The sequence below is a fragment of the Luteitalea sp. genome, assembly GCF_044337415.1.
In the GTDB taxonomy this organism is placed as follows: Bacteria; Acidobacteriota; Vicinamibacteria; order Vicinamibacterales; family Vicinamibacteraceae; genus Luteitalea.
Genome location: NZ_JBIINP010000001.1, coordinates 1 through 57,671, shown reverse-complemented (window position 1 = coordinate 57,671; position 57,671 = coordinate 1). Strand labels below are relative to the sequence as shown.

Annotated in this window: 44 protein-coding genes and 2 pseudogenes (1 of these 46 running past the window's edge); 19 read left to right on the top strand and 27 right to left on the bottom strand. The window is 69.8% G+C overall.

From position 1 onward, the window contains the following. The 8 genes from ACIRDX_RS00230 to ACIRDX_RS00195 form a co-directional block, all read left to right on the top strand. A protein-coding gene (locus ACIRDX_RS00230; protein ID WP_396623377.1) for an AAA family ATPase crosses the window boundary here: on the top strand, positions 1 to 807 show its 3' portion. 186 nt of this gene lie to the left of the window's left edge; the window shows 807 of its 993 coding nt (coding positions 187–993); its start codon lies off the left edge, out of view; the stop codon is at positions 805 to 807. Continuing rightward, entirely contained in the window at positions 807 to 1,718 is a 912-nt protein-coding gene (locus tag ACIRDX_RS00225; RefSeq protein WP_396623413.1) for a DUF58 domain-containing protein, read from the top strand. The genes ACIRDX_RS00230 and ACIRDX_RS00225 overlap by 1 nt, the downstream gene beginning before the upstream one ends. Beyond that, positions 1,715 to 2,899, top strand: a complete 1,185-nt coding sequence (locus ACIRDX_RS00220) for a BatA domain-containing protein (protein WP_396623376.1) — start codon at positions 1,715 to 1,717, stop codon at positions 2,897 to 2,899. Before ACIRDX_RS00225 ends, ACIRDX_RS00220 begins: the two co-directional genes overlap by 4 nt. Then, positions 2,889 to 4,877 (top strand): DUF4175 family protein, encoded by a 1,989-nt coding sequence (locus ACIRDX_RS00215; protein ID WP_396623375.1) that lies wholly within the window; start codon positions 2,889 to 2,891, stop codon positions 4,875 to 4,877. Before ACIRDX_RS00220 ends, ACIRDX_RS00215 begins: the two co-directional genes overlap by 11 nt. Further along, positions 4,874 to 6,610, top strand: a complete 1,737-nt coding sequence (locus ACIRDX_RS00210) for a hypothetical protein (protein ID WP_396623374.1) — start codon at positions 4,874 to 4,876, stop codon at positions 6,608 to 6,610. The genes ACIRDX_RS00215 and ACIRDX_RS00210 overlap by 4 nt, the downstream gene beginning before the upstream one ends. A gap of 17 nt (positions 6,611 to 6,627) precedes the next feature. Continuing rightward, positions 6,628 to 8,235 carry a metallopeptidase TldD-related protein gene (locus ACIRDX_RS00205; protein ID WP_396623373.1) on the top strand — a complete coding sequence of 536 codons (1,608 nt, stop codon included), beginning with the start codon at positions 6,628 to 6,630 and terminating at the stop codon, positions 8,233 to 8,235. Between the two features lie 83 nt (positions 8,236 to 8,318). After that, on the top strand, positions 8,319 to 9,674 hold the full coding sequence (locus ACIRDX_RS00200) for a TldD/PmbA family protein (protein ID WP_396623372.1): 1,356 nt from the start codon (positions 8,319 to 8,321) through the stop codon (positions 9,672 to 9,674). Positions 9,675 to 9,682: 8 nt separating this feature from the next. Beyond that, positions 9,683 to 11,299, top strand: a complete 1,617-nt coding sequence (locus ACIRDX_RS00195) for a TldD/PmbA family protein (RefSeq protein ID WP_396623371.1) — start codon at positions 9,683 to 9,685, stop codon at positions 11,297 to 11,299. Positions 11,300 to 11,329: 30 nt separating this feature from the next. Here ACIRDX_RS00195 and ACIRDX_RS00190 read toward each other — a convergent pair whose 3' ends face one another. From ACIRDX_RS00190 to ACIRDX_RS00175, 4 genes are read right to left on the bottom strand one after another with little or no spacing between them, the layout of a single operon-like run. Then, positions 11,330 to 12,064 carry an ABC transporter ATP-binding protein gene (locus tag ACIRDX_RS00190; RefSeq protein WP_396623370.1) on the bottom strand — a complete coding sequence of 245 codons (735 nt, stop codon included), beginning with the start codon at positions 12,062 to 12,064 and terminating at the stop codon, positions 11,330 to 11,332. 42 nt (positions 12,065 to 12,106) lie between these two features. Next, positions 12,107 to 13,363: an HlyD family secretion protein gene (locus tag ACIRDX_RS00185; protein ID WP_396623369.1), complete on the bottom strand. Its 1,257-nt coding sequence runs from the start codon at positions 13,361 to 13,363 to the stop codon at positions 12,107 to 12,109. After that, a complete protein-coding gene (locus ACIRDX_RS00180) occupies positions 13,363 to 15,963 on the bottom strand; it encodes an ABC transporter permease (protein ID WP_396623368.1) in 2,601 nt (866 codons plus the stop codon). The genes ACIRDX_RS00185 and ACIRDX_RS00180 overlap by 1 nt, the downstream gene beginning before the upstream one ends. Positions 15,964 to 15,967: 4 nt before the next feature. Continuing rightward, positions 15,968 to 16,300 carry a PadR family transcriptional regulator gene (locus ACIRDX_RS00175; protein ID WP_396623367.1) on the bottom strand — a complete coding sequence of 111 codons (333 nt, stop codon included), beginning with the start codon at positions 16,298 to 16,300 and terminating at the stop codon, positions 15,968 to 15,970. 102 nt (positions 16,301 to 16,402) lie between these two features. Between ACIRDX_RS00175 and xerD the strand changes: the two genes are divergently transcribed. Next, positions 16,403 to 17,314 (top strand): site-specific tyrosine recombinase XerD, encoded by a 912-nt coding sequence (gene xerD, locus ACIRDX_RS00170; protein WP_396623366.1) that lies wholly within the window; start codon positions 16,403 to 16,405, stop codon positions 17,312 to 17,314. A 171-nt stretch (positions 17,315 to 17,485) separates the two neighbouring features. Here xerD and ACIRDX_RS00165 read toward each other — a convergent pair whose 3' ends face one another. From ACIRDX_RS00165 to recN, 7 genes are all read right to left on the bottom strand, one after another. Next, positions 17,486 to 19,906 carry an LptF/LptG family permease gene (locus ACIRDX_RS00165; protein ID WP_396623365.1) on the bottom strand — a complete coding sequence of 807 codons (2,421 nt, stop codon included), beginning with the start codon at positions 19,904 to 19,906 and terminating at the stop codon, positions 17,486 to 17,488. A 96-nt stretch (positions 19,907 to 20,002) separates the two neighbouring features. Then, entirely contained in the window at positions 20,003 to 21,964 is a 1,962-nt protein-coding gene (locus ACIRDX_RS00160) for a cation:proton antiporter (protein WP_396623364.1), read from the bottom strand. 295 nt (positions 21,965 to 22,259) lie between these two features. Further along, a complete protein-coding gene (locus ACIRDX_RS00155; protein WP_396623363.1) occupies positions 22,260 to 23,165 on the bottom strand; it encodes a ParB/RepB/Spo0J family partition protein in 906 nt (301 codons plus the stop codon). Beyond that, positions 23,158 to 23,916: a ParA family protein gene (locus ACIRDX_RS00150; RefSeq protein WP_396623362.1), complete on the bottom strand. Its 759-nt coding sequence runs from the start codon at positions 23,914 to 23,916 to the stop codon at positions 23,158 to 23,160. Before ACIRDX_RS00150 ends, ACIRDX_RS00155 begins: the two co-directional genes overlap by 8 nt. 67 nt (positions 23,917 to 23,983) lie before the next feature. Next, a complete protein-coding gene (locus ACIRDX_RS00145; RefSeq protein ID WP_396623361.1) occupies positions 23,984 to 24,466 on the bottom strand; it encodes a bifunctional nuclease family protein in 483 nt (160 codons plus the stop codon). Next, entirely contained in the window at positions 24,463 to 25,800 is a 1,338-nt protein-coding gene (gene miaB / locus ACIRDX_RS00140; protein WP_396623360.1) for a tRNA (N6-isopentenyl adenosine(37)-C2)-methylthiotransferase MiaB, read from the bottom strand. The genes ACIRDX_RS00145 and miaB overlap by 4 nt, the downstream gene beginning before the upstream one ends. Continuing rightward, positions 25,790 to 27,664, bottom strand: coding sequence for a DNA repair protein RecN (gene recN / locus ACIRDX_RS00135; protein ID WP_396623359.1), 1,875 nt, complete (start codon positions 27,662 to 27,664; stop codon positions 25,790 to 25,792). Before recN ends, miaB begins: the two co-directional genes overlap by 11 nt. Positions 27,665 to 27,681: 17 nt before the next feature. On the opposite strand from recN, the gene ACIRDX_RS00130 reads away from it, so the two are divergent. From ACIRDX_RS00130 to ACIRDX_RS00095, 8 genes are all read left to right on the top strand, one after another. Then, complete coding sequence (locus tag ACIRDX_RS00130; protein WP_396623358.1) at positions 27,682 to 28,434, top strand: MotA/TolQ/ExbB proton channel family protein; 753 nt, start codon at positions 27,682 to 27,684, stop codon at positions 28,432 to 28,434. A 19-nt stretch (positions 28,435 to 28,453) separates the two neighbouring features. Next, positions 28,454 to 28,918 carry a biopolymer transporter ExbD gene (locus ACIRDX_RS00125; protein ID WP_396623357.1) on the top strand — a complete coding sequence of 155 codons (465 nt, stop codon included), beginning with the start codon at positions 28,454 to 28,456 and terminating at the stop codon, positions 28,916 to 28,918. Positions 28,919 to 28,925: 7 nt separating this feature from the next. Beyond that, complete coding sequence (locus ACIRDX_RS00120; RefSeq protein WP_396623356.1) at positions 28,926 to 29,732, top strand: TonB family protein; 807 nt, start codon at positions 28,926 to 28,928, stop codon at positions 29,730 to 29,732. Further along, positions 29,729 to 31,156 (top strand): hypothetical protein, encoded by a 1,428-nt coding sequence (locus ACIRDX_RS00115; protein ID WP_396623355.1) that lies wholly within the window; start codon positions 29,729 to 29,731, stop codon positions 31,154 to 31,156. The genes ACIRDX_RS00120 and ACIRDX_RS00115 overlap by 4 nt, the downstream gene beginning before the upstream one ends. A 38-nt stretch (positions 31,157 to 31,194) precedes the next feature. After that, the gene (gene pal / locus ACIRDX_RS00110; RefSeq protein ID WP_396623354.1) at positions 31,195 to 31,797 is read left to right on the top strand and encodes a peptidoglycan-associated lipoprotein Pal; all 603 of its coding nucleotides are present in this window, start codon (positions 31,195 to 31,197) and stop codon (positions 31,795 to 31,797) included. A 19-nt stretch (positions 31,798 to 31,816) separates the two neighbouring features. After that, a complete protein-coding gene (gene ybgF, locus ACIRDX_RS00105) occupies positions 31,817 to 32,725 on the top strand; it encodes a tol-pal system protein YbgF (RefSeq protein WP_396623353.1) in 909 nt (302 codons plus the stop codon). 246 nt (positions 32,726 to 32,971) lie between these two features. Next, a complete protein-coding gene (locus ACIRDX_RS00100) occupies positions 32,972 to 33,475 on the top strand; it encodes a single-stranded DNA-binding protein (RefSeq protein WP_396623352.1) in 504 nt (167 codons plus the stop codon). Positions 33,476 to 33,600: 125 nt separating this feature from the next. Continuing rightward, positions 33,601 to 34,584, top strand: a complete 984-nt coding sequence (locus ACIRDX_RS00095; protein WP_396623351.1) for an aldo/keto reductase — start codon at positions 33,601 to 33,603, stop codon at positions 34,582 to 34,584. 108 nt (positions 34,585 to 34,692) lie between these two features. Here ACIRDX_RS00095 and ACIRDX_RS00090 read toward each other — a convergent pair. From ACIRDX_RS00090 to guaA, 14 genes and pseudogenes are all read right to left on the bottom strand, one after another. Beyond that, a pseudogene (locus ACIRDX_RS00090) lies at positions 34,693 to 34,776 on the bottom strand (type II toxin-antitoxin system VapB family antitoxin); the annotation flags it as partial. A 78-nt stretch (positions 34,777 to 34,854) separates the two neighbouring features. Beyond that, positions 34,855 to 36,537 carry a phosphoenolpyruvate--protein phosphotransferase gene (gene ptsP, locus ACIRDX_RS00085; protein ID WP_396623412.1) on the bottom strand — a complete coding sequence of 561 codons (1,683 nt, stop codon included), beginning with the start codon at positions 36,535 to 36,537 and terminating at the stop codon, positions 34,855 to 34,857. A gap of 7 nt (positions 36,538 to 36,544) precedes the next feature. Continuing rightward, positions 36,545 to 36,811, bottom strand: coding sequence for an HPr family phosphocarrier protein (locus ACIRDX_RS00080; RefSeq protein WP_396623350.1), 267 nt, complete (start codon positions 36,809 to 36,811; stop codon positions 36,545 to 36,547). Positions 36,812 to 36,815: 4 nt separating this feature from the next. Beyond that, on the bottom strand, positions 36,816 to 37,250 hold the full coding sequence (locus ACIRDX_RS00075; protein ID WP_396623349.1) for a PTS sugar transporter subunit IIA: 435 nt from the start codon (positions 37,248 to 37,250) through the stop codon (positions 36,816 to 36,818). Between the two features lie 170 nt (positions 37,251 to 37,420). Next, positions 37,421 to 38,287 (bottom strand): RNase adapter RapZ, encoded by an 867-nt coding sequence (gene rapZ, locus ACIRDX_RS00070; protein WP_396623348.1) that lies wholly within the window; start codon positions 38,285 to 38,287, stop codon positions 37,421 to 37,423. Further along, positions 38,284 to 39,249, bottom strand: coding sequence for an HPr(Ser) kinase/phosphatase (gene hprK, locus ACIRDX_RS00065; RefSeq protein WP_396623347.1), 966 nt, complete (start codon positions 39,247 to 39,249; stop codon positions 38,284 to 38,286). The genes rapZ and hprK overlap by 4 nt, the downstream gene beginning before the upstream one ends. 16 nt (positions 39,250 to 39,265) lie before the next feature. Further along, a complete protein-coding gene (hpf, locus tag ACIRDX_RS00060; protein ID WP_396623346.1) occupies positions 39,266 to 39,841 on the bottom strand; it encodes a ribosome hibernation-promoting factor, HPF/YfiA family in 576 nt (191 codons plus the stop codon). A 19-nt stretch (positions 39,842 to 39,860) separates the two neighbouring features. Further along, the gene (gene rpoN / locus ACIRDX_RS00055) at positions 39,861 to 41,306 is read right to left on the bottom strand and encodes an RNA polymerase factor sigma-54 (RefSeq protein WP_396623345.1); all 1,446 of its coding nucleotides are present in this window, start codon (positions 41,304 to 41,306) and stop codon (positions 39,861 to 39,863) included. 27 nt (positions 41,307 to 41,333) lie between these two features. Next, on the bottom strand, positions 41,334 to 42,059 hold the full coding sequence (gene lptB, locus ACIRDX_RS00050) for an LPS export ABC transporter ATP-binding protein (RefSeq protein WP_396623344.1): 726 nt from the start codon (positions 42,057 to 42,059) through the stop codon (positions 41,334 to 41,336). Next, positions 42,059 to 44,173 carry an LPS export ABC transporter periplasmic protein LptC gene (gene lptC, locus ACIRDX_RS00045; protein ID WP_396623343.1) on the bottom strand — a complete coding sequence of 705 codons (2,115 nt, stop codon included), beginning with the start codon at positions 44,171 to 44,173 and terminating at the stop codon, positions 42,059 to 42,061. Before lptC ends, lptB begins: the two co-directional genes overlap by 1 nt. After that, a complete protein-coding gene (gene recJ, locus ACIRDX_RS00040; RefSeq protein ID WP_396623342.1) occupies positions 44,173 to 45,906 on the bottom strand; it encodes a single-stranded-DNA-specific exonuclease RecJ in 1,734 nt (577 codons plus the stop codon). Before recJ ends, lptC begins: the two co-directional genes overlap by 1 nt. Positions 45,907 to 45,934: 28 nt before the next feature. Continuing rightward, the gene (locus ACIRDX_RS00035) at positions 45,935 to 46,906 is read right to left on the bottom strand and encodes an acetyl-CoA carboxylase carboxyltransferase subunit alpha (protein ID WP_396623341.1); all 972 of its coding nucleotides are present in this window, start codon (positions 46,904 to 46,906) and stop codon (positions 45,935 to 45,937) included. A gap of 11 nt (positions 46,907 to 46,917) precedes the next feature. Further along, the gene (locus ACIRDX_RS00030) at positions 46,918 to 50,409 is read right to left on the bottom strand and encodes a DNA polymerase III subunit alpha (protein ID WP_396623340.1); all 3,492 of its coding nucleotides are present in this window, start codon (positions 50,407 to 50,409) and stop codon (positions 46,918 to 46,920) included. Positions 50,410 to 50,416: 7 nt separating this feature from the next. Further along, positions 50,417 to 52,003, bottom strand: a complete 1,587-nt coding sequence (gene guaA / locus ACIRDX_RS00025; protein WP_396623339.1) for a glutamine-hydrolyzing GMP synthase — start codon at positions 52,001 to 52,003, stop codon at positions 50,417 to 50,419. Between the two features lie 136 nt (positions 52,004 to 52,139). Here guaA and ACIRDX_RS00020 point away from each other — a divergent pair, with 136 nt between their 5' ends. Further along, on the top strand, positions 52,140 to 53,357 hold the full coding sequence (locus ACIRDX_RS00020; protein ID WP_396623338.1) for a PQQ-binding-like beta-propeller repeat protein: 1,218 nt from the start codon (positions 52,140 to 52,142) through the stop codon (positions 53,355 to 53,357). Here the strand turns inward: ACIRDX_RS00020 and ACIRDX_RS00015 are convergent. Together ACIRDX_RS00015 and ACIRDX_RS00010 are read right to left on the bottom strand one after the other, a co-directional pair. Next, on the bottom strand, positions 53,341 to 54,558 hold the full coding sequence (locus tag ACIRDX_RS00015; protein WP_396623337.1) for a PLP-dependent aminotransferase family protein: 1,218 nt from the start codon (positions 54,556 to 54,558) through the stop codon (positions 53,341 to 53,343). The genes ACIRDX_RS00020 and ACIRDX_RS00015 overlap by 17 nt on opposite strands. Continuing rightward, positions 54,555 to 55,559 (bottom strand): hypothetical protein, encoded by a 1,005-nt coding sequence (locus ACIRDX_RS00010; RefSeq protein ID WP_396623336.1) that lies wholly within the window; start codon positions 55,557 to 55,559, stop codon positions 54,555 to 54,557. Before ACIRDX_RS00010 ends, ACIRDX_RS00015 begins: the two co-directional genes overlap by 4 nt. Positions 55,560 to 55,650: 91 nt before the next feature. Here ACIRDX_RS00010 and ACIRDX_RS00005 point away from each other — a divergent pair. Continuing rightward, positions 55,651 to 57,671: pseudogene (locus tag ACIRDX_RS00005) on the top strand (hypothetical protein); the annotation flags it as partial.

The window sequence follows — 57,671 nt, the reverse complement described above, 5'->3', positions numbered from 1 at the left end:
CTGGCGCGCACGGTCGATCTCTCGTTCAACCGCATCCAGTTCACGCCCGACCTGATGCCCTCCGACATCGTCGGCGCCGAGGTCATCGAGGAGGACCGCACCTCCGGCCGACGCGAGGTGCGCTTCATGCGCGGCCCGGTGTTCGCGCACATCCTCCTCGCCGACGAGATCAACCGCACGCCGCCTCGCACCCAGGCCGCACTCCTCGAAGCGATGCAGGAGCGCCAGGTCACCGTGGGGGGCGTCCGCTACGACCTGCCGGCACCGCAGTTCGTCCTGGCGACCCAGAACCCGATCGAGCAGGAGGGCACCTACAGCCTGCCCGAAGCGCAGCTCGACCGGTTCCTCCTGAACGTCGTCATCGGGTACCCGACGGCCGACGAGGAACGGCAGATGCTCGCGCAGACCACGACGGCGCCACAGGCCGCCGCGCAGGTCGTGGCGACCGGCGCCGACATCGCGGCCGTGCACGCACTCGTGCGCGAGATCCCCGCCGCCAGCAACGTCGTGGACTACGCCGCGCGGCTCGTCCGCGCCACGCGTCCCGGCGCGCCCGAGGCCACACCCTCGGTCACGTCGTACGTCCGCTGGGGCGCCGGCCCGCGCGCCGGGCAGGCCCTGCTGCTGTGCGGAAAGGCCCGCGCGCTGCTCGACGGCCGCGCGACGGTGTCGCTCGACGATGTGCGCGCGCTGGCGTTGCCCGTGCTCAGGCACCGGGTGCTCGTGAACTTCCAGGCCGAAGCCGAGGGCCTCGATGCCGACGCGCTGGTGTCGCGCCTGCTCGACGAGGTGCCGGCCCGTCCGTGATGGGCTCGTCCTCGACGCTGGCCCTCGACCCGGCGCTGCTGGCCCGCATCGCCGACCTCGAGTTGGCCGCCCGCCTCATCGTCGAGGGCACCCGCCTCGGCGCGCATCGCAGCCCGTTCACGGGGTCGGGCGCCGAGTTCCAGCAGATGCGCCCCTACCTGCCGGGCGACGACCTGAAGCACCTGGACTGGAAGCACTACGCCAGGACCGATCGCCTGTTCACCCGCGTGTACCGGGAGACCACCGAGTGGCCGGTGATGCTCGCCGTCGACGCGAGCCGATCGATGACCCTGTCCACGACCAGTGGCGTCACCAAGCTGCGCGTGGGGGCGTTGCTGGCCGCAGCCCTGGCGTACCTGCTGGTCCAGCAGGGCGAGGCGGTGGGCCTGGTGGCGCACGCCGACCAGCCGCGCCTGCAGTTGCCACCGCGCACCGGCCGCCCGCACCTGGTGCGACTGCTCGGGCAACTCGATCGTCTCGAGCCAGGAGGCGGCACCGCACTCGGTCGTGGTATTCGCACGGCGGCGACTCGACTCGGACGGCGCGGCTTCGTGGCGGTCGTCTCGGACCTGTTCGGCGATGACGAGGACACGGCCAGCGCGGTGCGCGAGGTGCGCCGCATGGGCCACGAAGTGGTGCTCTTCCATGTGCTCGCGCCCGAAGAGCGGACACTTCCGACGGGGGGCGACGTCGCGTTCGAGGACCTCGAAACGGGTGAGCGACTGGTGACGAGTGTGCCGGCGATCCGCGAGGCCTACGCCGGCCGCCTGGCGGCATTCATCGCGCAGTGGCAGGCGTTTGCCGCCAGCGAGGGCGTGACCTTCGTCGAGGCGCACACCGACAGGCCGCTCGATGCCGTCCTGCGCGCGTTCTCGCAGCAGCGCGCGGCCCTGGCCGGAGGGGCGCGGTGAACTGGGCCCTCCCGTGGGCCGGGGCGCTGGCGATCGCCGTCGTGCTGCCGCTCGTCGCCCACCTGTGGTCGCGACGGCAGCCCACCCTGCGGCCCTTCTCCACGCTCCGGTTCCTGCGCGCCTCGTCGCCCGTGGCGCGCCGGCTGCAGCGCGTGCAGGACTGGCCACTGCTCGCGCTGCGCGCCGCCATCGTGCTGCTGATCGTCGCGGCGGCCGCCGGGCCGACCGTCGTCACCGCGGGGCGCCTGGACGCCTGGCGATCGCGCCTGCATCGCGTGATCGTCGTGGAGACATCCGCGGCGGCGAACGCGCGATCGGTGGTCGGCGAATGGCAGCGCACCGCCTCATCGTCCGAGGTCCTGACGGCAGCCGCGCCGATGCAGGCGCTCGCGGACGCCAGTGCGCGTGCCACCGTCGCCGCCCGCGAATCGCGCACCGAGATTGCGCTCGCCTGGAGCGGTCGTGCCACGGCCCTGCCGCCACGTGCGCTGGACGCGGTGCCCGGGCACGTGGGCCTGAGGTTCGCTCCGATCGACGCGCCCGCCCGGCCGGCGGTGGCCGTCCCCCTCAGCGTTGCCGCCGCCCCCGGCGACGCGGCCGTCGCCGCGCGGCTGCGCGAGACGGCGACGCGACTGGCGTCGCGCAGCGAGGTGGCCGTTCGAGTGAACCTGCCCGGCAGCCCATCTCCGGATGCCGCCGCTGCACCGGCCACGTCCGGCGCCGCCATGCTGCTCGACGCGCTGGCCACCGACCCGCGCATCCGGGAGGCCGCCGAGCGTTCGCGACCCGACGCGCGCAGCGTGCGCATGCCGGCGGCGGCCCGGCTCCTCGCGGCCGATGCGCAGGGACGGCCGTTGCTCGCCGGCTGGGCGGAGGGCAACCGCGTGGAGCTGCTGCTGGCGGCGACGCCCGGATCGCCGCTGGCCTTGTGGAGCGTCCTCGTCGCAAGCGAGGCGCTCGCTCGCCCCGAGGTCGAGCAGGTACCCATGACGTGGAGTGCTGCCGACCTCGCCCGACTGACACGGGACGGGAAGCCGCCTACCGCGAACACGCTGCCCGCGGGACTGGACACACGCTGGTGCTGGGCGCTGGCCCTGCTCCTGCTGGTAGGGGAGCAGTGGTGGCGGCGCGGTGCGCGCGACAGTCGTGAGCCTGCGGTGGAGGCACGCGATGCCGCCTGACGAACCGCGCGTCGGCGGCGGCAGTCCCAGTGCCGACCGCGCGTGGATCCACACGTGGCTCGCAACGGCGCAGCAGCGATGGCGCCTCGCCCTCGTCACGTGGCACCTCGTCGTGGGCATGGCCGTGGGGCGCCTGGTGCATGCCTGCGTGTCCACGTACGGAGGGTCGGCGATGCTGCCGGCTGGCGCGGCTGGCGCCTGCGTGACGGTAGCGGGGCTCCTGGCAACACGGGGACTGCGCTCGCTCACCCCACTGATCACCGAGACCGAGGCGCACACGCCCACGCTCGGCAACGCGCTCCGGACCTGGCACGAACTGGGGAGCACGCTCGACCCGTCGATCGAGACCCACCTGACGCGGCAGGTCCGCGGCGCCCTCGGTGCGGCGTCGTGGCCTCGGCCCGTCTCCGTGCGGCGCTGGCGCGCAGCCCTCCTCGCCCTGGCGCTCGCCGCGATGGCCCCATGGTGGCTCCCGGCCGCGCGCCCGGCTCAGGGCCACGGCAGCGACGGCGCCTCGAACCCTGCGACCGGCGGTGGAGGCAGCGGCATCCGCTGGCACGTCACCGTGCGTCCGCCGGCCTACTCCCGCCAATCGGTGCAGGAACTGGATGCCCCCACGCGGATCGAGGCGCTCGCCGGCGCGCGTCTCGACGTGCGCGTCGAGGGCTGGCCCGCAGGCGCACAGGCACGGCTCGGGGCGACACCGCTGGTGGTCGAGACCACGGGCACGACCGCGCGGGCGACGTTCGACGTCCATCAGTCCGACGCCCTGGTGCTGGGCACCGCCACAGGCACGCCACTCGCCACGATCGTCGTGATCGTGCGCGCCGACGCGGCTCCAGACGTCCGGATCACGGCGCCAGGCGCTGACCTCAAGCGAGCCGCGGCCACCGGCCAGGTCTCGATCCATGTCGTGGCCGCCGACGACATTGGCCTCCGCGAACTGCGACTCCGTTACACCAAGGTGTCCGGCAGCGGTGAGAGCTTCACCTTCGAGGACGGCGAGTGGCCCGTGCGCCTGCAGCGCCGGTCGCCGACCACGTGGGAAGGAGACCACGTGGTGGAGCTGGCCGCACTGGGCCTCGGCCCCGGCGACTCGGTGGCCTACCACGCGGTGGCGCACGACGCCCGGCCGGGCGCGGAAGGCGCCGGCGAATCCGAGCGCTTCCTCATCGAGATCGCGCGGGAAGGGGCGCAGGCGGCCGGCGACTTCAGCCTGCCAGAGCCGGAGGAGAAGTTCGCGCTGAGCCAGCGCATGGTGATCCTGCTCACCGAGCGACTCCTGGAGCGACGTCCGCGGATGACGGCGGCAGCCTACCTGAGCGAGGCCCAGGCACTCGCCATCGCGCAGCGCCGCGTGCGCGCCGAGTTCGTCTTCATGCTCGGTGGCGAGGTCGAGGACGAGGAGGAGGAGGCCGCCCACTCGCACGAGGTGGAGGCCGGCCGCCTCGACAACCGCGGCCAGGGCGACCTCACGACCGCCGTCCGGCAGATGGCGCAGGCCGAGACGCGCCTGACTGACGCCGATCTCAGGGAAGCACTGCCTTACGAGTACAGGGCGCTTGCGGCGTTGCAGGCGGCCTTCGGCAAGGCCCGCTACTTCATGCGCACGCTGCCGACCCCGGTCCAACTCGATGGCGCGCGGCGCCTGCAGGGCGACCGCTCCGAGGCGGCGCCCGCACGCTGGGCCCGGGCGCCATTGCCCGAGCCCCAGGCGCGCCGGGCGCTGGCCCTGCTGGCCCGGCTCGACAGCGGCGCCACCACCGTCGCAGCGGCAGTACCGGACCTCATCGCGCTCGATCGCGCCGACGGGACGTGGGTGCAAGCCGTGCAGGGGGCTGCCGCCGGAAGCGACGGCGCCGCCGCGGCGCGATTGCTGCGTGCCCGCCTGCTCGCGTCCGGCACCGCGCGTGTGCCGCTGCCACTGCCGGCGTCGAGGGACGAGGTCGGCCTCGCCGCCCTGGAGCGACGCCCATGAGGTGGCTGCGCGTCAGCCTGCGCGCGCTCGGGATACTCGGCGTGGCCGGCGGCCTGCTCGACCCCGGCTGCGCGCGTGCGCGTCGGCCGGTCATCGAGGCGACCGTGCTCGCCGGCGTCCCCGATGCGGCGGCGGAGGTCGCCCGCCTGGCCGCTGCCGCACCGTGGGCAGACGTGCGCCGCGCCGATGGCGACGATCCCGCGGCAGCGACCGACGTCGCCGCGCGCATCGTCGTCGGCGACGCAGGAGCCGCGCTGACCCTGTTGCGTGAGCGTGGCGCGGCCATGGTCGTCCGGCCTGCCGGCGATGCGCTGGCGATGGCGCACGTCGGGGCGCCTGTCGACGCGGCCGTCGGTGTCACGACAGACATCCTCGTGAGGCTTGCCGCCGTTCCATCAGCGCGAGGGCAGGTCCGCGTTCGCGTCGTCGACACGGCTCGCGACGTGGAGGTCGCGACCGGGACCTCTGCTCCGACAGCGCCGGGGCAGGCGCCGCCGTTGGCCGTGCGCGTCCCCTGGCTCCCTGTGAGCCCCGGCCATGTCCGGCTCCGCATATCGGCCGCGTGGGAGGGGGAGGGCGTGGTGCGCCCGGCATCGCCCGCCGACGTCGATGTCCGTGTCCGCGATCTGCAGATCGCGGTCGATGTGCTCGAGGCGCGCCCGTCCTGGGGCGCGCGATTCGCACGCCTCGCGCTCGAGGGCGCCCGTGGGCTCACGGTGCGAAGCGAGACCCGCGTCGCGCCAGGCCTGACCACGGGCGCCGACGACGCCCAGGTGGCGTCGGGCCGCGATCTGGCGCACCTCACCATCGCCGGGGGCGTCGAGGCGTTGACCTCCGCGGACGTGACGCGCCTCGCAGCCGACGTGCAGGAGCGCGGACGCACGGTGGTGCTGGTGCTCGACGCGCCGCCGACGGCCGGCCCCTGGACCCGCCTGTGGCCGCAGCCCGTCGGCCTGGTGCGCACCGCCGCTGCGGTGCAGCCCGCCCACATCGGCAGTCACCGCTGGCACGTCCGGGAGTGGCTGGCGCCCGGCCCGGCAACGGACGCGCAACCGCTGGCGTATCTCGACGAGGGCACGCCGGTGATCTGGGGACGGGCCGCAGGCGGCGGCCGCATCGTGCTGATCAGCGCGCTCGACGCCTGGCGCTGGCGGGCGGATGCGGGCACGGACTTCGCGGGCGGATGGCGCGCATTGGTGACGTCGCTGGCGCTCGAGCAACCTCGCCCGCTGTCGCTCCGGCCCTGGCTGGGGTACTCGGAAGACGGACGGGTCGTGGGCCTCGCGGTCACGACAGGTCCGGACACGGCGGCCGCCGACGTGCGGGTCACGCCGGGTGAGGCCATCGACGCGTGGGGGCAGTCCGTCCCCCTGTGGTCGCCGGCGCCGGGCCAGTGGCGCGGCACCGCGCCCTGGCCGGCAGGACGGCGAGTCAACGTCGCCGCTCGCACGATGGAGCAAGGGCGAGTGGTGGCCGAGGACGCAGCCGTGATAGACGTAAGCCCTCCCGCACTGGTTGGCGCGTGGCCGGATGTGGTCCGCCACCAGGCCAGCGTGGGAGCCCTTGCGGCCACCGACGCCGAGGCGCCTCGCGCGCTCTCGGCGCTGCGGGCCGCCCTGGACGCGCCGCCGGGCGCGCGCTGGCACGTGACGCGGACCTGGTGGTACGCCGCGCTCGTGCTCGCCGTGCTCGGCTTCGAGTGGATCCTGCGCCGCCTGCATCGCGAGCGCTAGGCGGACGAAACGACGACATGCCGCAGAATCGACGGGACTTCCTCAAGACAGCCAGCGCCGCCGGGGTGGCCCTGACGCTGTCCGACCTCTGGCTCGCTCCCGTGTCGGCCCAGTCGCCGCGGGCGCGCTCCGGGCCCTGGCGCACGTGGGGCGCCGACGCGCTCAGGCAGGCCAAGGGCCTCGGTTGCACCTACGCCGACATCCGGTTCGGCCGCAAGCGCTCCCAGGCCCTGAACGTGCGGAACGGACAGCTGACCAGCGCCGGGGGCTTCAGCTTCGGCGGCTTCGGCGCCGTGCCGGGCGGCGGCATCTCGGACACCTTCGGGTTCGGCGTCCGCGTCGTCCATTCGGGCGTGTGGGGGTTTGCGAGCAGCCCGCTCGTCACGCCTGAGGAGATCCGCCGCATCGTGCAGCAGGCCACCGACATCGCGAAGGCCAGCGCCATGGCCAAGCGCTTCGACGTGAAACTCGCGCCCGTGCCGGCCTACGACGAGTTCTACGAGACGCCGCACCAGCGCGACCCGTTCGAGGTGCCGCTCGAGGAGAAGCTGGCGATCCTCACCGACGCGACGAGCGAGATCCAGAAGAACAAGCAGGTGCTCTTCGCCACGGCGCAGGTGAGCTTCTCGCACGACTGGAAGTTCCTGGTCACCAGCGAAGGCTCCTTCATCGAACAGAGCCTGTACTACTGCTCGTGCGGGTGCTCGGCGACGGCGCGCAGCAAGGGCCAGGTGAAGACGCGCATCTACACGCCGGGCGCGTCGACGGCCGGCTACGAGTTCCTGGTGAAGGCCGACCTGAAGGGGAATGCCGAACGCGTCGCAGCCGAGGCCGTGGAGCACAGCCTGGCGGCGCCGGTGTCGGCGGGCCTGAAGGATCTCGTGCTCAAGCCGTCGCACCTCGCGCTGACGATCCACGAGATCATCGCGCACCCCACCGAACTGGATCGCATCGTCGGCTACGAGGCCAACTACGCGGGCACCAGCTTCGTGAAGCTGTCCGACCTGAAGAAGCTGAAGTACGGCAGTCCGCTGCTCAACGTGTACGCCGATCGCACGCACGTGGGCGCGTGCGGCACCGTCGGCTTCGACGACGATGGCGTGAAGTCGCAGCGGTGGCCCATCATCCAGGAGGGCATCCTGGTCGGCCTGCAGACCAACCGCGAGACCGCGCACTACATGGGTGAGACCGAGAGCCGCGGGTGCACGTTCGCCAACCACTGGCGCAACTACCCGTTCCTGCGCATGCCCAACATCCAGCTCGAGCCGGGCAAGCCCGGGTCGCCGACGCTCGACCAGATGATCGCCGACGTCAAGGACGGCGTACTCGTCGAGGGCTCGGGCAGCTTCAGCATCGACCAGCAGCGGTACAACGGGCAGTTCGGCGGCAACGCCTTCTGGGAGATCAAGAACGGCAAGGTGACGCGCATGGTCACCGACTTCACCTACAACGCCATCACCACCGACTTCTGGGCCAACCTCGATGCCGTGGGCCCGCCCGAGAGCTGGGAGCACCACGGCATGGACGGCGACGCGAAGGGGCAGCCCGTCCAGTCCAACTACCCGTCGCACGGCTCGTCGCCCTGCCTGATCCGCAAGGTCATGGTCGGCGCGGCATTCTCCTAGGTTCGTAGGCGCCGGACTTGTCCGGCGCGTGAGGCCACCGTCGGACAAGTCCGACGGCTACACACGGATTGTCCGAGGACTTCATGAGTTATTCACGCGAAGAAGTGAAGGCGATCACCGACAAGATCCTGAACATGGCCAAGGCCGACGCGGTCGAGGTCGACTTCCAGGGCGGCGAGCGCTCGGCCACGCGGTACGCCAACTCCAGCATCACGGCCAACCTGATCGAGCACGACCAGCAGGTCAACATCACCGTGTACTACGGGCAGAAGAGCGCCAGCACGGTGACGCACCAGTTCGACGACGCCTCGCTCAAGACGGCGATCGAGGAAGCGCAGGCCCTGGCCAGGCGCAAGCCCGACAACCCGGAGACGATGCCGCTGGTGAAGCCGCCGCAGAACTACGTGCCCGTCGAGGCCGTGATCGACCGCACGGCCAACTTCGGCCCGGCCGAGCGGGCCGCGATGGTCAAGAAGAGCCTCGACATCTGCGAGAAGAAGGGTGTGGTCGGCGCCGGCTACATCCCGAAGCTGCACTGGACGCAGGCCACGGCCAACAGCGAGGGCCTGTTCTCGTACTTCCGCTACGCCGAGGCCAGCCTGATCCTCACGTGCCGCACGCCGGATGGCACCGGGTCCGGGTGGGCAGGGCAGACCGGGCTCAAGGACGTGTCGCAGATCGACCCCGTCTCGATCACCGAGCGCGCCTCGGACAAGGCGCTGAAGTCGCAGAAGCCACGCGCCATCGAGCCCGGCGACTACACGGTGATCCTCGAGTCGCGGCCGGCGGCCCGCTTCCTCTCTCTGCTGCTGACGTCCATGGACGCGCGGTCGGCCGAGGAAGGCCGGAGCTTCATGAGCGGCAAGGAACGCGGCCAGACCAAGGTGGGCGAGAAGCTGTTCGGCGACAACGTCACCATCCGCTCGGTGATCAACCATCCCGTGCTGCGCCAGTCGCCGATCGGCGAGGACGGCCTCGCCGCGCAGGACGTCACCTGGATCGAGAAGGGTGTCGTCAAGAACCTCTACTACAGCCGCTACTGGGCGCAGAAGACCGGCAAGCAGCCCACGGCGACGCCGCCCGGGCTCAGCCTGGTGATGGACGGGGGCACGACGTCGGTCGAGGAGATGATCAAGACGACCAAGCGCGGCCTGCTCGTCTCGTTCTTCTGGTACATGCGACCGGTGGAACAGATGTCGATCCTCTACACCGGCATGACGCGCGACGGCCTGTTCCTCATCGAGAACGGCGAGATCACGGCCCCTGTGCAGAACTTCCGCTGGAACGAGACGCCGGTGGTCGGCCTGAACAACATCAGCGCGCTCGGGCCGCCCGAGCCGATGCACACCGGGGAGGCCTACGACCAGCCGGGCACGGCCATGATCCCGGCCATGCGCATCGAGGACTTCACGATGACGTCCGTCTCTCCCGCGGTCTGAGGCCAGCCATGTCCAGCAATCGTCGCGAGTTCCTCAAGACCGTGGGCGCCACCTCGATGGCGCTCGCCTCCAGCGACCTGGTCGCCGCGCTCGTCGCGCAGTCGCCCAAGGGCAAGGTGCTGGAGTCGAAGTTCAGGGGCCTGTCCGACATCGCGCTCGGCGAAGCCAAGCGCCTCGGGGCCACCTACTGCGATGTCCGCTTCACGCGCAACGTCAGCGACTCGGTCACCGTGCGTGATCGCATCGTGGGCGGCGGCGGGTTCGGCGGGGGCGGTGGTGGTGGCGGTGGGTTCGGCGGCGGGGGCGGCCGCAACGAGAGCGCCGGCTTCGGCGTGCGCGTGCTCCACAGCGGTGTGTGGGGCTTCGCCAGCAGCCCGTCGGTCACCGAGGAACAGGTGCGGGCCATCACCCGGCAGGCGGTGGACGTGGCGCGTGCCAGCGCCGTCGCCAAGCGCTTCGACGTGAAGCTCACGCCGACGCAGGGCTACCAGACCTACTGGGCCACGCCGATCACGGTGGATCCCGCGACGGTGAGCCTCGACGACCGGATCACCTTCCTGCTCGGCATCAACGAGCAGTTGATGAAGACCAAGGGCATCATCCGCACGCAGTCGTCGATCGCCCAGGACTACGAGTGGAAGTACTTCGCCTCGAGCGAGGGCTCCTACATCGAGCAGGAAACGTGGCGCATGGCGCCGAGCTACACGGCGACGGCGCGCGCGGGCGGGAAGGTGAAGACGCGCACCTACACCGTCCAGGCGCGGACGGGCGGCTACGAGGTGGTGACCGGCGGCGGCATGCTCGAGAACGCCGACCGCATCGCCGCCGAGGCGGTCGAGCACGCGATGGCGCCGTCGGTGACCGCCGGCCTGAAGGACATCGTGATGACGCCGTCGCACTCGATGCTGACGATCCACGAGATCATCGGCCACCCGACCGAGCTCGATCGCATCCTGGGCTACGAGGCCAATTACGCCGGCACGAGCTTCATCAAGGTGTCGGACGTCGGCAAGCTGAAGTACGGCAGCAAGCTCTTCAACGTCACGGCCGATCGGACCATGCCCGGCGCCCTCTGCACGGTGGGGTACGACGACGATGGCGTGAAGACGCAGTCGTGGCCGATCGTGCGCGACGGCGTCCTGGTGGGGCTGCAGACCAACCGCGAGACGGCCCACTTCATGGGCGAGAAGGAGAGCCGCGGCTGCACGTTCGCCACCTCCTGGCGCAACTATCCGTTCCTGCGCATGCCCAACGTGCACGTCGAGCCGGGCGACGACAAGGCCCCCAGCGCCGAGGAGATCATCGCGGACACGAAGGACGGCCTGCTCATCGACGGGCGCGGCAGCTACTCCATCGACCAGCAGCGCTACAACGGGCAGTTCGGCGGCGACGCGTTCTGGGAGATCAAGAACGGCAAGAAGACCCGCATGGTGGCCGACGTGACCTACAACGCGATCACGACGGACTTCTACGGCAACCTCGACGCCGTCTCCAACAAGGGCTCCTGGGAGATGCACGGCACGACCGGCGACGCCAAGGGCCAGCCGGTCCAGATCAATCACATCTCGCACGGCGCGCCCTACATGCGCGTCCGCAAGATCATGGTGGGCGCCGCCTACCTCTGACCGGCCTCAGCGGCGGGCGTGCCCGGGACGTCAGTCCCGGCGCGCGCCTGCGGCCGCTCCCCCCACGCCGGTCGTGGTACCCGCGTGGTCATCCGGCACCACCCGCCCGTCGAACAGGTGCACCGACCGCGTCGCGTGCGCGGCATACCGCGGGTCGTGGGTGACCATGCAGATCGTCGCGCCGTCGGCGTGCAGGTCACGCAGCAACTGCATCACGGCCTCGCCGTTGTGCGAGTCGAGGTTCCCGGTCGGCTCGTCGGCCAGCAGGATCGACGGCTGCGTCACCACCGCACGGGCCACGGCCACGCGCTGCTGCTGGCCTCCCGACAGTTGACCGGGCAGGTGGCGGGCGCGGTGTGCCATGCCGACGCGCTCGAGCGCCCGGGTGACCCGTGACGTGCGGTCCGCGCCCGACATCCCCATGTAGGTCAGTGGCAACTCGACGTTCTCGTAGACCGTCAGGTCGCCGATCAGGTTGAAGCTCTGGAAGATGAACCCGATCTCGCGGTTGCGGGTGCGCGCCCGCTCGGCCGCCGACAGGCTCTCCACGGGGCGGTTGTTCAGGAGGTAGCGGCCTTCGCTCGGCGTGTCGAGCAGGCCGAGGATCGACAGCAGCGTGGACTTGCCGCAGCCGGACGGCCCGGCAATGGCGACGTACTCGCCGAAGTCGATGGTCAGGTCGATGCCGTCGAGCGCGTGGGTTTCGACGTCCTCGCCAGCGAAGATCTTGCGGACACCGTCGAGTCGAATCAGAGGCTGGGACATGGGGTATCGGGAAAGGGGCCCGTGCGGCCCGTGTGAAAGGCGTTACCTGATCCGGATGCGGTCGACCTGGTCCCAGTCCGACATGTCGGAGAGCACGACGCGGTCGCCCTCGCGCAAGCCGTCGACGACCTGGATGTGACGGACCGAGCCCTTGCCGAGGCGCACCGTCTGGCGGTCGGCCATGCCCCCGGGCGAAGTCCGGAAGACGCTGATCGTGCCGCCCTCCGGCCCCTGCGAGGGGCGCGACATGTAGAGGACGTCGACGAGGCGCTCGATTTCGATGACGCCGTCCACCGACAGGTCGGGGCGGGCCCCACGCGGCATCTCGCCGACGATCGTGATGTCGACCAGCACGGTGCCTGACACGGCCGCCGGATCGACCCGCGAGACGCGTCCCTCCGTCACGCCGGCTCGCGTGTCGACACGCGCCACCTGGCCGACCTGAACGTCGCGCGCCTGCGTCTCCGGCACGCGCACCTGCGCCTTGAGCTGGGAGGGATCGGCGACGCGCGCCACGTTGGTGCCGGCCGTCACCTGGCTGCCGACCTCAACGGGCACCGCCTGCAGCACGCCCCGCATGCCGGCGCGCACGTGGAGGAGCCCGAGCTGCTCCTGTTTGAGGGCGAGCAGCGCCCGCATGCGCGAGACCTCCGCCTGCTGCTCGGCCAGTTGCGAGGGGCGCATGCGCTCGCCGACATCCAGGCGCTTGCGCTCGGCGGCGACCTGCGCCTGCAGGGACCGGGCACGCGCGGACGACCGGCGATGCTGGAGGTCAGACACCAGGCCGTCGACGCGGAGCGCGGCGTCCGCATCGGCGTCGGCCCGAGCCTCCTCGTACTCGGCCTCGGTGCGGGCCACGAGTGCCTCCTGCGCGAGCAGGGTGGTGGTGGCGTCGGCACCGGCTCGCGTGAGGCGGGCCTCGGCGGCAGCAAGCTGCAGCCCCGTGTCGATCACCTCCTGCTGCAATGCGGAGTTCTGCAGCTCGAGAATCACATCGTCGGACTCGACTGATGCTCCCGGGCGGAGCAGGATGCGCCCGACCCGCCCATCGGTGGCGGCCGGAATCCACGCCGTGTCCACGGGCACCAGGGAGCCGGTGCCGCGCACCTCCCGCACGAGTTCCCCACGCTGCACGGTGTCGAACCACAACGGACTGCCATCCACGGAGGGAGACGCCGGAGCAAGCCGCATCACGCCCAGCGTGCCGCCGATCACCAGGGCGCCGATCAGTGCCGGGACGCGCCAGCGCTGCCAACGGCGGCGGCGACGCTCTGCCGGAGAAAGGGTGACGTCGGGCATCACTCGTACCTCAGCCCGCCGAGGGCGCGGTCGGTGACGACCCGGCAGGCCGGCACGAGTGCGGCCACCGCTCCGGCGAGGAGCAGCACGAGGGCCGCCGTGACCCGCACGCCGATGTGTCCGCTGCGCACGCCGAACAGCTGCTGCTCGAGGATCCGCGCCGCCGGCACACTCGCCACCACGCCGATCAGCACGCCTGCCAGGGTCAGCCAGAGTCCCGGTCGGATGAGCCAGGCGCGCAGCGGCCACGTGCGCGCGCCGAGGGCCAACCGGATCCCGACCTCGCGTCGACGCGCGGACATCTCGCTGGCCAGCAGGCCGTACAAGCCCACCACGGCCAGCAGCGCGGCTGCCGCGGCGCAGGCCGTCATCACCTGGGTCAGGGCTCGGGCCTGATGACTCCCGCGGTCGATGGCTTCATCCAGGGGGCCCAGCGAGGCCAGCGGCTGATCGGGGATGGCCTGCTGCAGCGCGCCGCGGAGGCGCCGCATCGCATCGGGCGCCCCGTCAGTGCGGACCGCGACGTGCAGCAGCGGCCAGTAGGCGCGCGACCAGGGGCGGTAGACCTCGGGAACCGCCGACTCGTCCCGGAACGACTGGCGCACGTCGCCCACGACGCCGACCACCTCGGACCACTCCGGCGTGTTGCCCTTCCAACGGAGCCACACCCGCTTGCCGATGGGGTCGCTCGTCCCGAAGTGCTTCCGGGCAAACGTCGCCGAGACGACGATCTCGGCCCGCTGTGCCGCGGCCTCGCCATCGACGAACACGCGCCCCGCCAGCAGGGGGATCCCGATGGCGCTGAAGTACTCCGGTGTGGCCGATCGGATCGACACGTCGGCGCGTTCGGCCGCCACATCGGCTTCCCCGTAGATCTGCACACCGGCCGACTGGGTGCCGCCCTGCAGCGGGAACCGATCGACCACACCCGCGGCGACCACGCCGGGGGTGCCATCGACGGCGGCGAGGACGCGCTGGGCCAGCCGATCGATGTCGCCCTTGGGCTGCTCCCAATCCAGGTCGTACCGGATGGCGACGACGTTGGTCGCATCGAAGCCTCGCGGGCGCTGGAGCATCTCGCGCAGGCTGACGGAGAACAGCAGGGCGAGGACGAGCAGCACGGTGCTGCAGGCCACCTGAGTGCCGACCAGCGCTCGCCGGACCCGGCGACGGCTCGGCGAATCGGTGGCGGCATGGAGGGCGATGCCGGGCCGGACGGGGCGCGTCACCACATGCCACGCCGGCCACACCGCCAGTACCAGCGTCGTCGCCAGCAGCATGATGAGGCCCACGCCAAGGGTCCGTCGGCCCAGCGCCACCTGGCCCAGCGCCCCGACATCCTCGGCGAGCGTCCGCTGCAACCAGCCGAGGACCAGGCTGGCGATGTACCAGGCGACCGGCAGGGCGGCGACGGCGATGAGGGCAGCCTCGTGCAGCGAGAGGCGCGCCATCGCCCAGGGCCCGGCGCCGAGGGCGGCACGCACCGATGATTCGTGGTCGCGGGCCATCGCCCGCACGAACAGCAACCCGCCGACGTTCACGCAGACGACGAGGAAGACGGTCACGGCCGCGCCGAAGAGCAGCAGGAGCGGGGTCCTGATGTCGCGCGTCTCGTAGGCCTGCAAGCCAGTGAGGCGGACGTCGAGGTTGCGGTCGTGCTCGGGATAGGTTTCGCCGAAGCGACGTGCAACGGCCCGGGCTTCCTGCTCGGCGCTCTCGAGTGTGGCGCCCGGCGCCAGACGGCCGATCACCTGCAGCCAGTTGCCCCCTCGAGGAGCACGCTGATAGTCAGGCCCGGACGACGCGACCACGTCGATATCCGCCGGGTAGCCCACCGACTCGGGCAGGACGCCCACGACCTGATGGGAGGCCCCCCTGAGCGTGACCTGGCTCCCGACGACCGACGAAGCTCGCCCGAAGAGGCGCTGCCAGCCGCGGTCGGTGAGCAGGATGACCGCGGCGCCGTCGCGCTGTTCGTCGTCGGTCGGGACGCGCCCTCGAGCCGCCGTGAGCTGGAGCACGTCGACAAACGGGCCCACCGCGCGCAGCACCTGCACCAGCCTCGCGTCGGTGCCGCGGCCGAGCACCACCTGCTCGCCGTAGACGCCGATGACGCCCCGCACGCCACCGAGTTCCCGACGGTAGTCGGCGGTGCGCGCCGGGTTGCCGCCGACCTTCTGGCCGTTGAGGGTCTCGTCGAGCACGACCAGCCGGGTGGCACCGGGCAGGGGCAGGGGAGCGAGCAACAGGCGATCGACCACGGTGGCCGTCGCCAGGAGCACACCGGCTCCCAGGGCGAGTGTCAGGACGGCCGTCGAGAACAGGACCGGGCGGCGGCGAAGGCCCCGCCAGGTCTGCCGCATCTCGCGCCGCCACGTCGCGACCCACGGGAGCGTGTCCTGCGCCACCCCTTCTGCGACCAGGGCGCCGGAGAGGCCAAGTCGGCGCTGTGCTTCGCGGCGTGCGTCGGCAGGGGCCCAGCCGTTGGCCTCGAGTTCCGCGACCAGCTCGTCCCGATGGAACGTCATCTCGTCGGTGATCTCCTGCTCGATGGCGACCCGTCGCGTGCCCGAGTTGATGAACCTGCGCAGCCAGCCCATGCCCTTACTCCGCGAACCGGAGGACGTGCCGCACGCCCTGCAGGAGCTTCTGCCACTTGGCTTCTTCCTCGTCGAGCTGCTGCCGACCGGCTGGCGTGAGCGAGTAGACGCGTGCCTTGCGCTGGCTCTCGGTGACGCTCCACGACGACTTGACCCAGCCCTCCTGCTCGAGCCGCCTCAGGGCGGGGTAGAGGGAGCCCTCCTCGACCCGCAGCAGGGCATTGGAGGTGTTCTGGATGTGCTGGGCGATGGCGTACCCATGACGCGGCCCTGCGTCGAGGGTCTTGAGGATCAGCAGCGTGAGGGTGCCCTGGAGGGCGTCGGTACGGGGTGGCATGGGATACCTCGGATTCGATACATCGACATCGATGCCTCGAATTCTATGCCTAGAGACGAAGGGGTCACAAGGAAGGTTCCCGCGCGTCGTATGCTGGGCGTGGTGGACGGCGACCAGACACCTGTCAGTCACGCGCGAATCGACGCGTATCTCGACCATCTGCGCGTGGTGCGGCGACTCCAGCCACTCACGCTGGAGAGCTACAGCCGCGACCTCCGACAGTTGGCGAGGTTCTCCGCTGGCGCGGCGAAGTCCCCCGAGACGCTGACGCTTCAGGACCTCGAGGCCTTCGTGAGGGGCCTGATGGGGGAGGGGTACTCTCCGCGCTCTGTCGCGCGGATGGTGGCGGGGGTACGAGGGTTCTACAAGCACTTGCTGGTGTCGCGCGTGATCGGCGCGAACCCTGCCGAAGACCTGCGACCACCGCGCGCGTGGCGGGAACTGCCGAAGTACCTGTCCCTGGACGATGTGGAGGCCCTGTTGGCTGCGCCAGACACGGCCACGCCCCGGGGGGCGAGAGACCGCGTCATGCTGGACGTGCTCTATGCCACCGGGCTGCGCGTGACCGAACTGGTGTCGCTGAAGCCCACCGACTTGAACCTCGAGGTCGGCTTCCTGACGTGTCTCGGCAAGGGCGACAAGCAGCGGATCGTCCCGGTGGGAGACGTCGCCGTAGCCTCGCTACGGCGATACCTGCGCAGCGAGCGACCGCTGCTCCTGAAGGGACATGCCTCCCCGTGGCTGTTCCCGAACGGGCGGGGGAGTGCGCCGTTGACCCGCGTCGGCTTCTGGAAAGCGCTGAAGGCGTATGCGCTGCAGGCGGGCATCACCAGGGACGTCTCGCCGCACGTGCTGCGCCACTCCTTCGCGACCCATCTGCTGGACCGCGGGGCTGACCTGCGGGCCATCCAGATGATGCTTGGCCACGCCGCCCTCTCGACCACCCAGATCTACACGCACGTGCTCGAGGCGCGCCTGAAACGGCTGTACGACTCACACCATCCCAGGGCCTAAGCCAATCAGCCACAGCGACTTGGCGCGTTTGTCGGCCGGCCGACAACGGTCGTGTCTCATGCCTCATGAGTCATGCCTCATGAGTCATGCGGAAGGGCGAAGGAGTGAAGGCGTAAAGGGGTAAAGGGGCGAAGAGCCGCAGGCGCACGACCAGGCCAGGGGGACGCCTGGTCAGGTGCGCGCGGAGGCGACCAGGTAGGCGGCGACTGCCACGAACAGGACGTTCGGGGCCCACGCGGCGACCGCCGGCGCGAGGACGCCGGCGCTGCCCACGGCGGCGAACAGGCTCTGGGTGGTCCAGTAGAGGATGGCCAGCACGATCCCGATCCCGATGCCGAAGAGCGTGCCCTTCCGGCCGGTCGTGACACCGAAGGGGATGGCGATCAGCGTCATGATGACGGTGATGAACGGGAACGCCATCTTCCGGTGCATCGCCACCTGGAGCGGCACGGTGTTGTAGCCCGCCTTCTCGAGTTCCGCAATGTGGTCTCGCAACTGGCCGAGTTTGAGCCGCTCCGCCAGCACCGCCTCGGGTTCCTCGACACCGAAGTAGTCGGCCGTCTCGAGCGTCACCGTGCGGGTGGGGAAGACCTCGAAGTCGGTGACGACGTTCTTCTCCGCGAACGTCCGTGTCCAGCCGAGGTCCGACCGCCACGTCGTGCCATCCATGTTCGTCGAGACACGCGCGTAACTCCGCCCCGTCACGTTCCAGCCACGCGTGCCGAACGTGTAGACGGTCAGCTCCTCGAGCCGCGCCGCGCGGGGATCGAACCGGCCGTAGTGGTAGAGCTCTCCGTCACTCCCGGCCATCCATTGCCGCGACGCGAGGCCATAGCGACTGCGCGTCGGCGTTCCGCTCCTGATGGTGTCGCGCAGTTCCTCGGCGCGGCGGTTGGACGCCGCCAGGATGCTCTGCTCCATGCCGAAGAGCACGCCGCTCCACATCAGGCCGAACAGCAGCATCGGGACGGCCGCGCGATACAGCGACACGCCGCAGGCCTGCATGACCGTCAGCTCGCTCGTCCTGGTGAGCAACCCGACCGTCACCAGGGTGCCGACGAGAGCCGCCATCGCCGTGATGTAGTAGGTGTACTGCGGCGTCGAGTAGGCGAAGAAACTCAGCAGTGTCTGCCCGGTCGTCTTGCCCTTGAACAGGTACTCGCTGTAGTCCGTGAAGATGGCGATGTAGAACACCGCCAGCATGCCCAGGAACGTCACGCCGAACACGCGCAGGTAGATGCGGCTCAGGTAGCGATCCAGGATGTTGAAGGAGGGCAGGATCCCCTGGGGCACCTTGATGACGACCACGACCTGCCCCTTGCGGCTCGCCGGGGCGGGCTTCGGGTCAGTCGCCGTGGGGACCGACTGGGCCTCGGTGGCGGGCCCCGCGACGGACGCGTCGCCCGATGACATGGCGGGCACCGCGACGCGGCCGAGCACCCGCGCCAGCAACGCCGGCACCGGAATCCGGAGACTCGGCGCGAACTCGTAGCCGCGCGTCTTCATCACCAGGAGCACGAGTCCGGCACCGCCGAGCAGCACGTTCGGGAGCCACAGCGCCAACTCCGCCGGCACCTTCTGGCCCTTGGCCAGCGCCTCGCCCATGTACATGAGCACGTAATAGACGAGCACCACGGCGATGCCGATGACGAAGCCGGCGTTCTTGCCATCCTTCCGGTGGCTCACGCCGAGACCGAGGGCGATCAACCCGAACACCAGGCACGCCACGGGAATCGTGTACTTGCGCTGGATCGCCATGATCGGGTTGTGTGCCGACATGCCTTGTTCCCGCAGTTGCCGGGCCTTGGTCCGCAACTGTGGGATCGTCATCTCGTTGTCCCCCGGCGTGAGTCCCTGGCGGGGGAACACGGTCTCGGGGTCGAGCGAGACGGTGAGCGACTCGAATTCCTGGAGCTCGTACTGCGCCGGGGTGTCGACCTTCGACCGGTGCATGATCCCGTCTTCCAGAATCAGGTCCACGCGCCGAGTCGCAGGATCCAGGACGAAGTGCCCGCGATCGGCAGTGAGCAGCTGGGGTTCGCCCGGATTGCGCGTGTCGGACAGGAACACGCCCTTCCACCCGCGCGTGTTCGTCGGCACATCGCGGACGTACAGGACGAGGTTGGGAAACTCCTCGAAGAAGACGCGCGGGCGCACGTCGCTCTCCGCCTTCGCCTGGATGATGCGGAACGTGATGTCGCGGAACGTCTGGTTGGCCCGCGGCATGGCCTCGATCATCGTGTACGCCGTGGCGGCGGTCGCCAGGACGGCCATCAGCCCCACCGGGCGGAGGATGCGGTACAGGCTGACGCCGCAGGCCTGCATCGCCACGGCCTCGCGGTCGGCCGACAGGCGGCCGAGGGCCATCAGCAACCCCACCAGCAGGCTGATGGGAATCGTGAGGGCCAGCGACGAGGGGAGCAGCGTCAGCAGGATGCGGCCGATCGTCGGCAGGTTGACGCCCTTGGCGATCAGCTTCTCCGCGACGTCCATGATCGTGGGGATCTGGAGCAGGAACGTCAGGATGAGCAGCGTCAACCCGAACGGGGCGAGCGTCTCGCGGATGATGTAGCGATCGAGCGTGCGGAGCATGCAGGGGAGTCGAGTGGGCGTGAGCCGGGGTGCGCGTATACGCGCCCCGCTCATCTGACGATCATTCCAGAACTTGCGGTTGGTTCCAACCGCGGATTACGCGGCCCGAGCGAGCCCCTCGAGGGCGCGCCGCTGATCAGGCGTGCCGGCCACGGCCAGCAGGTCGTGCGGCTCCAGGGCCGTGTCCGGGCCCGGACTGGTGAGCATCTGCCCCTCGCGCATCACGCCCACCACGGTCGCGCCCGTGCGGGCGCGAATGCCCAGTGCGCCGAGCGTCTCGCCGGCGAGCGGGCTCTCCGGGTCGACCTGGATCCAAGCAAAGTCGAACAACTGGCTGGCAGCCCCCAGTTGCACGAGCGTCTGGTAGTCGCTGTCGTCGCCGAACAACGGGGCATACATCTCGCGGCGCAGCTGGGTGCTGACCCGGTGCACTTCCGTGACCCCGTAGTCGAGATGCAGGAGCGATTGCCGGACCATCTCGAGGCCTGCCTCCAGTTCCGGCTGGACGACCTCGGTGAGGCCCTTGGCCTGCAACTGCCGCAGCTGCTCGGCACCCTCGGCTCGGGCGACCACGCGCACCTGCGGCGCGAGGCGACGAACGGCATCGAGAATCGCCTCGGTGACGCTCACGACAGGCACGGTCACGAGGACGAGTCGCGCGTCGGCCACGTGCGCTGCCTCGAGGACCACCGGCTGGGTGGCATCGCCGAACACCACGGCGAGGCCTTCCTCCCGCGCTTGCTCGAAGCGGCGGTAGTCGAGTTCGAGCAGGACGGCAGGGAGGTGCAGGCGCTGCAGGAAGGTGGTCGTGAAGCGCCCAACGCGCCCTCCACCGACGATCACCACGTGGCCCTTCAACCCCGCGGCCGGCATGTTGATGGTCTGGACCGGTTCGCAACCGGCGCGTCGCCGCCACCAGGCGTAGATCGGCGTGGTAAGCCCCGACACCGCAGGCGTCAGCACCATGCTGAGCACTGCCGTGTTCAGCACGAGCGCGAACCCCCACGCGTCGAGGCCGCCCGTGGCCAGGCCGACGCGGCCCAGGACGAACGAGAACTCGCCGACCTGCCACAGGCCGAGGCCCACGGCCAGAGGCACCACATTGCGATACCCGAACGCGTACGACAACCCGCCAAGAATCAAGGACTTGCCGACGAGGATGGCCAGCAGCAGCAGGCCCACCGGTCCCGCCATCGTCCAGAGCAGGCGTGGGTCGATCAGCATGCCGACGGACGCGAAGAACAGCATGCCGAACACGTCGCGGAGCGGAATGATGTCGGACAGGGCCTGATGGGCGTAATCGGACTCGCTCAGGACCAGTCCGGCCACGAACGCGCCGAACGCGAACGAGAGCCCGAACAGGTAGGTGCCGTAGCCGACGCCGAGGCCGATGGCCGTGATGGCCAGCAGGAACAGCTCGCGCGACTGGTGCACCGCGATCACCTGCATCAGGCGCGGCAGTAGACGCGTGCCGACGATCACCATCAGCGCCAGGAACGCCGCCGCCTTCAACGCCGCGACGGCCAGTGCCTCCAGACCCGCCTCGGGCTTGGACAACGTGGGCAACAGGATCATCAGCGGCACCACGATGAGGTCCTGGGCGATCAGGATGCCGATCATCACGCGGCTCGACAGCGTCCCGAGCCGGCCCTGGGCCATCAGGGTCTTGAGCAGCACCATGGTGCTGCTGAGCGAGATCAGGGCGCCCAGCCACAGCGAGGGGCGCCAGTCCCAGCCCAGGAACGCGCCGAAGGCCAGGCCGAGCGCCATTGTGAGGCCCATCTGGATGGGCGTGCCGATGAGCGCGATCGCGCGCACCGGTTGCAGTTGCTTCAGCGAGAACTCGAGTCCCAGCGCGAACAGCAACAGTGCCACGCCGATCTCCGCGAGGAGCTCGATGTCGTGGGTGTTGGTGATGGCGTGGCCAATCGAGTGGGGTCCGATCAGGACGCCGGCCAGGATGTAGCCGAGGATCAGCGGCTGTCGCAGGTACTGCGCCAGCAGGCCCCCGGCGAGGCTGGAGACGATGACGATGGCGAGGTCGGCGGCGATACCCATGAACGATTGAGGAGCATGGTATGCGGTGTGGCGGCGTGGGGCACCCGGAGCGGCGTCGGTTGCCGCGTCATATCGCTAGGTCGATCGCCCGCATGAGTTCCACACACGGCTTCAACAGGGCATCTTTCTTAACTATGACCATTGAGTCCGATAATACACATTATGTTAACTGAAGACTGTGAGACAGCAAACTCACCTGGCCGGATTGCCATAGCTTGGCGTCGGGTGTGCCCTTGCACGGCACGTACGCGTCGGCTTGGCGTGCGCCCTTCTCGGGGCGTCCACAGGCGCCGATTCAGTCCAGCGTCAGGTCCGGGCGCGCCGCCTGCTCACCGGCGTCGGCATCATCTCCGGCAAGGCCGGCCGCTGCGGAGCGTTGCGCCCGCAGGTCGACAAGGATCTGCTCGAGCGTCTCGATGACCTCATCCGGCTCGACGTCGGCCTTCTTGAAGCTGAGCTGGAAGGCGAACTGCCTGGTCGGGGCCTTGTAGGTGTAGGTGAACGGCTTGGCACGTCCAGCGCGCCTGGCCACCTTGGCCTTCACCTGCTCGCGCAGTTCCTGCCGGGTCATGCCGCCGCTGCGGGACATCTGCTCGACGAGCGCCGCCATCTTCTCCGGATCGCCTTGTCTAACTACCTGTAGAAGCAACGACTTGGAGGAAATGTCGGCCAGCCGACAAAGATGCTTGATGTGCTCCGGCATCTGATTCAGCGAGAGCGACTCGGTGATGACCGTGCGGCTCTTGCCGAGCTTCTGCGCCAGGGTCTCGTGGGTGTAGCCCGCCTTCTGGCAAAGGGCGTGGAGCGCTTCTGCCTCTTCGAACGGCGTCAGATCCTTGCGCTGGATGTTCTCCACCAGCGCGATCTCGAGGATCCCCACATCGTCTACATCCCGGATGACAACGGGGAGTTCTTCGATGCCGGCCCTGACGGCAGCCTGGTAACGGCGCTCACCCGCCACGATCTGGAATCGCGAGCCGCGCTGGCGGACCACGATGGGCTCGATCAGCCCCTGCTCCTTCACGGACGCAATGAGCTCGGTGAGATCGCCCATCACCTGCCGAGGCTGATGAGGATTCGGGTCGATCTGTTCGATCGGGATCATGCGCCCGACTGGCGCGCCCGCAGAGGACGTCAGCGTTTCGACGTAATGCGCGTCGTGCCGCATGCGCACCGATTCCGGCAATCCACGCTTAGACACGGCTGAGAACCTCCTCGCTGACGCTGTAGTACTCGGATGCCCCCGATGACTCCGGGGCGAAGCTGAAGATCGCTTCCTTGTACGCCGGGCTCTCCTCGAGTCGGACGCTCTTCGTGATCACGGTCTTGAACACCTTCTGGCCAAACACATTCTGAATCTGGTCGCGAATGTCCCTGGCCAGGCTCGTGCGCTTGTCGTGCATGGTGATGAGCACGCCGAGCACCTGGAGGGAGGGATTGGCCCGGACCTGCACCTTGCTCACGGTCTCCAGCAGGTCGTCCGTGCCCTCGAGCGCGAAATACGAGGACTGAATCGGAACCACCAGGTGCGACGCCGCCACGAGCGCGTTCACCGTCAGCAAGCCCAGGGTCGGCGGGCAGTCAATCACGATGTAGGGATACTCGGCCTCGAGCGGCGCGAGCTTCTCCTTGAGGCGGAAGTGCGCGTCGAGTTCGCCGACGAGCTTCGCTTCCAGCTTGGCCAGGGCGATACGGGCAGGCGCGATGCTGAGGTGCGGTTGGTTCGTCGGCCTGATGACCGACGGCAACGTGGCTCCGCCCTCCCCCGTCAGCGCTTCGAACATGTTGGGGCCGACCGCGGCCATGTCGAGGAACGACATGGTGCTGTTGGCCTGGGGATCCAGGTCGACAAGCAGCGTCGGCTTGCCGCGCAGCGCCAGGGCAGCGGCAATGTTGATTGCGGTCGTGGTCTTCCCCACGCCGCCCTTCTGGTTGGCAATGGCCAGGATCATCGTTTCGAAGTCGGCAGGCGGTAGTCGGACACAGGGGCCCCGCGCATTCTACGGGAGTCCCGCCGATTCACATCTTGTACTTGCCCATGTCCTCGGGATCGAGGCTCTCCAGCCAGTGCTGCAGACGCTCGGTGTCCTGGGGAGTCGGGGTGTCGAGCGGGCGCGCATCGGAGAGGACGTGCTCGGCCACGTACACCGGAGCGCGCGTCCGCAGGGCCAGCGCCAGCGCGTCCGAGGGGCGCGCGTCGATCGCCACCGTCTCCCCCGCTACATCGAGTGAGACCAGAGCGAAGAACGTCCCATCGCGCACGTCGGTCACGTGCACGGCCGTCACGCGGCCGCCCAGCGCCTCGATCACCTGCTTGAGGAGGTCGTGCGTCATCGGGCGGGCTGAGGTGCTGTTCTCCAGTTGCAACGCCACCGCATGCGCCTCGAACATGCCAATCCAGATCGGCAACGTCCGATCCCCGGCTTCGTCGCGCAGGACCAGGATGGGCATGTTCGTCACCGGATCCATCATCAGTCCCTTGATCAGCATCCGAACGCTCATGAGCCCTCCACCTGCACGACCTCGCCACGAACGCTGTTGGGCCCGGCGGCGGTGATCCGCACCTGCGCCAGCTTGCCCAGCCAGGACTGCTCGCCCGGGAAATTGACCACGGTGTTCCCACTGGTCCGCCCCGACAGCTCGTGATCCCGCCGGCGGCTCGTGGCATCCACGAGCACGGTCTCGGTCCGACCGACCGATTGCTGGAGCAGGTCCGACTGGATGCGCCGCTGCAGCGCCTGCAGTTCGACGATCCGACGAGTCTTCTCCTCCTCCGCCACATCGTCTGCCATCCGCTTGATGGCGAGGGTGCGCGGACGAGGCGAGTACTTGAACGAGAACATGCTGTGATACCGGACGGCCTCCGTGAGGCTCAGCGTGTCGTCGAAGTCGGCCGCCGTCTCGCCGGGGAACCCCACGATCATGTCGGTCGACAGGCAGATGTCCGGAACCGCCTCCCGCACGTCCTGGATGATTTCGAGGTACCGCTCGCGCGAATACCGGCGCCGCATCGCGGCCAGCACACGGGTCGAGCCGGACTGGACCGGCAAGTGCAGGTGCCGACACACCTTGGGCAGCGCCTGGTAGGCCTCCAGCAGCCGCGGCGTCACGTGCCTCGGATGCGGACTGGCAAAGCGGATGCGCTCCACACCAGGCACCTCGTGCACCTTCTCCAACAGGCCCGCGAAGTCGCATTCGGCATCGTCGGGCGCCTGGTAGTGGTTCACGATCTGCCCGAGGAGCTGGACCTCGCGATGGCCCTTGTCGGCCGCCTCGCGGACCTCGGCGAGAATCTCCGCCGCCGGCCGCATCCGCTCGTGGCCCCGGGTGTAGGGCACCACGCAGAAGGCGCAGAACTCGTTGCAGCCTTCGATGATGTTGACGTACGCCTTGACGGTGTCGGCCCGTCGGGCGATGCCCAGCGGAAACGAGACGTCCTCGTGCGGATTGATGTCGACCTGCGGACCGACGGTGTCCTCGAGCGCACGGGTGACCAGCATCGGCAGTTGCTTGACCCGCTGGGTGCCGACCACCACGTCGATGAGCCGTGACCGCTTGAGCAGCGCCGCGCCCTCCTGCTGCGCCACGCACCCCGTGACCGCGATCACGGGACTGTTGCCCACGGCCTGCGCGGCTTCCCGGAACTCGCCCAGGCGGGTGAACAGCTTCTCCTCGGCGCGCTCGCGCACGCTGCAGGTGTTGATGACGATCACGTCAGCGTCGGCCGGGTCGGTCGTGGCCTCGAATCCGGCGGATTCGAGCAGACCGGCGAGCCGCTCGCCGTCGTGCATGTTCATCTGACACCCGTAGGCCTCGACCAGGTACTTACGCGCCACGTGCTCGTCCCTTGCGGCCCGCTGCCGCACTTTCGCTTTCGCCTTTTGCTCCGGCTTCGCTTTCGCCTTTCGCCTTTCGCCCCGTGGCAGCCTTCGCCTCCGCCGCCTTCGACTGCAGCAGCGTGCGAGCGCCCTCGAGCATCGGCGCCGAGGTGTCGCCCGCCATCATGCGGGCGATCTCCTCGACACGCGCATCGCCGTCGAGGTGGCTGGCAGACGTCTGCGTGCGCCCTCCGCTGACTCGCTTGGCGATGTGGATGTGGGCGTCGGCGTGGGCCGCGACCTGGGCCAGGTGCGTGACGCACAGGACCTGGGCGCGCCCCGACAGGGCCCGCAAGCGCGCCCCCACCGAGTCCGCGACGCGGCCGCCGATCCCGGCGTCGACCTCGTCGAATATCAGGGTCCGGTCCTGCGCCTCGGGTGCGTCGAGCACCTTCACGGCCAGCATCACCCGCGACAGTTCGCCCCCCGAGGCCACGCGGGCAAGGGGACGGGGCGACTCGCCGGGGTTGGCCGACAGCAGCAGCTCGGCCCGGTCGATTCCCGAGGCCAGCCACTCTCCTTCCCCCGCCGCGGCCTGGAACCGGAACGAGACGTCCGCGTGAGGCATGGCGAGGTCGGCCAGTTCCCGACGCAGGCGTGCGGCGAACGGCGCAGCCGCCGCTCTGCGCGCGACGGAGAGCGCAGTGGCGCGTTCGAGGTAGGCAGCTGCGGCAGCCTCACAGGCCGATTGCAGGGCAGACAACTGCCCCTCCGGCTGCTGCAGCGCAGCAAGTTGCTCGGTCAGCGCCTGCTGCCGTGCCCGGACCTCGGCGAGCGTGGGGCCGTATTTGCGCTTCAGGCGCTCGAGCGCGGCGAGGCGGTCCTCCACCTCTTGCAGACGCTCGGGCGACGCGTCGATGCCCGAGACGTACTGCCGAAGGAAGAAGGCCAGGTCGTCGAGCTGCGCCTTGAGTCCGTCCCGCTGCGCCGCATAGCCGTGGGCGGCTGGATCGAGCTGGGCCAGCTCGTCGACGCGCTTCCAGACGATGGCCAGACTCTGAAGCGCGGAGTGCTCTCCTTCATAGAGCGCGTCGTAGGCCTCCTGCCCGAGTCGCTGCAGGCGGTCGGCGTTGGCCAGCACCTGTCGTGAAGCGACGAGCTGCTCGTCCTCGTCCTCGAGCGGCTGTACCTTGTCGATCTCGCCCAACTGGAACGACAGGAGGTCGATGCGGGCAGCGCGCTCCCTCGCGTCCATCTGCGTCGCCGCAAGCGCCTCGCGAGCAGCCACCCACACGCTATGAGCGCGAGCCACCTCGGCGCGCCGGTCGCCGAGTCCTGCGACGCGGTCGAGCAGGTCCAGGTGCGTGTCGGGGAGTTGGAGCGTCTGGTGCTCGTGCTGACCGTGGAGGTCGACCCACGCCGAGACCCGCTCCCGCAGCGTTCCCGCGGTCACGAGGACATCGTCGATGAACGCCCGTGAGCGGCCCTCGGCGGAAATCTCTCGCCGGACGATCACGTCGGCGCCCTCGGGGGTGGTCACGATGGCCTGGACGGACGCGGCGGTCGCGCCGGTGCGGACCATGTCGGCGGAGGCGCGCCCCCCCAGGAGGAGGCCGATGCCCTCGACGAGGACGGACTTGCCGGCGCCGGTCTCGCCCGTGAGGACGGTGAGGCCGTCGGCGAGCGACAGGTCGAGGGCCTCGATGACCGCAAGGTGACGGATGCTGAGGAACCGGATCATGGACGGGAGGACGCAGGTCGACCGTAGGGACTGACGGGCGCGCCGAATGGCCAGAACTGCAACGATATCATGGAGTTGACCCCTGTTTTCGGCGCGTGGTAGCCTTGCAGCTTCGCGCCTTCCCAGCGGCGCATCGATCATGCATTGCGGAGGCCTGTTTGCAGACGCTCTGGGTGTTCGCTCTTGCCCTGCAGGAGCTGGCCGGACCCGCGGCGGAGACCGCGGAATCGGCGACTGACGTCATTTCCCTCGTCACCCGGACCGGGCTCATCGAGCAGCTCGTCCTCGCTCTTCTCGTCCTCTTTTCCGTCGTGTCCTGGGGCATCGTGGCCTACAAGACATGGGCGTTCCGCAAGGCCGACGCGCAGACGCGCCAGTTCCTGGACGTCTTCCGGCGGAGCAGCAAGTTCTCGGAAGTGCAGGCCGTGTGTCGCTCGCTCGGCGAGAGTCCGCTCGTTGGCCTGTTCCAGGCCGGCTACGGGGAACTCAACGCGCAGTTGCGTGGGACGGGCGACAAGCCAGCGGCCGGTGCGCCGCGTCCAACGCTCAAGAGTCTCGAAGCCGTGGACCGCGCCCTCCTGCGCGCCAGCGGCACCGAACTGGCCAAGCTCGAGGAGCGCGTGGGATTCCTGGCGACGACAGCGAGCATCACGCCCTTCATCGGCCTGTTCGGCACGGTGTGGGGCATCATGACGGCGTTCCAGGCCATCGGGGCGGTGGGGTCCTCGAACCTCGCCGTGGTGGCGCCCGGCATCGCGTCGGCCCTGATCGCCACGGCGGCAGGCCTGTTCGCGGCGATTCCTGCCGTGTACTTCTACAACCACTTCACCGGCAAGGTGCGCGGGTTCGCCGCGGCGATGGAGGACTTCTCGCTGGAGTTCCTCAACATCTCCGAGCGCAACTTCACCTAGGCCCGTCCCGGACGACCACATGCCCAAGGTACAAGCGGCAGGCGGGGGCGGGATGGGACGGGGGCGACGCGGCCGGATGGTCGCCTCGACCGCGCTGGCCGAGATCAACGTCGTCCCCCTCGTCGACGTGATGCTGGTGTTGCTGATCATCTTCATGGTCGCGGCGCCGATGATGACCCGTGGCCTCGACGTGAACCTGCCGGTCGCCCGCCGATCGCAGAACCTGAGCAACGAACGGATCTTCGTCACGATCCCGCTGTCGTTCGCCCAGGACAGGCGCGTGCAGTTGGACGAGGAGTTCATCCGGGTGGATGTGCTCGGTGAGCGGATGCGGCAGGCGCTGCAAGGCAAGTCCGACAAGTCCGTCTACCTCCGCGCCGACGGCGCCGTCACCGTGCAACAGACGATGACGGTCATGGACGCCCTGAAGACGGCCGGCGTCGAGAAGGTTGGCCTCGTGTCGCGCCTGCCAGGGGAGCGATAGGACGCGCGTGGCCTCCCCTACTGCCCCCTTCGCACTTGCCGGCGGGACCACCGCCCGGCGCACGACCGGCCCGGACGGCTTCAAGCGGATGGTGCTGCTGTCGCTGACCGCGCACGCGGCGCTGGTACTGCTGGTGGCGTTGATGCCGTCCTCGTGGCGGACCCATCAGGACGAGCCCAGGAACGTGATGACCATCAGCCTCGGCGGGGCTCCCGGCCCACGGGCCGGCGGACTCACGTCGATGTCGGGTCGCCCCGTGCAACAGGCGGTTGAGCCGAAGCCGGACGTCAAGCCCACCCCGGTGCAGCCGCCCGCGGCCAAGCCCCCCGAGATGACCGAACCTGTGAAGGCGGCGCCGAAGCCGGCGCCCCGTCCGCCCGTCACGCCGCCGCAGACGACGACGGAGCAGGCCAGAGGACGGACGCCGACCACGGGGGCCCGAGTCAGCGAGGGCCAGGCACGCGCCGACACCGGTGTCGTGAGCGACAGCATCGGCCTGTCCACGGGTGGCGGTGGCGCCGGCGGCCAGATCAACCTCGGCAACTTCTGCTGCCCGGGCTACGTGTCCGAGATGCTGCAGATCATCCAGCGGAATTTCCGCCAACAGCAGGGCACGACGGGCTCGACGGTGATGCGCTTCGTGATCGATCGCCAGGGCGTCCTGAGCGACATCGCGGTGGCGCGCACGAGCCGCAACTTCCTGCTCGACCAGGCGGCGCAGCGGGCGCTCGTCCTCACCAAGCTGCCACCGCTGCCGCGCGAGTACACCAACCCGACGCTGACGGTGAACCTGGAATTCAACTTCACCCCATGACGACGACCGCTCCACGTTTCCTCCTGACCGCCGCCCTCGCGGCCCTCGCGTCCACGGTGCTGGTGATCGCCGCACCGGATTCCGCGCAGGCCCCGGCGGCTCCGTCGCAGCCGCCTGCGTCGCAGGCGCCACCGGCAGGCACGCCGCCCGCCACACAGCAGCCCACCGAGATCTCCACGGCGATCTCGCTCAGTGGCGGTGCCACCCCGCGTCTGGCCGTGCCGACGTTCATGGCGGGCGCCGACCTGAAGGGGCCGGCCGAGGCCATCGCGCAGGTGCTGTGGGACGACCTCCGCTTCGAGCGGGAGTTCGACCTCATCCCGCGCGCCTCGTACGCCCCGATCACGCCAGCGACGTCGATGGAGACGGTGCCGTTCGCGCAGTGGAAGGAGCTGGGCGCCAACTACGTGCTGATCGGCACGGTGCGCCAGAATGCGTCGAGCCTGACGGTGCAGGCGCGGCTGTTCGACGTCTCGTCGCAGCGCAGCATGTGGGCCAAGGAGTACACGGCCGCGGCCAGCAACCCGCGGGCGTTCGCGCACACCATCGCCGACGAATTGCACAAGGACACGCGGTCGCTCACCGGCGTCGCCCGGACCAAGCTGGCGTTCGTGAGCGATCGCGATGGTGAGACCTCGAAGGGGCCGGTCGAGCAGCGCAGCATCAAGGAGATCTACATCGCCGATTACGATGGGGAGAGCCAGCGACGCGTCACCGTCAACCGGTCGCTCGCGATCAACCCGAGTTGGTCGGCCGATGGGCGAGCCATCGCCTACACGTCGTATCGCCGCGGGTACCCTGACATCTACGTGTCCTACATCTACCAGGGCAAGATGGACCAGCCTGCCGCGGGCACCGACACGGTGCACAACTTCCTGCCGGCGTTCTCGCCGGACGGCACGCGCCTCGCCTTCATGACCAACCGCGACGGCAACATGGAGATCTATGTCGTGAACCGCGACGGCTCGAGCCTGCGGCGCGTGACTCGCCACCCCGGCAACGACTCGACGCCCACGTGGTCGCCAGCGGGCAACCAGATTGCGTTCACGTCGGACCGCTCCGGCTCGCCGCAGATCTACATCGTGGACGCCGATGGCATCGGGCAGCCCCGTCGCATCACCAGCGAGTCGTGGGCTGACCGTGCCACGTGGTCGCCGGCGCCCTACAACGAGATCGCGTACGCGGGCCGCAACGGTCCCGGCTTCGACATCAAGATCTTCAGCCTCGAACAGGGCCAGATTCGGACCATCACCGACAGTACCGGCAGCAACGAGAGCCCGTCGTGGGCGCCCAACGGGCGTCACCTCGCGTTTGCCTCGACGCGCGCCGGCCGGACGCAGATTTTCACCATCGCCCGCGACGGCAATGACCTCCGCCAGGTCACCAAGTCGGGCAACAACGTGCAGCCCAGTTGGTCCCGCTGATTCCGGTGCGGCCCCCCGCCCACAAGGAGACGTCCCGCATGTCCGCTCGTTTCGTCCGCCTCGTCGCCGCCTGTCTGGTGATCGTCGCCACCACTTCGGCCTGCAGCCGCAAGAAGCCCCCGGTCGCGCGGCCGACGCCGCCGCCGCCGTCGGTCAACACGACCGTGGACACGGCCCCTCCGCCGCCGCCCGCGCCGCTGCCCGAGCCTGAGCCGCCAGTGGCCTCGGTTCCGGCCGAGCCTGCCGTGGCCAGCAGCCCGATGGTGGACTACAACGCGCGCTCACTCGACGAGCTCAATCGCGAGTCGCCCTTGCAGCCTGTCTACTACGGCCTCGACAGCTCCGACGTGGCTGGCGACATGCAGGCGACGCTGCAGAAGAACGCCGAGATCCTGAAGCAGTACCCGAGCTGGGTCGTGACCATCGAAGGCCACTGCGATGAGCGCGGGACTGCCGAGTACAATCTGGCCCTTGGTGAGCGCCGGGCACAGTCGGCCCGCGCGTATCTGGTGTCGCTGGGGATTCCGGCCGAGCGGCTCAAGATCGTGTCCTACGGGAAGGAGTTCCCGTTCGACCCAGGCAGCACCGAGGAGGCGTACGCCAAGAACCGGCGCGCCCACTTCGTGGTCACCAGCAAGTAAGGCCGCAGTCAGGACGGACATGATGACGCGCACCGTGATTGGCGCCCTGACGGGCGTGATGCTCGTGGGCCTGGCGCTGCCGGCCCACGCCGCCAACCGCGAGCACCAGCAGTTGATGGCCGACATCCGCATGCTGCAGGAGCAGAACCAGCAGTTGCAGCTCGTGCTGGTGACCCTCGGCGACACGCTGAAGGCCCTCAACGCCAAGCTCGACGACCAGGCCACTACCTCGCGCAAGCAGTTCGCCGACCAGAAGCTGCTGATCGACAACCTGAGCGGCGATCTCCGCGTCGTCCGTGAGCGGCTCGACGAGAACAACACGCGCGTGGGGTCGATCGGCCAGGAGCTGAACTCGCTGCGCGAGGCCGTCAACACGTTGCCGTCGCAGCTCGCGCCGCCCCCGGTGTCGATGGTGCCCGGACCAAACGGGACCATGGTCCCCGTAACACCCACGGCGGCGCCGGGCGCGCCGGTGGCGGGTGCACCCGCCACCCCGGCTCCCGCGGCCCCCGCCGTGCCGACCGGTCCGGCCGGCGGCCTGTCGCCGCAGCGGATGTTCGACACGGCGCAGGCCGACTACGCCGCCGGGCAGTGGCCACTGGCCATTTCCGGGTTCGAGCAGTTCATCCGCTCCTTCCCCACCAGCGACAAGGCCGACGACGCCCAGTTCTACATCGGCGAGTCGTACCAGCTCGACGGGAAGTTCAAGGAGGCGGTCGGCGCCTACGAGAAGGTGATCGCCGACTACCCGAGCGGCGACCGGGTGCCGCAGGCGCTGTACAAGCGAGGCGTCGCGCTGAGCCTGCTCGGCGACAACGACCGTGCGCGCGAGTCGTTCCAGCAGGTGATCCGCAACTATCCGCAGAGCGAGGTCGCGGTGCTGGCCAAGCAGGTGCTCGACGGCCTGAATCGGCGTCCGCGAGAGTAAGTGGCAATTCGAGATTTGACATTCGAGATTCTTGGCGGCTCGGCCTCCCGGCCTTCGCTCGCGCGGCGCACCCAGAGGCGCGCGGCCGATGGCCAGCGCCCCGGAAATTTCAAATGTCGAATGTCAAATTGCCGCTGTCAGATTCGGCAAGGATCGCCCGTCACAGTGGCGGCACGACTGTACCCCCACGGGGTCGTGGGGGCGTGAGAGACCCGGGATGCCCGGGTGGAGAGAGAGCAGGCAGGCATGGGTAGCGTCAACAAGGCGATCCTCGTCGGGAACCTCGGGCGGGACGCGGAACTCAAGTTCACCGGCAACGGCTTCGCGATCGCGCGCTTCAGCATCGCGACGACGGACCGGCGCAAGGACAGCAAGACCGGCGACTGGGTCGAGAAGACCGAGTGGCACCGTATCGTCCTGCTCGGCAAGCAGGCCGAGTCGCTGCAGGACTACCTGAAGAAGGGCAAGCAGATCTACGTCGAAGGCCGCATCGAGACGCGGTCGTGGGACGACAAGGATGGCCAGAAGCGCTACACGACCGAGATCGTGGCCGACCGCATCCAGTTGCTGGGTGGTGGCGGCGGTGGCGGCCGCGGCGCGGGTGGCGGCAGCCGCAGCGAGGACGACTACGACTACGGCGGCGGCAGCTACGGCGGCGGCGCGAGTTCCGGTGGAACCACGTCTGGCGGCAGCGCCGGCGGCTTCGACCCGATGAGCGGCGGCGACAACGACGACGACATTCCGTTCTAGCGGGCACAGAGCTCCCGCTCGGTGGTAATGCCGGGAATGCCGGGAATGCCGCAATGTCGAGAGGCGTTGCGGCATTCGTGCGTTCGCCAGTCCTTGCGGCATCGCAGCAGCGCGGAATTCTCGAGATGACACTTCGTCCCTTCGGCACTTCCGGGCTCCAGGTCTCCCCCATCACGTTCGGTGCGATGCGGATCGTCGGTGACAGGCCCGACGGCGCATCCTCAGCGCTGCTGGCGGCCCTCGAGCGCGGCATCACCGCCATCGACACCGCCAGGAACTACGGCGAGAGCGAGGCCATCGTCGCGCGGACGCTGCGCGCGTGGCACGGCGCGCGGCCGCTGATCGCCACCAAGGTCAAGCCGCGCGACATCTCCAACTGGCGCCACTACGTGCCGATGGACGTACAGTTCACGTCCCGGAGCATCGAGGCGTCTGTCGAGGAGAGCCTGCGCACGCTCGGCGTCGACTGCCTGGACCTCGTGCAGTTGCATCAGTGGTACTACCGCTGGTCGCACGAGACCACGTGGCTGGAGGCGCTCCACGCGCTTCGTGCGGCCGGCAAGATCCGGTACATCGGCGTGAGTGCGCAGGACCACGAGCACGACGGCGTGCTCAAGCTCGTCGACGATCGACTGGTCGACGGCGTGCAGGTGGTGTTCAACGCCTTCGAGTCGCGGCCGCTCGTCAGCGTCGTGCCGCTTGCGGCCGCGCGCGGTGTCGGCGTGATCGCCCGCTGCGTCTTCGATCACTCGGGGGCGCTCGCAGGCGTGGCCACGCGCGAATCGCTCGCCCGCGACGTGAAGCTCGCCAACGCATCGCCGGAGCTCGTCACCGAGTACCTCCGCCGCATCGATCGCCTGCATGACGATGCCCGCGCGCACGGCATGGACCTGGTGGAACTGTCGGTGCGGTTCGCGCTCACGCACCCGGGGATGTCGACGCTGGCGATTTCGCTGGCCGACGTGGCGCAGGTGGAGGCGGCGATCGCCGCGGCCGACAAGGGGCCGCTGCCGGAGGTGCTGTTCGAGCGCATCCGCCGCGAACACGTGTGGGTGAAGAACTTCTACTACTTCAGCACCGCCACGGTCGACGGCAACCGGGCGGTCTGAGTCCGCGCTCGACGTCCACGGCCACGATCTCGATCGCGGCCTTCTCGAGGAACGTCCGCGGCGCTCGCCACGCACGCGTGCGAGTCGATCCTTCAGGGCCTGCGTCACGGCCTGTGTCTTGGTCTCGCCCGTCAGCCTCGCCAATGTGGCCGCCAGCCGCTCCGCTTCGTCGTTCCGGATGTTCAGTGCCATGTCGATACCTGTGTAGATCGACTACTACACTGCAACACCCGTCAGCCGACACGACGGGGTGGCCTGCCCCTCACGGCCTCACGGACCCACGGGTGCGTTGACGTCGCCTTCGTACAGCACGCGGAGCGCGGCGTCGCGCGCCTCCGCGATCGAACACCCGGCCAGGGCCTCGCGCGCCTGGCGCAGGGACGTGGCGGCCATGCTGAACTCGCGCAGGCCGAGGCCGAGCAGCACCCGCAGCAGCATCGTGTCGGACGCCATCTCCCCGCACACGGCCACGCGCCGACCGTGGCGCCTGGCCCCGCGGACCACCATGCGGATCAGGCGCAGGACCGCCGGATGTCGAGGATTGTAGAGGTGCTGCACGCGAACGTCGCTGCGGTCGGCGGCGAGCGTGTACTGCGTGAGGTCGTTGGTCCCGATGCTGAGGAAGTCCGCATGCTGCGCCAGGCGACCGGCGTCGAGCGCCGCCGCCGGGACCTCGACCATCGCGCCGGCGAGCGGCGCCGGCAACCCCAGGCGCTCGGCCTGCGTGCGCAGCATCTGCACGGCACGCGCCATCTCGTCGGCGCTCGTCACGAACGGAAACATGACGCGAAGGTGTCGTCCCTCGCCCGCGCGAATCAACGCGCGCAGTTGACGCTCGAGCACCTCCGGGCGCGCGAGGCCGAGCCGCAACCCGCGCATCCCCAGTCGCTCGCGCGGTTCCACATCCATCTGCTCGGGGAGCCCGACCTCTTCCGGCGTGATGTCGAACGTGCGAATGGTCACCTCGCGGTCACCAGCGCGGTCGAGCACATCCCGGTAGGCGTCGACCTGCGCCTGCTCGCTGACCTGTCCGATGGGCTGCCCGCCGAGCAGCAGTTCCGAGCGCACGAGTCCGAGGCCCTCGGCGCCCTCGCGCCAGGCGAACGGCACGTCCTCGGGACGCTCGATGTTGGCCAGCAGCAGCACCGGGACATCGTCGGCAGTCATGGCTGGCCCCGAGAGCGACTCGGCGGGCGTGGCCACCGCGCGCAAGCGGCGGCGCGTCGCGTCGACGACGGCCGGGGGCGGGTCGACGGCAATCATGCCGGTCGTGCCGTCGACGAGCAGCGTGGCCCCAGGCGGCACCATGCGCGTGGCCTCCTGCAGGCCGACCACGGCAGGCACCCCCATCGAGCGGGCCAGGATGGCGGTGTGGGCCGTCCGTGTCCCGGCATCGGTGGCGAGCGCCGCGAGCCGGCTCCAGTCGAGCTGCGCGGCCACCGACACGGGCAGGTCGTCGGCCACGAACACGCAGGGCTCGTTGAACCGGGCCAGCTGCGCGTTCAGCCACCCGGCATCGCCATCCACGCGCTGCAGGTTGGCGCGCACACGGCCGAGGACGTCGGTGAGATCGCCGTGGCGCTCCTGCAGGTACGGATCCTCGATGGCGCGGAGCCGCTGGACCAGTTCCTCCCCCGCCTCGACGACCGCCCACTCGGCGTTGACGCGGCGCGACCGGATGAGGGCGTCGGCCCGCTCGCGCAGCAGCGGATCGGCCAGCATCAGGATCTGCACGTCGAACATGCCCGCCAGCTCGGCGCCCAGCACGTGACGGGTGCGATCGCGGATGTCCTCGAGTTGCGTGCGCGTGAGGTCCGAGGCGGCAGTCAGGCGCGCCTGCTCCGCCGCCACGTCCTCCTCGGCGATCCGGTAGCGCACGTCGTGCGTCCGCAGCCGCACGACCACGGCCGGGCCCAGTGCCTCCCCCGGAGCGACGGCCACGCCGGTCAGCATCAGCACGTCACGACTCCCCGAATCCTTCCGCGACGAGCGCGGCGAGGGCGTCGGCAGCTGCCTCGGCGTCGCTGCCCTCGGTCCTGATGACGATCGTCGTGCCGCGGGCCGCCCCGAGCAGCAGCAGGCCCAGGATGCTCTTGCCGTCGAGCTCCCGCGCGCCCTTGGCCACGCGGACGGTCGCCGCGTACTGGGAGGCGAGCCGCACGAAACGCGCCGCGGCCCTGGCGTGCAGGCCGAGCTGGTTCACGATCACCACGTCACGCGTCACCATCGACTTACGAGCCTGCGTCGGGGCGCATCAGGTCCGAGGCGACGCGGATCGCCTCCCGCGCGTGCTCGCGCACGAGGCGGGCGATCCCGAGCAGCCCGTGGTTGGCCGGATCGAGGGTGGCCAGCTTGACGAGCATCGGCAGGTTGACGCCCGTGATCACCTCGACGCGGTCGTCCTCGAGGAACGTGATGCCCAGGTTGCTGGGCGTGCCGCCGAACATGTCGGTCAGCACCAGCACGCCGGAGGGCCCCTCCACGCGGGCGATGGCGGCCGCGATCTGGTCGCTGGCCGCGTTCGGTTCGTCGTGCCACCCCAGCGCGACGGCCTCGAAGCGCACCAACTCGCCGGCGATCATCTCGGCCGCGTTGACCAGTTCGTGTGCGAGTTGGCCGTGCGTGACCACGACCACGCCGAGTCGTTGTTGTCCGGAGTCTGGCATGTCTGTTTCTCGCAGGGGCCGGGCTCGGAGAGCCGGCCCTGCCATCTCACTTCGCTCGGAGAGCCGAACCTGCCCTTGCGTCGCTCGGGGAGCCGGCCCACCGTCATCCGCCTCGGAGACGATCCGTACCCGGCACCCCGTACCCGGCACCCGCGGCGGTGCTGCCCCTGCTACTCCTGCGCGATGTCGCGATGACGCACGCGCAGCCGGATGCCCGCCACGCTCGCCATCCGTCGCCGCAGTTCCTCGGCGATGGCCACCGAGCGATGCTTGCCGCCCGTGCAGCCAATCGCCACGGTCACGTAGCTCTTCCCTTCGGCGGCGTAGCGCGGCAGCAGGAACTCCAGCAGGTCGCCGACGCGCGCCAGGAACGTCGCGTAGTCCTCGTACTGCTCGAGGAAGCCACGCACTTCGGCGTCGCGCCCGGTGTGCGGCCTGAGTTCCGGCACGAAATGGGGGTTGGGCAGGAACCGGGCATCGAACACGAGGTCGGCATCCAGCGGCACGCCGTGCTTGAAGCCGAAACTCAGGAACGTGACCACCGGCCCCGCGCTGGTGCCCGTGTCGCGTGAGGCGGCCATGAACGCGTGACGCAGTTCATGCACCGTCATGTCCGACGTGTCGATGATCTGGTCGGCCATCGCCCGGATCGGCGCCATCTGCTCGCGCTCCAACCGGATCCCCTCGCTGACCGACTCGTGCTCGGCCAGCGGGTGCGGGCGCCTGGTCTCGCTGAACCGACGCACCAGCGCCGCGTCCGAGGCATCGAGGAAGATCAGCCGCGGCTCCAGGGCGGGCATCTGGCGCAGCTTCTCGTACGTCTCGGGAAAGGCCTTGAGGAGCGAGCGCTCGCGGATGTCGATCACCACCGCCGCCCGCGTGATCTCGCCGCCGGCGCGCTGCGTGAGCTCGGCGAACGTGGGGATCAGCGCAACCGGCAGGTTGTCGACGCAGAAGTAGCCGAGATCCTCCAGCGCACGGATCGCCTGCGTCTTGCCCGACCCCGACAGCCCCGTGAGGACGATGAATCGACTCATGACTCTCCTGCCTGCAACTCGGCTTCGAGCCGTGCCGCCAGGCGCTGCGCCGCGGAGATGCCGCGCGCCAGCAGCAGGTGCCGGCGTGCCGCCACTTCCACCAGGATGCCGATGTTACGCCCTGGTCCCACCGGGAGCGTCACCACCGGCACCGGCACGCCCAGCAGCGGCTCGGTCGCCTCGTCGAGGCCGAGCCGCTCGTACTCCGTGTGGCTGTCCCAGCGGACGAGCCGCACGATGAACTCCACCTGCATGCTGTGGCGCGTCGAGGCCACGCCGAACAGGTCCTGCACGTTCATGATGCCGAGCCCGCGCACTTCCATGTGGTGCCGCGTGAGCGGCGGCGACGTGCCGATCAGCGCCGAGCCTCGACGCGTCACCTCCACGGCGTCGTCGGCGACGAGCCGATGACCACGCACCACGAGATCGAGGGCGCACTCGCTCTTGCCGATGCCGCTCTCCCCGAGCAACAACACCCCGAGACCGAGGATGTCCACCAGCACCCCGTGCAGCGTGGTGACCGGCGCCAGTCCCTCCTCGAGCACGCCCGTGAGTGCGACCAGCGTCTCCGACGTCAGCACGTCGGTCGAGAGGACGGGCACGCCGCGCGCATCGGCCTCGGCGACGAGCACCGCGTCGACGGGCAGGCCCGCCGTCACGACGATGCAGGGCAACCCGGGACGCAGCACATCGTGGAGGCGGCGGCGCCGCAGTTCCAGGTCGAGGCTCGCCAGGTACTGCACCTCCGACCGGCCGAACAACAGCACGCGGCCGTCCTCGAGATACTCGGGCTGGCCCGTCAGCGCCAGCCCGGTCTTCTGGAGCGACACGCGGGTGATGCGCCGGGCCAGTCCCGAGGCCCCGGCCCGGACAGACAGGTCCCCGAGCGGCGTGCCGGCGCAGCGCGCCAGCAGATCGCGAACGGTGAGGCTCTGCGGGCCGGACTCGGGGATGGCGACCATCGGTGGCCGTCCTGGCTCAGGCGTCCGGATCGACCAGGCCCACGTGCCCGTCGGCGCGACGCACCAATACCTGCACCCGGTCGAGTTCGGCATCGCGGAACACGAAGACGGACCCTGCCGGCGCGTCGACGCGCAGCAGCGCGTCCTCGAGGCGCATCGGCTTGGCGCTGCTCCGGCGGACCCGCACCACCCTGGGTTCGGCGGTCGCGACAGCCTTGGCGACGCGCGGCTTCGTCTTCGGGGCCACTTCGACCACGACGACGGGGGCCGCCGCCGCGGCCTTCACCGAGGCGCCGCGCTTGCGCTCTTCCCACTTGCCCTTGACCTTGCTGGCCTGCGCCTCGATCTTGGCGATCGCGGCCAGCGCCGAGGCCTGCGCCGTCTTGGCCAGGCCGTGTCCGCTCAGGTCGTGGTCGCCCTTCGTGCGCACCCGCACGTCGGCCTTCACCTGGTCCTTCTGGACCTGGAGGGCCACCTGCGCGGTGGTGATGCTGTCGTGAAGATGACGGTCCAGCTTCTCGAGACGCCGGGTGACGGCTTGTCGGAGGGCCGGGGTGATGGTGAGGTTGCGCCCTGTGAGCGCGAGCCGCATGGTGCGGTCCTTTCGCGGTCTAGTACAGCACCTTGCGCTGGTTCGACGTGGGGATGCGAAGCTCCTCGCGGTACTTCGCGATGGTCCTGCGCGCGAGCACGAGCCCCTCACGCTGCAGGATGCTGACGATCTTCGAGTCGCTGAGCGGCTTGCGGCCGTCCTCCGCCTCGATGATCTTGCGGATCCGCTGCTTGATCGTCACCGACGAGACGCTCTCGCCGAACGAGCTGCTGATGCCGCTGTGGAAGAAGTACTTCATCTCGAACACGCCCTGCGGCGTGTGCATGTACTTGTTGTTGACCACGCGGCTGACCGTGCTCTCGTGCATGCCGATGTCCTCGGCGACGTCGCGCAGCACGAGCGGCCGCAGGTGCTCGATCCCGTGGTCCAGGAACTCCTTCTGGAACGTGATGATCGAGGTGGCGACCTTGATGATGGTCTTCTGCCGCTGGTCCACCGACTTGAGCAGCCACAGCGCCGAGCGGAACTTCTCCTTCACGTACGCGCGCGTCTCGGCGGCCGACTCGTCGTGCTTGTTGTCGAGGAGCCGCTTGTAGACCGGGCTGATCCGCAGCTGCGGCAACCCGTCGTCGTTCAGCACGGCGACATACTGATCCTCGACCTTGACGATGTACACATCGGGCATCACGTACTGCGACGGCGCCGGATTGAAGCGGCTGCCCGGCTTCGGGTCGAGGTGCCGGATGATCTCGATGTGGTCCTTCAACTGCTCCACCGGCATGCCCATCCGCTTGGCAATCTCGGGCACCTGGTGGTTCTGCAGCAGCCGGAGGTGGTCGATGACGATGGCCTCGGCGGGGGTGTCGGCATGGCCGAGGTGCCGCAGTTGCAGCGTCAGGCACTCCTGCAGGTCGCGCGCCGCCACCCCGACCGGGTCGAGGTGCTGGAGCATCGAGAGCACCCCTTCGACCTCCGACGGCGACCAGCCCCCCATCTGGGCCAGTTCGTCGACCGACGCCATCAGGTAGCCGTCGTCGTTGAGGTTGCCGATGATCGCCTCGCCGATCTCGCGCTGCGTCCCCGTGACATCGGGCCGCATCGACAGCTGCCAGAGCAAATGATCGGCCAACGATCCCGACGTCGAGAGCGTGTTCTCGATCGGCGGCAGTTCCTTGACTTCCACGGGCATCCGCGACCGGTACCCGCCGTCGTCGAGGTACTCCCCGAAGAAGTAGGCGTAGTCCTGCTCGTCCCAGTTGGCGTCGGGGCGATCGGGCTTGGGGGCTTCCGGTGCTTCCGGCTCGGAGGTCTGCGCCTGCGGGTCCACCTGTTGCAGTTCCTCGGTGGGGACCTCCTCGAGCATCGGGTTCTCGACGATTTCCTGCGTCAGGAGCTCGGCCAGCTCGAGCGTCGTCATCGGCAGGAGCTTGATCGCCTGCTGCAACGAGGGCGTCAGGACGAGCTTCTGCGAAAGACGGGTCTGGAGCTTCTGCGTGATGGCCATGGTCTGGGCTACATGAACACGGAGGTCTCAGTCGAGCCGGAAATCGGTCCCGAGGTAAATGCGCTTGACCTCCTCGTCGGCCGCCAGGTCGCCCGGCGTCCCGCTCTTGAAGATGGTGCCCGCATGCACAATGTGCGCCCGATCCGTAATCTTCAGGGTCTCGCGGACATTATGGTCCGTAATCAGCACGCCGATGCCACGATTTTTGAGGTGGAAGATGATTTTCTGGATGTCGGAGACCGCGATCGGGTCGATACCTGCAAACGGCTCGTCCAGCAGGATGAACTTCGGGTTGTTGACCAGCGCCCGCGTAATCTCTACCCGGCGTCGCTCCCCCCCGGACAAGGTGTAGGCCTTGGACCGCGCCAGGTGCGACAGCGACAGCTCGGCCAGCAGTTCGCGGCAGCGGGCCCGCCGCTGTGTCGCATCGAGCGGCAGGGTCTCGAGAATGGCCAGCACGTTCTGCTCGACCGTGAGCCCCCGGAAGATCGAGGCCTCCTGCGGCAGGTAGGCCAGCCCCTTGCGGGCCCGCACATAGATCGGGTCCTGCGTGACCTCGATGCCGTCGAGGGTCACGGTGCCTGAATCGGGACGCGTGAGGCCGACGCACATGTAGAACGTCGTGGTCTTGCCCGCCCCGTTCGGCCCGAGCAGCCCGACCACTTCCCCCGACCGCACTTCGAGGCTCACGCCCGCGACGACGGTGCGCCCGCCGTAGGCCTTGGTGAGCCGATCCGTCTGCAGGAGCGCCATCAGGAGGGCTTGGTCAGGGCGGGGCACGTGCCGGCGGTGCGGCCCTGGGTACGGGTGGACTGGTTGCCGTCCACCGAAATCACGTCCGAGGTGCGAAAGAACGTCAGGCGCCGGCCCGTCGTCTCGCGGCATTCGTTCGGAAACTGCTCGAGCACCACCACGGGCGTGCCGCCCATCACGTACCGTCCGTCCTTGGTGAAGTACGTCAGCCGCGCGCCGGTCGCATGGCGCGTCGGGGTCTGCAGCGTGACCGCGTCGTAGGCCTCGAGGCGATCCAGTTCCCGGCCGCCCTCCAGCAGGAACATCTCGATCCGGGCGCCGCGCAGGTCGCCGTCGCGCGTGCTCACCAGCCGCGCCGCCGTGCGCAGGATGGCCTTGCGCTCCTTCTCCTGATACTCCAGCTCCCCCGCCGTGCCCGTCGTCACGTTGCGCTCGACCTTGCCGGTGGCGTCCTTCTCCTCCAGCTCCATCACGGTGCGCGCCTTCCCGACGGCCAGCAGGTTGCCTGACTCCTCATCGAGCGTGATCGTATCGCCCTTGATGGACGTCGCCCCCTGCCAGATCTGCGCGTCGCCGCTGTAGACCGCCTTCTTCGTCCGGCGCTCGAGCTTGGCGGCCGTGACGTTCACCGGCTGGTCGGCCTTGAACATGCCCGGCCGAGCCGGACCGTCCGCCCCGCCCTGCAGCACCGACCGCACGTCGGTCTCGGCCAGGATGTCGTCGCCGCCCGCCAGGATGTTGATGATCCGCGACTGCACCGAGCCGCGCGTGTCGTCGATGCGCGCCATCTGCGGCGTGCCTTCGGCGCTCAGGGTGATGTCGCCGGACTCGGTGCGGTACACCAGCCGCGGTGCCGTCGCCGTGCGCCCGTCGTCCTTCACCGCCACGGCGCCCGCGAACGTCGCGCGATCGATGGCCTCGAGGGACCCGCGCGTCTGCAGGTCGAGCGTGTCGGTCGCGGTGATCGTCCGGTCGAGGGCCGCCTGCCCGCGGCCTGCGGCGCGCGTCTCGCGGAACGTGACGTTCTTGATGAAGCTGGCGCCCGTCAACCCGCGCCCGGGCTGCCCCACGCCGTTCAACGTGTCGCCGTTGATCACGCGCGCCGGAGTCGCCCCATCCTGCGGCACGCTGAGCTGCACGGCCTCCTGTGCCGACAGCCCCGTCATCGTCGACCCGTCGGCGTCGAGCTGCATGTCGATCAGCGCCGCCGCCAGGCTGCGGCCCGGCCCCTTTCCCTGCCCGCGGAACTGCACCGTCGCGCGCTCGGCGAGCGTGACCTGACGGAGGGACCGCCCGTCGGGCTGGTACGCGAGGTTGATGTCGGTGGCCGCCAGTTGCTGCAGCGACTGCGGCGCCGGCAGCGAGACCGATGACTGCCCCCGCAACTCCACCAGCTCGACGATGTCGGTGGTCGGCTGCATGAAGACGGTCACGCTGTCGCCCGAGAGCACCTGCCCCTCGCGGTTGACCGACGCGGCGGTGTCGAGGCGGATGTAGCGCTCTGCCCGGGCGAAGCCGGCCGACCCGCCCCGCATGTGCGTCTCGCCCTGGCCGCGCGCATCGGGCCGGATGTCGATCTGCGCCTGATCGAGCATCCACAGCACGTCGCGCGCGTTGTCGTAGGTGGCGCCATTGGAGGAGCCGGTCATCCGCTCCCGCGTGAACTGCACCGCGCCCGGGATGCGGATGATGCCGTCGGCGGAGTCGTAGGTGGCCTCCGGCCCCGTCATCGTGAGCTTGTCGGTGGTCACCAGCGTCACGTTGCCGGAGAGGCGCACCTGCGCGTTGTCCTTGGTGACCTCCGCCTCGTCGCCGCTGATGGTGAAGCCGCGACGATCCTCGCGCGGCGGCACGGTCACGACCACGGACTGGAACACGGTGCGGCCGTCGGGATACGTGCGCAGCCCCTTGTGCTGCAGATCCATGTCGCGGGCCTCGCCACGCGTCCGCGTGATGAGGCCGCCGCTCGACTCGACGACGGCATTGGGGTCGGTGCGCGGATCGCTCACCTCGCCGGGCGTCACCGCGCGCTGGCGAAGCTGCAGGCCCAGCCAGGTCGCGAAGCCGATGGCGAACGCTGCGAGGACGTAGCGCAGGAGGCGGCGCACCCGCATCAGGAGGCCCCCATCGCGCCGTCCGGGCAGCGCAGGTCGGCCACCGTCAACTCGATCGTCGTCTCGCCGCGGAAGGTCTGCTTGTCGAGCGAGAACGCCAGCCGCAAGGCCTGCCGATGCTGCTCCCACAGCCCGGCCTTCTCGGCCGACCGCCAGGCCATGGCCGAGAACATCCGCCCGTCCTGCCGGAGCTGCATCTTCAGGTGGCGTTCCTTGATGCGGCGCGGCGCCCCGATCAGCTCGACGCCGGCCGCATCGAACACCGGCTTGGCGTTGGCCAGGCCGAAGGGCGCCATCTGCTCGAGCCCGGCGATGAGCTTCGCGTCGATGCCCGAGAAGCGCAGCGCCGTGTCGATCCGGAGCTTCGGCATCAGATCGGTGGGCTCGAGCCGGTCGAGCCCATGCGCGTTGATGCGTTCGCGGAACTCGGGGATGCGCGCGGCCTCCATGGTGAGTCCAGCGGCCTGCTTGTGCCCGCCGTACTTCTGGAACAGGTCCGCGCAGGTGTCCAGCGCCCCCAGCATGTCGAACGCGGGGATCGACCGGCACGAGCCGTGCGCCAGGCCATCCTCGATCGACAGCACGATGGTCGGCTTGTAGAACGCGTCGACCAGCTTGGAGGCGACGATGCCGATCACCCCGCGATGCCAGCCGTCGCCGGCGACCACGAGCACGTTGTGCGCGCCGACGTGGATGTCGGTCTCGACCTGCTTCTTCGCCTCGACGACGATCTCGGCCTCGTACGCCTGGCGCCGCGTGTTCTCCTCGCCGAGTTGCTCGGCGAGCCGGCGGACCTCGTCGAGCTGGGCCTCGTCGCTGGCCAGCAACAGGCGCGTGGCCAGGTCGGGCGTGCTCATCCGGCCGGCGGCGTTGATGCGGGGCGCGAGCCCGAACGACACGCTGAAGCCGTCGATGACCTTGTTCTGCAGCCCGGCCGACTCGAGCAACGCCCGCAGCCCGACCGTGTGTGGTCCCTGCGACAGGCGCTCGAGTCCGAGCTTGGCGATGATGCGGTTCTCGCCCACGAGCGGCACCATGTCGGCCACGGTACCGATGGCGGCCAGCTTGAGGAACGCCGGCAGCCATCGCTCCCGGCCGAACCGCTGACAGAGGGCCTGCACCAGCTTGAACGCCACGCCGACGCCGGCCAGGTGCTTGTCGGGGTAGGTGCAGTCGGGCCGCTTGGGGTTGATCACGGCGAGCGCCGCCGGGATCTCCGCCTCCGGCTCGTGGTGGTCCGTGATGATGAGGTCGACGCCGAGCTCACGGGCGCGTCGCGCGGCCTCGGCACTGCGGATGCCGCAGTCGACCGAGACGATCACGCGCACGCCCTCGGCGTGCAGGCGCTCCACGGCCGGCACCTGCAGCCCATAGCCATCCCGCAGCCGTTCCGGGATGAAATGGGTGACGCGACCGCCCAACAGCTCGAGCGCGCGACGCAGGATCACGGTCGAGGTCACGCCGTCGACGTCGTAGTCGCCGTGAATGGCCACCAGTTCCTGACGCTCGAGCGCCGCGCAGAGCCGTTCCACCGCCGGGCGCATGTCGGCCAGCCGGTACGGATCCCACAACTGGGAGAGCTCGGGGTTGAGGAAGCGGTGTGCCGCCTCGGGGTCGCCGTGACCCCGATGGCACAACAGCCGGGCGATCACGGGAGACACGTCGAGCGCGGCGGCCAGCGACTGCGCGGCCGTCTCGTCATACTCGACGGGGTCCCAGATCAACGTACGCATGGACAGGGGGTCCCTCGGCGGGACCGGGTCAGGACGCCGATCCGGCGATCTCGGCGCCCACGCGACCGATGCGGCGGAACTTCTCGTAGCGACGCTCGAGCCGTTCGGCCGAAGGCATGGCCATCACCTGCTGCAACGCCGGCCAGAGGGCCTCGTCGAGGCGGCGCGCCGCCTCGTCGTAGTCCTGGTGAGCGCCGCCGAGCGGCTCCGGGATGATGCCATCGCAGATGCCGCGGGTCACGAGGTCCGGGGCCGTCATCTTCAGGGCGTCGGCGGCTTCGACCTTCTTGGCCGCATCACGCCACAGGATGGCCGCGCACCCCTCGGGCGGGATCACGCTGTAGACGGCGTACTCCTGCATCAGGACCGTGTCGCCGATGGCGATGCCGAGCGCACCACCGCTGCCGCCCTCGCCTGTCACGACCACCACGATCGCGGTATCGAGGACCGCCATCTCGCGGAGGTTGAGCGCGATGGCCTCGGCGATCCCGCGCTCTTCCGACTCCATGCCCGGGTACGCGGCCGGGGTGTCGACCAGGCAGATGATCGGACGACGGAACTTGGCGGCCATCTGCATGGCCCGCAGCGCCTTGCGGTAGCCCTCGGGGCGCGCGTAGCCGAAGTTGCGGGTGATCTTCTGCTTGGTATCGCGCCCCTTCTGGTGCCCCACGATGAGCACGGGCTGATCATGGAACTGCGCGTACCCGGTCACGATGGCCTGGTCGTCGCCGAACCGGCGGTCGCCGTGGATCTCCGTGAAGCCCGGCCACAGACGGGCGGCGTAGTCGAGCAGGTACGGCCGCTGCGGGTGCCGGGCCACCAGCACGCGCTGCCACGGCGTGAGGCGGCCGAAGATGTCCTGGCGCACCTGTCGGGCCCGGGCCTGCAGGCGGGCGATCTCGCCCGCGCGCTCCGGCGTGGAGGGCTGGCCGGCGAGGTGGGCGATCTCCTTCAGGAGGGCGGCGACGGGCTCCTCGAACTCGAGGGTGTCCACGGGCATGACGTGTCAGGTTACCGCAGTTTGACGGCCCCGACCCCGCACACACGCTCGAGGTCGGCCACCAGTTGCTCGGACGGGCGCACCTGCACGGCCTGCAGGTCGAGGCGCACGCGCATCGGGCGCGGCAAGTCGCGCACCTCCAGGTCGAGGCGGACGCGCTTGTCGCCCCGATGGCGCATCAGGATGTCGGCGACGTCCTCGATGACGCGCCGCGACGGCGTCCGCAGCGCGATGGCGACTTCCCGCGACAGGGTCTCGTTCAGGAACGACAGCGGCTTGATCTCCCCGGCCAGGATCTTGGCGCTGTCGTCGCCGGCCTCCAGCTTGCCGCGCACCAGCACCATGCGGTCGTTCTCGATCAGCGTCGCGTACTGCTGGAACGTGAGCGGAAAGGCCACCACCTCGAGCGCCCCGTCGAGGTCCTCGAGCATGAAGGCGGCCATGCGCTCGCCCTTCTTGGTCTTGACCTGCCGCACCCCGCTGATGATGCCCCCGACGAGCACGTCGGCCATGGCCTCGGTGCACTGCGCGATGGGCCGCGCCCCGGCCTTGGCCAGGTCCTCCTGGTGCGCAGCGAGCGGGTGGCCCGAGAGATACAGCCCGAGCGCCTCCTTCTCGAAGGCCAGCACCTGTGCCGAGGGCCATGGCTCCGCGTCGGGCAGGGCCAGGTCGGCCGCCGGCGTCGGCTCGCTGTCGTCGCCCCCGAGCAGCGCGTCGAACAGCTGGGTCTGCCCGCGGTCACGGTCCTTCTGCAGCCGGCTGCCCTGCTCGAGCGCGCGGTCGATGGCGGCGCAGAGCCGGGCGCGCCGCGAGGCGATGGGTTCGTGCGGTGGCGCCAGCGAATCGAGGGCACCTGCCTTGGCCAGGCTCTCGAGCACGCGCTTGTTCACCAGGCGCAGATCGGCGTGCTCGCAGAGCGCGCCGAGGGAGGCGATGCGGCCGCCGTGTTCCTCGCGCACCTTGAGGGTCGAGAGGATGGCCCCCTCGCCGACGTTCTTGACCGCCGTGAGGCCGAAGCGCACGCCGTCGGGCTCGACGGTGAACGGCAGCTGGCTGAGGTTGACGTCGGGAGGCAGCACCGGGACCGCCAGGTCGCGGCACTCGCCGAGATACTGCGAGAGCTTGTCGGTGTTCTGGGCCTCGATGGTCAGCAGCGCCGCCATGAAGTAGCGCGGGTAGTTGGCCTTGAGGTAGCCGGTCTGGTACGCGAGCAGGGCGTAGGTGGTCGAGTGCGACTTGTTGAAGCCGTACCCGGCGAAGTACGCGAGCAGGTCGAAGATCTCGCCGGCCTTCTTGTCCGTCAGGCCGTTGGCGATGGCGCCCTGCACGAAGCGGTCGCGCTGCGCCGCCATGACCTTGGGGTCCTTCTTCCCCATGGCCTTGCGCAGCAGGTCGGCCTCGCCCATCGTGAAGCCGCCGACGTCGCGGGCGACGCGCATCACCTGTTCCTGGTACGCGATGACGCCGTACGTGTCGCGCAGGATGGGCTCCATCTGCGGGACCATGTACTTGATGTCCTCGCGCCCGTGCCGGCGGTTCACGAAGCTGTCGACGACACCCGCGCCGAGCGGGCCGGGGCGGTACAGCGCGTTGAGGGCGATGAGGTCGTCGAAACGTGACGGCTTGGCCTTGCGCAGCACCTCGCGCATGCCCGACGACTCGAACTGGAACACGCCGGCCGTCTGCCCCTCGGCAAAGAGCTGGAACGTCTTCGCGTCGTCCATCGGGATGGCGTCGATGTCGAGCGTCTCGCCGGTCGTCCGCCTGATCTCCTTCAGCGCGTCGTCGATGAGCGTCAGCGTGCTGAGGCCGAGGAAGTCCATCTTGAGGAGGCCCATCCTCTCGATTTCCTTCATCGCCCACTGCGTCACGATTTCGTCGCGTGCCCCCTTGTAGAGCGGCGCGAAGTCGGTGATGGCGCGCGGCGCGATCACCACGCCGGCCGCGTGCACCGACGCGTGCCGCGTCATGCCCTCGAGGCGCTGCCCGATATCGAGCAGGTCCTTGACGCGCGGATCGCTGTCGCGCAGCTGCTTGAGCAGCGGATTCTCGGCCAGCGCCTTCTCGAGCGTCATGTCGAGCGCCGGCGGGATCAGCTTGGCGACCTTGTCGACCTCCGCGTAGGTCATGTCCATCACGCGGCCGACGTCGCGCACCACGGCCTTGGCCTTCATGGTGCCGAACGTGATGATCTGCGCGACGTTCTCCCGGCCGTACTTGCGCGTGACGTACTCGATCACCTCGCCGCGCCGGCGCTCGCAGAAGTCGATGTCGATGTCGGGCATCGACACGCGCTCGGGATTGAGGAAGCGCTCGAAGATGAGGTCGAACTCGATGGGGTCGACGTCGGTGATGCGCAGGCACCACGCCACGACGCTGCCGGCGGCCGAGCCGCGGCCGGGGCCGACGGGGATGCCCTGCTCGCGGGCGTACCGGATGAAGTCCCAGACGATGAGGAAGTACCCCGTGTACCCCATCTTCTTGATCATCGCGATCTCGTAGTCGAGTCGCGACTCGTACTCCTCGAGCGTGTGCCGCAGGGCCCCGCGCGACATCAGGTCGCGCAGCCGCGGCAGGCGCGCGGCAAAGCCCTCGCGCGTCATCCGATCGAAGTGATCGTCGAGGGTTTCGCCCGCCGGCACGTCGAAGTTCGGGAGGTGGTAGACCTTCGAGTCGAGGTCGACGTGGCAGCGCTCGGCGATGCGCGCGGTGTTGGTCAGCGCGTCGGGATACTCGCCGAACCGTTCCCACATCTGCTCGGGCGTCTTCAGGTAGAACTCGTCGGAGCCGTACTTGAGCCGGTGCGCGTCGTTGACCGACTTGCCGGTGCCGATGCAGAGCAGGACGTCGTGCGGCTTGTGGTCGCCGTGGCGCAGGTAGTGGACGTCGTTGGTGACCACCATCGGGAGGTCGAGCTCCCGCGCCAGCGACGGCAGGCTGTCGTTGACGATCTTCTGCTCGCGCAACCCCTGGTACTGCATCTCGAGGAAGAAGTTGCCCTTGCCGAGGATCTCGGCGTACTGGCCGGCGGCGATGCGGGACTTCTCGATCTTGTCCTTGTAGATGCCCTCGGCGACCTCGCCCTTGAGGCAGCTGCTCAGGCCGATCAGGCCGGCGCTGTGCTGCTGCAGCAGCTCCTTGTCGATGCGCGGCTTGTAGTAGAAGCCCTCGGTGTAGCCCGAGGACACCAGCTTGATCAGGTTGTGGTAGCCGACGTTGTTCTCGGCCAGCAGCACCAGGTGGTTCTGCGTCTCGCCAGGCACGCCGCTGCGGTCGCGCCGGTCGCCCGGGGCGACGTAGACCTCGCAGCCCAGGATCGGGCGGACGCCGTGCTTCTTCGCGGTGTCGTAGAAGATCACCGACGAGAACATGTTGCCGTGCTCGGTCACGGCCAGCGACGGCATGCCGAGGCGCGCCGCCTCCTTCATCAGCTCGTCGACGCGGCAGGCGCCGTCGAGCAGCGAGTACTCGGTGTGCAGGTGGAGGTGGACGAAATCCTTCACGCGTGCGTCACTCCCACTCGATGGTGCTGGGGGGCTTGCTGCTCACGTCGTACACGACGCGGTTGATCCCGCGGACCTCGTTGATGATGCGGCTCGACACCTTCTTCAGCAGCGCATACGGCAATGGCGCCCAGTCGGCCGTCATGAAGTCGCTCGTCTGCACTGCGCGCAGCGCCACCACATGCTCGTAGGTGCGCCCATCCCCCATCACGCCCACGCTGCGCACCGGCAGGAAGACGGCAAAGGCCTGGCTGGTCAGGTCGTACCAGGTCCGGCCCGTCGCCTCGTCGATGGTGTGCCGCAGTTCGTGGATGAAGATGTCGTCGGCCCGCCGCAGCAGGTCGGCGTACTCGGCCTTCACCTCGCCGAGGATGCGGACGCCGAGGCCGGGCCCCGGGAACGGGTGCCGGTACACCATCTCGGGCGGCAGGCCGAGCACCACGCCGAGTTCACGCACCTCGTCCTTGAACAGCTCGCGCAACGGCTCGAGCAGCGAGAGCCCCAGCGTCTCTGGCAGGCCGCCGACGTTGTGATGGCTCTTGATGGTCTTGGCCTTCTTCGTCTTCGCGCCACCGGACTCGACCACGTCCGGGTAGATGGTGCCCTGCGCCAGCCACCGGGCCTGGGTCAGTGCCGCCGCCTCGCGCTGGAACACCTCGACGAACTCGCGCCCGATGATCTTCCGCTTGGCCTCCGGATCGGTGACGCCGGCCAGGTGACCGAGGAACTGCGCCCGCGCGTCCACATGCCGCACCTTCGCGTGCAGCCGGCCCGCGAACATGTGCATCACCAGCTCGGCCTCGTTCAACCGCAACAGGCCGTGGTCGACGAACACGCACGTGAGCTGGTCGCCGATCGCCCGGTGAATCAGCGCCGCCGCAACGCTCGAGTCGACGCCGCCCGACAGCCCGAGCACCACCTCGTCCTGCCCGACCTGGGCGCGGATGCGCGCCACCGCCTCGCTGACGTAGTCGCCCATCCGCCAGTCGCCGCGCGCCCCGCAGACGTCGCGCACGAAGCGCGTCAGGATGGCCTGCCCCTGCAGCGTGTGGGTCACCTCGGGGTGGAACTGCACGCCGTAGTAGCCCCGCGCCTCGTCGGCCATGCCCGCGATCGGGCAACTCGGCGTCGACGCCAGGAGCGAGAAGCCCGGCGGCATGTTCGTCACCGAGTCGCCGTGGCTCATCCACACCTTGAGCATCGCGTGCCCGGCCGGCGTCCGGAAATCCTCGAGGTCCTCCAGCAGCCGCGTATGCCCGTGCGGCCGCACCTCCGCGTAGCCGAACTCGCGATGGTCGCTCCACGCGACGGCGCCGCCCAGTTGCGCTGCCATCGTCTGCATCCCGTAGCAGATGCCGAGTACCGGCCTCCCGAGGGTCCACACCACCTCCGGCGCCCGGAGCTGCTGGTCCTCGTACGTGCTGCCGTGACTGCCGGAGAGGATGATGCCGATCGGATCGAGACGACGGATGACGTCCTCGGCGACGTCGTGGGGGTGAATCTCGCAGTAGACGTGCGCCTCGCGCACGCGGCGCGCGATGAGCTGCGTCACCTGCGATCCGAAGTCGAGAATCAGGAGGGTCTGGTGCGCCATGGGAGTGACGGGCAGCAATGCCGGAATGCCGAATGCTGATTGTCGAGACCCGGCCCTGCGGAGCCGGTATTATAGCCAAGTGCCACGCAGGCAGACCACTACATCTCGCGGTGTTTCGGGCATTTACCGCATTTCCTTGGCGATCGCGCTCGTGGCCGGCGTCGCCGCCACCGCGGCCGCCCAGCCCGGCGGCCCGCCGGCCCCGTCCGCGCCCGTCCCAGCCTCCGCCGCCAGTCGCGATACCGCCAGGACCACGGGACGCGACTCCAGGGGCGACGGCCCGACGGCACACGCCCTGCCCCTCTTCCCGCTGCGTGTCCGCTGGACCACAGACCTGGACGGCCCCCCATCGGCCACGCTGGCAACCGACGGCACCCGCGTGTTCGTGCCCCTGACTACCGGCGGTGTGATCGCCGTCACTGCCGAGACCGGCGCACTCCTGTGGAAGGCCGACGTCTCGACCACGGTGGTCCCTGCCGTCGCCGACGGCCGCGTCTATGTCGTCGGGGGGGATGCGCTGCAGGCCCTGGACGCGGCGACCGGTCGGGCCGTGTGGCGCGCCCCGCTCGCCACGGCGATGTCTGCGCCCGTCGTGGCTCGCTCCGGCTGGGTGATCGGCGCCCTGGACACGGGCGAGATCGTGGCCTGGCGCGGCGACGACGGCACCGAGGTGTGGCGACAGAAGATCGGCGCGCCGGTCGTGGCGGCCCCCGCCATCAATGGGGAGCGGCTCTACCTGCCCGGATCGGATGGGCTGGTCCGCGCGCTGCGCATCGACACCGGCGCCGCGATCTGGACCACGTCGCTCGGGGGCAGCGTCGTGACCATCGCGCCGCTCGGCACGCGCGTGTACGTCGGCTCTACCGACAACTACTTCTACTGCCTCGACGACGAGAAGGGGCGTGTGCGCTGGCGCTGGCGGGCCGGCGCCGACCCGGTCGGCGCGGCGATCGCCGACGACGAGCGCGTGTACTTCAGCTCGCTCGACACGATCGTGCGGGCGCTCGACCGCGGACACGGCGCGCAGCGCTGGCGACAGCCCTTGCCGTGGCGCCCCCGCACCGGCCCCCTGCGCGTGGGCAACACCCTCGTGACCGCAGGCATCGCCCTGGATCTCCGGGGGTACGCCATGGACACCGGCAAGCCCGCGGGCGAGTTCGCGCTCACCGAGAACCGTCTCGAGGTGCTGGAGGGGCTACCGGTGGTGATCGCGCGGGCCACGCTCCCGGGCGACTACCTCGTGGCCGCCATCGCCGATGGCCGCCTCGTGGCCCTCGAGCACGCATTCGGACTGCCCGCCAAGCCCCTCACGGACATCCCGGGCGAGAAGGTCGCCATCACGCCGCCGTCCTGATCACTGCGGCGAGGCGGGCGATGCCCTCCTCGATGCGCGAGGCCGTCGCGGCCGAGAACGCGAGCCGCATGGCATTGGCGCCCGTGCCGTCCACGAAGAACGGCGCGCCAGCGACATAGATGACCTGCGCGGCGACGGCCGCCGGCAGCAGCGCCCGCGCATCGATGCCGTCAGGCAGCTGCACCCAGAGGAAGAAGCCGCCGCGTGGTGCCCGCCAGCTGGCGAGGTCGCCCACGTGCGTCGCCAGCGCGCGGCTCATCACGTCGCGCTTCTCGGCGTACACCTGCCGCAACCGTGGCAGCTGCGCATCGAGCACGCCGCGCGTGATGGCCTCGAGCACGATGCGCTGGTCGAGGGAACTCGAGCACAGGTCGGCCGACTGCTTCGCGACGTCGAGCCGTTCGATGACGGCAGTCGGCGCGACGATCCACGCGGTGCGGAATGTCGGCGCCAGCGTCTTGGACGTGCTCTGCAGGTAGATCACCCGCTCCTGATCGTCGTCGGCCTTCATCGGCCGCGTCTCTTCGGGACGCGTGACGTCGGGAAACCACAGGTCCCCGTACGGATCGTCCTCGACGATGGGCACGTCGGCGCGGACGCTCCAGTCGAGGAGGGCACGCCGGCGCGGCAGCGACAACAGGCCGCCGGTGGGATTCTGGAAGTTCGGGATCACGTACAGGAACTTGACGCGTCGCCCGGCCGCCCGCTCGGCTGCGACGACGGCGTCGAGGTGCGTGATGTCGAGCCCCTCCTCGTCCTGCCGCACGCCGACCAGGTGCGCCCCGGCGCTGCGGAAGGCGGCAATCGCGCCCGTGAAGGTCGGCAACTCCACGAGCACCACGTCGCCGGGGTCGACGAACAACCGCGTCACCAGGTCGACGGCCTGCTGTGAGCCGGTCGTGAGGAGCAGGTGCTCGGAGTTGCAGGCGATGCCGCGCGCACGCAGGCGCGGCACGAGGGTCTCGATCAGCGGCCCGAAACCGCGCGTCGGGCCGTACTGCAGCGTCTCGCCGTCGCCCGCGCTGAGCAGGTCGTCGGCAATCGAGCGGTAGGCGTCCCACGCGAAGGTCGCCGGATCGGGATACCCCGGAGCGAACGAGATGAGATCGGGCCGACCGGCGGCGAGGATGCCCATCTGCCGGATGGCCGATCCGGTCAACTGGCTCCCCATCCGGGAGAACGACGATTCGAGCGCAGTCATGCCGTCACTCCGTGAGACAGCACGGGGGACGCCGCCTCGTCGGCGGGAGCCTCGTACAGGAACAGGTACGCGCCTGCCGACGCGAGCCCGAGGTACTGGAACACCAACCCGCGCAGCAACCAGGCCACAAGCTGCAGCGGCAGCACCGTGAGGCCGACGAACGGGACGAACGAGATCAGCCCGAGTCCCGCCGTGGCGACGATCGAGGCCAGCGTGGCCACGCCGACGAGGCCGGCCGTGACCAGGAAGACGCCGAGCGTGCGCCTGGTATCGGACCTGAGCATCCGGGCCGCCTCGCGCGCGGCCGCGCGCACCGACACGTCGCGCGCCGCGATGATGATCTGCAGCACGAGGTACCCGGCGTTGATGACGGCCAGCCAGGCCACGAGCGCCGCGCTGCAGAGCGCCGCGATGACGGTCCAGCCGACGAGGAACCCGTCGTCGCCGACCGCGCGGTAGCCCGCCACGACGACGCTCAGGTAGATCGCCCCCGACACGACGTAGGTCGCCAACAGGAATGCGCCCAACCGGAGGAAGCGCCGGCGCAGGCGACGGGTGCCGTCGAGGAACACGTCCACGTCGGTGCGCGAGGCTCGCCGCAGCAGGGCGAGGCGCACCGGATGGCGCTCGACGGGTCCCGCATGCCGCTGTGCGTCGACGAGCACCGCCAGCGTCCCGCCCTTCAGGATGAACATCAACGCGGCCCCACCCACGACCACCACCGCGAGCGCGGCGAGGAAGCTCGCGAGCGCCACCGGGTGCTCCAGCAGCGACGTGGCGACGCCCGTCGCGCTCCGCCTGAGGTCGAGGTCGTCGGCCAGCACGTCCTGCACGTCCTGGTTCAGGGCCAGGGCCACGAGGAACGTCCCGCCCACGATCGGGACCGCCAGCAGGATCTTGAAGGTGGCCTCGGCGATGAACTGGACGACGACCACGGGCCAGTTGGCCGCCGCGAGCAGGGCGCCGCGCTTGATCGGAAGCTTGAGGGCGGGGATGGACATGACGACGGGCGGACCCGTGCCATCACTATAGCGAAGGGCGGCCACGGCCCTGCCTGCATCGTCAGAAGGCCGGGTAAGATTCCCCCACCGCATGCCAACCGCGCTCACGCCGTCCCGGTCTCCCAGCCTCGCGCCGCGCGTGCTGGCCGCCGGCGCGGTGGGCACGGTGGTGGCGCTGCTCCTCGGCACCGCGTGGCTGCTGTGGCGGCTCGGCACCGACGTCGAGGGGACGGCGCTGCGCGTGGAACGCGACGTCCGCGCGCGCTTCGCCCGGCAGGCCGAAGGCCTCGCCCGGGCCGTCGACGACCTCAGGGCGCAGCCGGCGATCGTGCCCACCCTCATGGCGCCGCGCCAGGACCCGCGGGCCCTGTTTGCCGCCCTCGACGAGGTCACGCGGCGCAGCGGCAACGACGTGGCCCTGTCGATTGCGGCCGCCGACGGCACGGCCATCGCCTGGGCCGGGCGCCCACAGGCGCTGCCCGTCGTCCGGCAGGACCGGGGCCCCAGCCTCGTGGTCGCGCCCGGGGCACTCGGGTTGCGCCTCGTCTACGTCGAACCCCTGCGTCAGGCGAACCGGCAACCGCCGGTGATTGGCCTGCTGGCGGCCGAGCTGAACTTGTCTGGCGCCTCGACCGTCGATACCCGCGGCGCGCTCGAAGCCGAGATCGACACCGCCCTGCTGCCGGTGCGGCTGCGTCCGCGCTTTCTCGGGGACGCGAGCCCGCGAAGCGCCGCGCGCGTGCTGACCCTCCAGGCGCCGACGGGCGAAGCGCTCGCGGACGTCATCGTGCCGTACGACGCCCTGCGGGCACTGCGCCAGACCTGGTGGCGGCGACTCGCCGGCATGGCCGGCCTGAGTCTCGGCCTGACGGCGATGGTGCTGGCGGGGGTGTTCGCATGGGAGCGACGCTGGCTGGCGCCGCGGGAGTACCGCCTGTTCACCGTGGGCGCGGTCGCCAGCCTCGTGATCGCGCGTCTGCTCTGGTGGTTCGGATGGCTGCCGCTCCAGGATCTGCTGCCGCGCTGGTCAGACGCGGTCTATCAGGGAGACTGGCTCGGCTGGCTCCACCGCACGCCCCTCGACCTCTGCCTCACGGCCTTCCTCCTGCTGGCGCTGGTCATGCTGGCCGTGGACCCCGTCCGACGGGTCCGGCTCGCCATGCGCCGCGTGCGGCGGCGCCCCACCGGCCCTCTCCCGAGGCGCCTGCGATTCATCGGCGGGCAACTGCTCGCGGGCCTGGTGCTGGCCCTCCTGCTCGGGTTGCTCGCCAGGCTCGTGCAGGACACGGTGAACCACTCCGAGCTCGACGTCCTGATGCTCGCGTTGCTGCCGCCGATCGAGCCGCGACGACTCCTCGTGCTGCTCGGCCTGCTCGGCCTGACGGCCTCGGTGTTCTGGGCCGCGGTCATGGCCCTTCGCATCGGGCTCATCCGCTGGCGAACCGCCACGCTGGGCCCCTGGCGACGCCTGTGGTGGCCGCTCATCCTGTGGATGACGCCGCTGGCCGCCGGCGTGGCCATCGCCCGCTGGCGCGGCGCCCACCCGCCGATCTTCGCGCTGGCGGCGATGGCGCTGTGTGCCGGCACCGCGGCGCTGGCCAGCGCCAGAGGTATGTCGTGGTTCAGGCGCGGCACGCAGGCCCTCCGCCTGCTCTGGGCCTACGCGGCGTTGCTGCTCCCCGCGCTACTGCTCTATCCCCTGCTCCTGCACGCCATCGACGACACGCGCCGCACCCTGATCGCGGCGCAGTACGCTCCCGAGGTGTTGACCCACCGCCGCGCGCTCGGCGAGGACCTCACGCGGACCCTCGCGCAGATCGACGCCGTACGCGGCCTGGCCGATCGCATTGCCGCCCAGCCACGCGAGCCGGGCCGCGCGCCCACCGACACGGCCTACGGCCTGTGGAAGCAGACCGACCTCGCCGATCGCGGGCTGACCTCGGCCGTCGAGATCTACGCGCCCGAAGGCCCCCAGGTCAGTCGCTTCGGCTTCAATTTCCCGGAGTACGAGGCCACCGAGGCGCCGCAGTGGCGCAGCGAGGCGTGCACGTGGACGGTCTTTGCCGAGGCCGGCCTGTTCGGGTCCGAAGAACGCAGCATGTACCACGCGGA

Coding starts and splice junctions, on each gene's coding strand:
- ACIRDX_RS00180 (WP_396623368.1), bottom strand. CDS start 15,963: ATGGGCTGGCTGCGCAGGTTCATCAACTCGGGCACGCGACGGGTCGCC.
- ACIRDX_RS00015 (WP_396623337.1), bottom strand. CDS start 54,558: ATGACTGCGCTCGAATCGTCGTTCTCCCGGATGGGGAGCCAGTTGACC.
- hpf (WP_396623346.1), bottom strand. CDS start 39,841: ATGCGGCTCGCGCTCACAGGGCGCAACCTCACCATCACCCCGGCCCTC.
- ACIRDX_RS00190 (WP_396623370.1), bottom strand. CDS start 12,064: ATGTCCCAGCCTCTGATTCGACTCGACGGTGTCCGCAAGATCTTCGCT.
- lptC (WP_396623343.1), bottom strand. CDS start 44,173: ATGCGGGTGCGCCGCCTCCTGCGCTACGTCCTCGCAGCGTTCGCCATC.
- recJ (WP_396623342.1), bottom strand. CDS start 45,906: ATGCGTACGTTGATCTGGGACCCCGTCGAGTATGACGAGACGGCCGCG.
- ACIRDX_RS00165 (WP_396623365.1), bottom strand. CDS start 19,906: ATGCTCCGCACGCTCGATCGCTACATCATCCGCGAGACGCTCGCCCCG.
- ptsP (WP_396623412.1), bottom strand. CDS start 36,537: ATGCTGACCGGCGTGGCCGTCGCTCCGGGGGAGGCACTGGGCCCGGCC.
- ACIRDX_RS00205 (WP_396623373.1), top strand. CDS start 6,628: ATGCCGCAGAATCGACGGGACTTCCTCAAGACAGCCAGCGCCGCCGGG.
- ACIRDX_RS00215 (WP_396623375.1), top strand. CDS start 2,889: ATGCCGCCTGACGAACCGCGCGTCGGCGGCGGCAGTCCCAGTGCCGAC.
- ACIRDX_RS00080 (WP_396623350.1), bottom strand. CDS start 36,811: ATGGTGACGCGTGACGTGGTGATCGTGAACCAGCTCGGCCTGCACGCC.
- ACIRDX_RS00075 (WP_396623349.1), bottom strand. CDS start 37,250: ATGCCAGACTCCGGACAACAACGACTCGGCGTGGTCGTGGTCACGCAC.
- rpoN (WP_396623345.1), bottom strand. CDS start 41,306: ATGGCCATCACGCAGAAGCTCCAGACCCGTCTTTCGCAGAAGCTCGTC.
- ACIRDX_RS00150 (WP_396623362.1), bottom strand. CDS start 23,916: ATGATCCTGGCCATTGCCAACCAGAAGGGCGGCGTGGGGAAGACCACG.
- recN (WP_396623359.1), bottom strand. CDS start 27,664: ATGATCGATGCGCCGCTGGGAAGGCGCGAAGCTGCAAGGCTACCACGC.
- ACIRDX_RS00200 (WP_396623372.1), top strand. CDS start 8,319: ATGAGTTATTCACGCGAAGAAGTGAAGGCGATCACCGACAAGATCCTG.
- ACIRDX_RS00175 (WP_396623367.1), bottom strand. CDS start 16,300: ATGCCACCCCGTACCGACGCCCTCCAGGGCACCCTCACGCTGCTGATC.
- ACIRDX_RS00125 (WP_396623357.1), top strand. CDS start 28,454: ATGCCCAAGGTACAAGCGGCAGGCGGGGGCGGGATGGGACGGGGGCGA.
- ACIRDX_RS00035 (WP_396623341.1), bottom strand. CDS start 46,906: ATGCCCGTGGACACCCTCGAGTTCGAGGAGCCCGTCGCCGCCCTCCTG.
- ACIRDX_RS00195 (WP_396623371.1), top strand. CDS start 9,683: ATGTCCAGCAATCGTCGCGAGTTCCTCAAGACCGTGGGCGCCACCTCG.
- ACIRDX_RS00210 (WP_396623374.1), top strand. CDS start 4,874: ATGAGGTGGCTGCGCGTCAGCCTGCGCGCGCTCGGGATACTCGGCGTG.
- rapZ (WP_396623348.1), bottom strand. CDS start 38,287: ATGAGTCGATTCATCGTCCTCACGGGGCTGTCGGGGTCGGGCAAGACG.
- guaA (WP_396623339.1), bottom strand. CDS start 52,003: ATGGCGCACCAGACCCTCCTGATTCTCGACTTCGGATCGCAGGTGACG.
- ACIRDX_RS00185 (WP_396623369.1), bottom strand. CDS start 13,363: ATGCCCGACGTCACCCTTTCTCCGGCAGAGCGTCGCCGCCGCCGTTGG.
- ACIRDX_RS00225 (WP_396623413.1), top strand. CDS start 807: ATGGGCTCGTCCTCGACGCTGGCCCTCGACCCGGCGCTGCTGGCCCGC.
- ACIRDX_RS00095 (WP_396623351.1), top strand. CDS start 33,601: ATGACACTTCGTCCCTTCGGCACTTCCGGGCTCCAGGTCTCCCCCATC.
- ACIRDX_RS00010 (WP_396623336.1), bottom strand. CDS start 55,559: ATGTCCATCCCCGCCCTCAAGCTTCCGATCAAGCGCGGCGCCCTGCTC.
- hprK (WP_396623347.1), bottom strand. CDS start 39,249: ATGGTCGCCATCCCCGAGTCCGGCCCGCAGAGCCTCACCGTTCGCGAT.
- ACIRDX_RS00145 (WP_396623361.1), bottom strand. CDS start 24,466: ATGAGCGTTCGGATGCTGATCAAGGGACTGATGATGGATCCGGTGACG.
- ACIRDX_RS00115 (WP_396623355.1), top strand. CDS start 29,729: ATGACGACGACCGCTCCACGTTTCCTCCTGACCGCCGCCCTCGCGGCC.
- ACIRDX_RS00100 (WP_396623352.1), top strand. CDS start 32,972: ATGGGTAGCGTCAACAAGGCGATCCTCGTCGGGAACCTCGGGCGGGAC.
- ybgF (WP_396623353.1), top strand. CDS start 31,817: ATGATGACGCGCACCGTGATTGGCGCCCTGACGGGCGTGATGCTCGTG.
- ACIRDX_RS00160 (WP_396623364.1), bottom strand. CDS start 21,964: ATGGGTATCGCCGCCGACCTCGCCATCGTCATCGTCTCCAGCCTCGCC.
- pal (WP_396623354.1), top strand. CDS start 31,195: ATGTCCGCTCGTTTCGTCCGCCTCGTCGCCGCCTGTCTGGTGATCGTC.
- lptB (WP_396623344.1), bottom strand. CDS start 42,059: ATGGCGCTCCTGCAGACGGATCGGCTCACCAAGGCCTACGGCGGGCGC.